The organism is Paenibacillus sp. J31R109, from assembly GCF_059692055.1.
This window is the reverse complement of sequence record NZ_JCAUAR010000002.1, coordinates 461371-519041: the sequence shown is the minus strand read 5'-3', so window position 1 is coordinate 519041 and position 57671 is coordinate 461371. Positions and strand designations below refer to the sequence as shown.

Sequence of the window (57671 nt, the reverse complement as noted above, 5' to 3'; positions counted from 1 at the left end):
GGTGTCATGTGTTACAAGTAGATAAGTCAAACAAGAACGACTATAATAGAGGTATGTATTTCAAAAAGAGAGGGGAGCTGGAACTTTGCATATCGTGCCTATTTTACTGGCAGCCATAGCCCCAGGTCTCTCGTTGCTCGCCTACTTTTATCTGAAGGATCGATATGAAACAGAACCTATACATTTAGTGATTCGCATGTTTCTCTTCGGTGTACTCCTTGTGTATCCGACGATGGTTCTACAGAACGCATTTATTCAAGAATTCGGCAATGGCACGATTATGACGTCCTTTTTTCTATCTGGAGGCATTGAAGAGTTTCTGAAGTGGTTATTATTGTATCATTTGATTTTTCGCCATGAAGCCTTCGATGAGCCCTATGATGGAATTGTGTACGCGGTAGCTGTAAGTCTCGGCTTCGCAACCCTAGAGAATATCATTTACGCCTTCTTACATGCTTCTTCGTTCTCTGCTCTAATGCTTCGTGCGCTGCTGCCTGTATCGGGCCATGCCTTATTTGGTGTGATGATGGGATATTACATGGGGAAAGCAAAATTCGTTCCTCACAAGCAAAACAGGTACCTCTGGATGTCGCTTCTGCTTCCGATTGCGTGGCATGGTGCTTTCGATTATATTTTGCTCATTTTCAAAACTGGCTGGATGTGGATTATGATTCCACTGATGACATTTTTGTGGATACGGTCGATTTGGCGTGTTGATCGTGCGAATGCACACTCTCCCTTACGCGTTGTGACCGTCGATGAGAAGATTAAAATGGGATGAATTGGGTATAATGACTGTATAATTGGTGAGCTCCATTACATGGAATGGGGATAGACCGGGAGGGTATACATGTCATTAACGACGCGCGTGAAAGTGAAGATCCGATGTCGATTATGTGGTGAGAAGTTCGTTTTGCGAGGTAAAAAGGAAAAAGACAAAATTGAAACTGGATTTCGGCAATGCATATGTAGTAATGAGAACGACTTTGAAATAGAGACCGAAAGTTAGCGAAAGGCCATTCTTCCGAATAGGCCTTTTTTTTATATAGAATTTGTGGTTAACGCCTCCCGTCCATGCAGGACTGTGAGGCTTTTATTTTGTGTCAATCTTGTATAAACCTGCCTCCTCGCGTAAAAACTAAGCGCAAGATTGGGTATGAAAGGAGCAGTTCTGTGTATAAAAGATTAAGTATTGTCATGTTTCCATTTCTATTGCTGGCATTGATCGGGGCTTCTGTATGGGGGTATTTAGAGCACCAAGAGAAGAATACGATATTAATTAAAGCGGAGAATCAGTATCAACGGGCGTTTCACGATCTGTCCTTTCACATGGATAAGCTACATACGGAGTTAGGGAATACATTGGCTGTGAATGAAACATCGGAGCCTTCCTATCGAAAAGGATTAGTGAATGTTTGGCGTCTAACTAGTCAAGCACAAAGCGATATCACCCAATTGCCACTTATGCTGCTGCCTTTTAATAAAACAGAAGATTTTTTAGCAAATATGGCGAATTTCTCCTATCGGATGTCGGTACGAGATATGACGAAGCAACCTTTAACAGAAGCGGAAATGAATACGTTAAACACGCTTTACGCACATTCTGCTGATATTACGAAAGAAATTCGTGGCGTTCAAGATAAAGTCATTGCGAATAATTTAAGATGGATGGATGTAGAGACGGCGCTAGTATCTGAGAACCAAATGCATGACAATGCGATTATCGATGGTTTTAAGATTGTGGATAAGCAAGTGGGCGGATATGACGAATTAAATTGGGGGACAGGCAACTTATCGGTGTTCTCCAAAAATGATGTTAAAATGTTGACAGGGAACGAGATGACGGCTGATCAAATTAAAAAGAAAGCCATTGTATTCCTTGGTGCTCAAGATTCAGCTAACATTAAAGTGATTGAAAACGGTGGAAATGCACCCGAATTTCAAAGTTTTAGTGTTGTGGTTCCGAGCGGAGATGCTTCCAAAGCGGATACGCAAATTGATTTCACCAAAAAAGGCGGACATCTCATTTACTTCATGAAGTCGCGTGATGTGACATCCTCGAAGTTTAATCTTCGTCAAGCAAGAGATGTAGCCAATGAATTTTTGGATCAACATGAATATAAGGATTTAAGTGCCATTAGTTATGATCAATATCAGAACACTGCGACCATTCTTTTTGCAAAGAAAGAAAACAATGTCACCATTTACCCCGAACAAGTAACGGTCAAAGTTGCCTTGGATACGCTTGAAGTAACAGGGTTGCAGGCTACTAATTATATTTATTCGCAAAAAGATCGCAAAATTGGTCAGCCCAAAATAACTGCTGAACAAGCGCGTAAGCAACTGAGTTCCAAAATGAAAGTGACCGGTGAATCTCTCGCAATCATCAAGAATGATCTGGACGAAGAGGTGCTGTGTCATGAATTTATCGGGACGATGAATAACAATATCTATCGGATTTATGTCAATGCGGATGTGGGCATGGAAGAGAAAATTGAGACGATTCGTCAGGATCAAGTAGAAGCAGCAAAAGGAAAATCTTAGTAGAGAGGAAGCAGGCTAATGGCCTGTTTCTTTTTTTTCTATCTAAATGTTGATGGCATGGTATAATTAGGACATAATACTTCGCGGAGGTGCGGAAATTGCTTCCTAAGGTCAACCAGATATTACATATGCAAATGAACAGTATTGATGAAGATGAGTCCAAAATCGAGTACAAGTCTCGAATTGCGGATGTGACAGAAAGCGCGATCATTATTGAAATCCCGCTGAATGAGAAAACAGGACGCTTGAAAAAGATGTATCATGGGGATGAAATAAGCGCACACTTCCTTGGACAAGGCGGTGTAAAACACTATTTTACCACGGAGGTCACAGGTTTCACGGAAGACGTCATCCGTTTAATTGAATTACGACTCCCTGAGTTAAGTGCAATAACGCAAATACAACGCAGGAATTTCTTGCGGGTTTTGGCTGAACTTGAGATCGCTGTGAAGCTCAACGACCAAATCCAATTCATTGGCTTAACGGACGACGTTGGCGGTGGTGGTATTTCATTTATTTGTGATGGACATATCCCGATCGGTTTAAATGCAATTATTACATGTTGGGTGCTTGCCCCTTTCAAAAATGGCGCAATCGAACATATTCCATTCACGGGTGAAGTGGTCAGAGTGAAAGCGACTGAGACAGGTAAACAACTTGTGATGATTCGATTCGCAGAAATTGCGGATAGAGAGCGACAGAAGTTGATACGCTTTTGCTTCGAAAGACAAATGGATTTTCGTAAGCGTTAAGGATTGAGAGGACTCGACTGCGGGCATACTGCTAAGCATATTGCAAGCTAGCAGGAGAGTGGTCTCATGTCGAAGGAGCAAGAGTCAGAATCGTATGAGCAGTTATTTATTCGCTTCTCGGTGAAAGTAGAGAAAATCATTATTAGAGCTGTCATTTTTGTTGTTATTCTGCTAGTTTGTGTACAAGCTTTGCTGCAAAATGCATATATTCGTAAGCATTTTACACGTGTTGAGCCGCTGGAAGGGCAACCGTATATCGTGCCAGAACATCCAATGAAAGAACGCTCCTAAGCGCTTGAAATCAACGAAGGAATGAACCCAAGTTTTGCATATGACCATGTTCTGTGGTATAATTTCTAGTAATTAGCAGGCAAGTGCCTGCTTTTTTGTACGTAAGGTACTGTGAAGTATTGTTAGGAGGAACAGCAGCTTGGATAAGTTCAATATTGCCATAGATGGTCCTGCTGGAGCCGGTAAAAGTACCATTGCACGGCTAGTCGCCGGTGCGCTAGGTTTCATTTACGTGGATACAGGAGCCATGTATCGAGCAGTAACATGGAAAGTACAGCAAGAAGGGCTGCTACCTGAGCAAGAAACAGAAGTGGCTGCGCTCTCCAATCGCATGAAGCTAGAGCTCATCCCTGGAGAGGAAGGACAACAAGTATTCGTAGATGGTGTTGATGTGACGAAAGCAATCCGTTCAGCGGAAGTAACGACACATGTTTCGCAAATTGCCAGCTATGGTGCTGTACGTCATTTGTTAGTTGCTTTGCAAAAGCAAATGACTGTTTCCAAAGGCGTAGTCATGGATGGCCGTGACATTGGTACGCATGTCATGCCAGATGCAGAAATTAAAGTTTTCTTAACTGCGAGTGTGGAGGAACGTGCTGAGCGCCGATTCAAGGAACTAGAACTCAGTGGTACGAATACACTAACTCTTTCCGAATTGGAGCAAGATATCGCACGTCGCGATCAATTCGACGAGGCTAGGGAAATATCACCGCTGCGTAAGGCGCATGATGCCGTGTTAATGGACAGTACGTCAATGACGATTGAAGAAGTTGTGGACGAAATCCTTGGACTTTGCAAGGACAAAGTCGGAGGTGGCAAATAAAGATGCTATATCGCATCGGAAGAGCCTTATTTCGATTTATTTTTACCGTATTTTTCCGAATGCGAGCGATCGGGATGGAGAATGTACCGGCACAAGGCGCAGTGGTTTTGTGTGGTAATCATACCAGTTACTTGGATCCGCCTTTCTTAGGTTCACCTCTGCGGCGGAAGGTTCATTTCATGGCCAAGGCAGAGCTGTTTGATATCCCAGTACTTGGGACGATCATTTCCAAAGTAGGGGCATTCCCTGTTAAGCGCGGCGGTGTTAGCAGAGAGTCGATTCGACTGGCTGTTCAGTTGTTGCGTGACGGCAATATCCTTGGCGTTTTCCCAGAAGGAACAAGAAGTAATGCTGGAGGCATGGGGAAAAAAGGCGCAGCAAGTCTTGCATTGAAGTCCGGTGCGGCTGTTGTTCCAGTAGCTATCGTAGGTAATTATTCACTATTCCGTCGTATGACAATCGTTTATGGGGCGCCGCTGGATTTGACTGCATATGCGGGAGCAAGCTCAGAAGATCTGGAGCTGGCTACAGAGGCGATCATGAAAGAAATACGCCGACTACATACGGTTACTAGTAAAGCCTAGTCAGAAATGTATGGAATCGAAAGCTTGGAATTATACTAACCTTAAAGTGATTTGAACTTATTATTGTGTTTGAAACAGAGTAGGAGCTTGTCTGCTGCTTTGTGACTTATAAATTATTTTTGTTGGTTGTAAATAGAGGAGGCTAATCTCATGTCAGATGAAGTAAAAGTTGAAGATCAATCACAGGAAGCTCAAGAAACGGCCGTTTCACAAGCAGAAGCAGAGCATGCACTTAACAATGTTGCTGTGCTGAAGAAAGGCGCTACAGTTAAAGGCAAAATCGTTAAAGTAGACGCTGATCAAGCTTTCGTCGATATCGGTTACAAATACGATGGTGTCATCCCAGTTCGTGAGCTTTCATCCGTAAGCTTGAACGACGCAGCGCAAGCAGTTGAGTTGGGTCAAGAAGTTGAATTGAAAATCGTTTCCATCAACGATGCGAAAGAAACATTGGTATTGTCCAAACGCGTTGTTGACAACGAGAAAGCTTGGGAAACTCTTCAAGGACAACTAGAAAGCAAAGAAATCATTGAAGCTGCAGTTGCTGAAGTAGTTAAAGGCGGACTAGTTGTGGATATCGGCGTACGTGGTTTCGTACCTGCTTCCATGGTTGAGCGTCAATTCGTTGAAGATTTCTCCTCTTACAAAGGGCGCACGTTGCGTCTTCGTGTGAAAGAAATCGATCGTGAGAAAAACAAAGTCATCCTATCTCAAAAAGATATTTTGGATGAAGAGTTCGAAACGAACAAAAAGAAAATCATCGAAGGTCTTCAAGTTGGTCAAGTACTTGATGGTACAGTTCAACGTTTGACACAATTCGGTGCATTTGTTGATATCGGTGGAATTGATGGCCTTGTTCATATTTCCGAACTTGCTTGGCAGCACGTAGAACAAGCATCTGATGTTGTTAAAGAAGGCGACAAAGTTAAGGTACAAATCCTTAAACTTGATGCGTCTAATGACAAAATCAGCTTGAGCATCAAAGCAACGCAAGATGGTCCTTGGTCCAATGTTGAGCGTGATTTCAAAGCTGGTGATATCGTAACGGGTACAGTTAAACGTCTTGCAGCATTCGGCGCATTCGTTGAAGTAGCTCCTGGTGTTGAAGGTCTTGTGCACATTTCCCAAATCGCACACCGTCACATTGGTACGCCTCATGAAGTGTTGAAAGAAGGACAAGAAGTTCAAGTGAAAATCTTGGAAATCAACCTTGCTGAGAAACGCGTTAGCTTGAGTATCAAAGATACAGAAGATGCTCCTGAAGCACCTGCTGGTGCAGCTGCTCCATCATCTGCTGGCAAACCAGAAAGAGAAAGACAACCACGTGGTGACCGTGACCGCGGTAACAGTGCAAGTCATCAAAAAGAAATTGCTGGTAACGAAAATGTATCTCTAAGCAATCAAGGTTTGTCCATGACACTTGGTGAGCGTTTTGGTGATAAACTAGCAAAATTCAAAAAATAAATAGATCCAACTTCTAGGAGGTAAAGAAATGCGCATCTCACGCAAAATGGAGCATGTCCATTACGCGCTGGAGCTTGGTCAAACACGTCAGCAAGGGCTGGCGGATATCAAGCTTGTGCATAACTGTCTTCCTGAGACTTCGACGGATCATATTGCTTTAACCACAACAATCGGCGATCTCATTATGAGTTCGCCGATTTTAATTAATGCAATGACCGGCGGCGCTCACGAAACAGAGAGCATTAATCGCGAACTGGCCATACTCGCCAGGGAGAAAGGTTTGCCAATGGCTGTTGGGTCTCAGATGTCAGCTATTAAAAATAGTGAGGTTGCATCCAGCTATCAAGTCGTACGGCGCGAGAACCCAAACGGCATGATATTCGCTAATTTGGGCAGTGAAGCAACAACAGAACAAGCATTACGTGCAATTGATATGATTGAAGCGAATGCGCTTCAAATTCATTTGAATGTGATGCAGGAGCTGATTATGCCGGAAGGTGATCGCAGCTTTGTAGGTATGCTTGGTCGGATTGAGAACATCGTTCGACATGCTGCTGTTCCTGTTATTGTCAAGGAAGTCGGCTTTGGCATTTCATGCGATAATGCGAAGCAGTTGCGAGATATTGGCGTAAAGGTTATTGATGTAGGCGGATCGGGTGGAACTAATTTTGCAGCTATTGAAAATGCAAGACGACCATCGGAACTCGCGTGGTTGAACGATTGGGGAACACCGACTAGTATGACTTTATTAGAGGTCCTATCTGTTTATCCTTGGGGATCTGTTATTGCTTCAGGCGGTATAACGAATGCGTTGGAAGCCGCTAAAGCACTTACATTAGGTGCTTCAGCAGTAGGTATGGCAGGGGCATTTCTGAAAGTATTACGTGAAGATGGCGTAGATGCTCTTCATGCTTATGCGGAGGAGCTTCACCAAGGACTTATTTTAATCATGACAGCATTAGGTGCTAATTCCATTCAAGACTTAACACGGTGTCCAGTAGTTATCGTTGGAGATACCGCAGAGTGGTGTCGCGCGAGAGGCATTGACTTAACTTCATACGCAGAGCGAAGAAATCAGAGTAAATAATCTCGATATTGCCATACTAAGGATCAGGCAGTTCTCCCTTATTTTCATCGAGGGGGAGCCTGAAGATCCGCGAGCCAATCGAGGGGGAATACTCTTCGAAGGTATAGCAGGGTAAGGTGGTTTGATTATGAATGACGGTTATCTATCGCTTATTCTCCTTTGCATCACGCTGATCTTACTTGCCAGCGGTTGGAAGGAGCTTTACATTCGAAGTATATCGCATAAGGGCATGCTTCTTTTTTTTGTCTCTTGGTTGATTGGGACGAGAGTAACCGTAACGATCCAACATGTACATATTCAGCTTGTCTATGTCGTCGTGCTAGTGATTTCATTCACCATTCTTTATGTCACGCGAGGTTTTTTACATAAGCTTCATCTGCTTTCCATTGGTCTGTTGATCGGCTCACTTCACTTTCTTTTTCAACAGCTTCTTGAGATGGACCCCATTCTCATCATAAGAAACTCAGAGTGGCAAACCGCTCTTTTAATTGCCATTGTTGCTGTGGTTGTTCAACGACAAGCTTGGGAACAAATTGCAGCGATTTCGATCGGTTATCTAATCGGGGATATGTACCAAGCAGGTATTCATGAGGTCAATGGCTTCCATCAATTAGGTATGGCAACTTTTCAAGATCAATGGTGGCTAACAATCTTCACTGCGAGGACGGTAACAATCCTGATTCAAGCTGCGTATGGTGGATGTCGAACGGTATGGAGAGATTGGTTGGGCCGCAGGGGGGACAGATGAGATGAATTTCACGAATATAGCATGGCTTCATACACATCGTTATACGATTGGGATCGTCATTGGTGTTATTTTCGGTATTATCTCACGGATCAATATGCTGCGTACGGATTATAGGCAATATCCCACTTATCCACATGGCAAAATCATTCATGTCTCCCTTGGCGTTATCGCTGCAGGACTTGGGGCTGTGGCCATTCCGGCACTTCTGGAGAAGAATTATACAGCGGTCACATTTCTATCGCTCGCTGCTCAGCAATTTCGAGATGTACGAAATATGGAAAGACAGAGCTTAACGAAAATAGATGAATTAGAATTAGTACCCAGAGGTTCTGCTTACATTGAAGGTATCGCCATGGTCTTCGAAGGTCGAAATTATTTAGTCATCATGACGGCATTCTTGGCCTCGTTATTTAGCATCTTATTTGCTTGGTATTGGGGAGCAGTTGCTGGCGTGCTTTCGATAGGGCTGGCTAACTTTTTTAAATCAGGCAGTAACTTAGGAGATATCACTGACATTGAACAGGTGGATATTCGAATGGAAGGGCCAGATGTTTACGTCGGATCCATCTATATGATGAATGTGGGGCTTGTTGACAATCGTGAGAAAATAATGAAATATGGGCAAGGTTTTTTCATTAAACCCAAAAATCGCAACGCACGCGTAACGATTTCACATTTGGGACAGCGCCAAGCGATCATGTACGATATGTCGACCTTATTTGGTGTGTATCGTGATGAGGGAGAGCCTTCCTTGCGACCCATGGCGAAGCTGGACCTGGATTCAGGAACGATCGGTTTGTTACTTCTTTTACAGGAGAATGATAAAGAGAAAACGGTAACTGCCCTACATCGCGTGCCTGTCCTTGAAAGTGCTGTACGCATGCCTTCTGAAGCTGGTGTGAATAAAAGGAGGGAGGGGTAATCCCTGATGTCACAGATCCTCGCAATTGTAACATTAACGAAAGAACGCATTGCTGGCGGTGCTCCGATCTTTGTTGTTGACGGGGAGGATGAGCTTCAGAGAATGGCATTTTCTTTGGAAAAAATGTTAGATGCGAATGCCCATGATTTGAAAAATGGCACGATGATTTTGGTGAAACATGGCTAAAAACCGCAAATGATGGGATCTCCTTGGAGCAAGTCTCAAAACAGATTAGCCAAGGCGCGTCTTTTTTGTTATGATGTAAGTTGCGTATTTTTCCATGGAATTCATGGAATTCGAAGGAGTGATATAAATTGGCTAGACCCGTACTTGCAATTGTAGGCCGACCTAATGTCGGGAAGTCCACCATTTTTAACCGAATCGTAGGCGATCGTATGGCGATCGTAGAAGATAAACCAGGTGTTACACGGGATCGTTTATATGGTGTTGGCGAGTGGCTGAATACGTCGTTCAGTGTGATTGATACAGGCGGTATTGAAATTGACGGTGAAGACGTCATCTTAAAATCTGTGCGTGTGCAAGCTGAGCTTGCGATTGAAGAAGCGGATGTTATCGTGTTCATGGTTGATGCGAAAGCAGGCGTAACTCCGTCAGATGAAGAAGTAGCGCAGCTATTGTTCCGTTCCAAGAAACCAGTCGTTCTGGCCGTGAACAAAGTCGATAATTTGGCGCGTCAAGATGATATTTATGAGTTTTATTCCCTTGGTTTCGGTGATCCTGTTGGGATTTCCGGTTCGCACGGTATTGGGATAGGCGATCTTCTTGAGGTCGTATGTAACTTATTCCCGGATAAAACAGATGATGAGTACGGTGAAGAAGTTGTTAAATTTGCCTTGATCGGTCGTCCGAATGTCGGGAAATCGTCCATGACGAATGCGATTCTTGGTGAGGAACGAGTTATCGTGAGCGACGTAGCTGGTACAACGCGTGACGCCATTGATACCCCGTTTGAACGTGAGGGACAGAAGTTCGTCATCATCGATACCGCGGGTATGCGTAAGCGTGGCAAGGTGTACGAGAACACAGAGAAGTACAGTGTTATGCGTGCAATGAAAGCCATCGAGCGTGCTGATGTGGTATTAGTTGTTATCGATGGTCAAGAAGGTATTATTGATCAAGATAAGCATATTGCTGGTTACGCGCATGAAGCAGGAAAAGCGATTGTCATTGTCGTAAATAAATGGGACATCGTAGAGAAAGATGATAAGACGATGCAACATTTCACGACAACAATCCGTGATCATTTCTTGTTCTTGAGCTACGCGCCGATTGTATTTGTATCAGCCAAAACGACACAGCGTCTTCATAAGTTGCTGCCAGTTATCGTTCAAGTGGCTGAAAATCATGCATTGCGTGTACAAACTCATCTACTTAATGATGTTGTTTCCGATGCAGTTGCCTATAATCCGCCTCCAACGGACAAAGGGAAGCGTCTGCGGATTAACTATGTGACCCAAGTGGCTGTGAAGCCGCCAGTCTTCGTTCTTTTCGTGAATGAGCCCGAGCTTATGCATTTCTCGTACGAGCGTTATTTGGATAACAAAATCCGTGCAGCTTTCGGCTTTGAAGGAACGCCCATTCGCATCTTGAGCCGAAGAAAAACTTCGGACAAAGAATAGGAGATGTTGTACATTGCTTTCGATAATAACAATTGTAGTGGGCTATTTACTGGGATCCATAAGCTTTAGTTATTTATTCGGAAAATGGTTTAAGGGCATTGATATTCGCAAACATGGCAGTGGCAACGCAGGTGCCACGAATACGCTTCGCGTACTGGGGAAAGGCCCTGCAATCCTCGTCCTGCTGCTGGATGCGTTGAAAGGCGTCGCTGCTGTCCTGTTGGGTGTATGGGCGGCCCCAGGACCTGATGACATCTGGATTCGCGTTCTGTGTGGTTTAGCAGCGATCGTAGGGCATAATTGGCCAGTATATTTTGGCTTCCGTGGCGGTAAAGGTATTGCAACCACCATTGGGGTCATGGCAACACTTTGTTTCGTTCCTACCTTGATCGCTGGCCTTACAGCAATCCTTATCATTGCTATCACACGCTTTGTATCGCTCGGTTCCCTCATTCTTACAGCACTCTTACCTTTTCTTATTTGGGGGATGGACCGGCCGTTGCCTGTTTTGTGGATTAGCATATTGCTGTGCGCCTTTGCATTTTTACGTCATCGGACGAACATTGTAAAGCTTATTCAGGGCAAAGAAAACAAGCTGGGCCAGAAAAGAGCCTAACGCAATACAACTACACGTAGGAGGGGTAACCGTGACACAAAAAGTATCGGTCCTTGTCGCTGGAAGTTGGGGGACGGCACTCGCCTCGGTATTGGCGGATAATGGGAAAGAAGTACGGCTATGGTCTCGTAATGAAGAACAAGTAGTGGAAATCAATGAAAAGCATACGAACAGTCGTTTTCTCAAGGAGATCACGCTTTCTCCATCGATTATAGCAACGAATTCGTTGCAAGATGCTGTGCAGGATGCGGATGCGATCATCATGGTTGTGCCTTCTTCAGGCATGCGTGAGGTGGCATCTAGAATGCGTCCTTTTCTGAAGAAAGAGACTCTCATCATTCACGCCACGAAGGGCTTTGAAACGGGAACGCTGAAGCGTATGACTGAAGTGCTTGCCGACGAGTTGCCAGAAATGGATCCAAAACGTTTTGTCGTTCTTTCGGGACCTAGTCATGCGGAAGAGGTCATTTGCAAAATGCCGACAACCGTTGTAGTCGCTGCGGAGGATTTACAAGCTGCTGAGGCTGCTCAGGACTTGCTTATTACGCAATACTTCCGAGTCTATACGAATCCGGATGTAACCGGTGTTGAAGTAGGCGGTGCTCTGAAGAATATTATCGGTCTTGGTGCCGGGCTGACGGATGGTTTGGATTTTGGCGATAATGCGAAAGCGGCGCTTGTGACGAGGGGGCTCGCAGAAATTACGCGGCTAGGCACAGCGATGGGGGCGAACCCGCTTACTTTTGCAGGATTAGCTGGCATTGGTGATTTGATCGCTACATGTACAAGTAGACACAGTCGTAATTGGCGGGCTGGCAATAAATTGGCTAAAGGTATTCCTCTAGATGAGGTACTCCAAGAGATGGGCATGGTTGTGGAAGGCGTCAAGACGACGAAAGCAGCCTATGATCTTGCAACCCGTTATGAGGTCACAATGCCAATTACAAATGAATTACATAATGTGTTATTCGAGGGGAAATCTCCACAGTTGGCAGCGCGCGATCTAATGGGCCGTGTGCGTACGCACGAGATGGAAGAATTGCCGATGACCCGCTAAAACAAAAGGTTATAGATAGCCTACACCAGATCTTCTCCGCGTTCATACTATACCCTATCAGTAGTTCTACACAGTTTAGGGTATAGGGAGGCGGCACAGTTGGCGAATAAAGATATGTCTAAGGACGTATTAGGAATAGTCAAGAAGAAGACTGGAAAATCCGTAACATCAAAAGATATCGAAAAAATTGCAAGTGGAGTGAAACCTTCTACTTTGCAGAGTGAAGTTCAATTAAGAGCGCTCATTAAACAGGTTTCTGGATTAGTGAATGTCAAGGTATCGGAAGAAACGATTAATGATATCATTCAAGCTGTGAAAAGCAGTAAACTAGACACCAACAATATGCAGCAATTAATGAGCATGATGATGGGTAAGAAATGAGAAAACCTCTATCGAGGCATTTCGAAGATGAGCGACCGCGTTTAGAGGAAGGTTTTATCGCCAATAATAAAGCAGGTTTTCGGGTACCGAAAAACTTATGCTTTATTATGTGGTAAGAAGCATAAAGGGGACCTCGTCCCCTTTATGCTTTTTTCTTGTTTTGTGCTATACTTACATGTGTTTCATTTTATGATTTTTACATAAGGAGTTTAGAATATGTCATCTTTAGACAAAATGTGGGCCTCATTTGTAGCCATGGGATTGATGGTTGTTGCATCCTTTCTAATTTCATATGCACGAACAAGAACAAACGGATGGTGGCGTGGTGTTTTATCGCTGATTGCCTTTTTGATGTTTATCCCAATATTGCTATTTATGCTGTCTTCTTTGTTTTAAACAACTAGAGGGGAGATCATCATGTTAGAGTTGAAAACACGCAAAACGCAAATTAAATTAACGCCGGAAACAGGCTTAACCATTCTGGATCATGCCTTGAAGGCAGATGTGGAATGGGGCTTCTCCTGCACGCGAGGAACTTGCGCAAGATGCCGCTGTTATGTAGCAGAGGGCCGTGAATTGCTTTCTGAAGCATCAGAGGCAGAGGAAGATCGTCTAGAGCCAGAAGAGCTTGAACAAGGCTACAGACTAGCCTGTCAATGCGTAGTGAAGCAAGAAGGTACGATTTCAGTGACACATAAACCTTATTTTTAAAAATTACTGCCTGAAAGGTGTGGGCATGATGAAACTGCTGGAGCCACTACTCCCGTCGATTTCGACTATTCATACTCGGTTACAGCAAGCTCACAATGTGCAATGGTTGATTGGTGGTAGCTGTGGTTTACTCCTGCACAACGTCGATATCGGGAGAACACCTAGAGATTTGGATATCTATATCGATCTGAAGGATGTTCATACGGTGCATATGTTGCTTGAACCTTACGCGACGGATCGTCCGGAATTGAGTGAAACCTCCATATATGCGTCTATCCTTAGTCACTATAACATCGAGGGGCATCTCGTTGAAGTTGTTGGTGATTTTAAAGTAAAAGCCTTAGATTCGATGTATCAGGTCGAAGTCAGCTACTTAAGGGAAAACTTCTATTCCCCTGCCTATGTCGACGGACAAGAGGTTCCACGTATGCCGCTCGCGCATGAGTTTCTCTTCAATGTACTGCGCAATAGGCCAGATCGCTATGAACCGATTCTTAGGAGCATGAAAGCATATCCTGAGCAACATATGAAGGCTTTGCGTGAATTATTAAACCGGAATCAATGGGGTCATGAATTTCAGGAAAAGATGAACGAAATGCTAGATTGGAACCGATAGTCAGATAGACGGTCCGCTAAGAAGGTGACGATGATGAGTATCTATGAGGTTCATTTTTGGCCAGATAATAAAAAAATCAAAGTGAGAACTGGGACATCTTTATTGGATGCTGGCAATCGGGCGAAGGTCCATATCCGTACGCGATGCGGAGCAAAGGCTGCCTGTTTAATGTGCAAAGTGAAGGTGAACGATCAAAGTGGTCTTGCTCCAATGAATACGAACGAACGCTTGAAGCTAGGTTCCTTGGTCCATGAGGGAGTGCGACTTGCCTGTCAGGCGCGTGTAACAGGTGCTGTTGAGGTTCACATTCCAGAGGATCCGTTAAAGGCAGCCATTCGTGCACAACTTGCGAGACAAGCCGAAGACAATGACTTATTTTAGATGGGATAGGATGGTTGAGTTGTGACAATAAATCGAAGATGGACCCAAGGTAGAAGCTTGCTTCTGGCGCTTATCTTGGTTATTTTGCTTACAGGCTGTGCCTACCCGCAAGAGCTCCGAAAAGAAAATCAGATTAATCCCGCTGAATTTATTACTGTTGTTCAGCAGGCTGTCGATACCTTTCACACGAAGTCAGGCGTGCTTCCCATTAAAAATAGCGAGATGTCTACGCCACTCTATGAGAAATATGTGATTGATTTTCCGAAGCTGAAAAAAATGAATCTACTGAGTACGGTGCCAGCAAATGCTTTTGAAAGCGGGGGGGTATTCATCTATGTACTCGTGGACGCCGAAACGAAGCCCGTTGTAAAGCTGATGGACCTATCCGCCTATCAAAGTGTGGAAGATGTTCAGAAGAAAGTGAATGACTACATTGTGAAGCATGGCGGCAACATGCCGCAAACGGTATCGCAGAATGACGCATATGCTTATGTTGATTTCAAGTTGCTAGGGATGAAGCAACCCGAGATTAAGTCGGTCTATAATCGGAAAAATGCGATAACGTATATATTAAATAAGCAAACGGGTGAAGTTTCCATTGATTATGCGATGGATATTAACACATTTATTCAGAATAATGCATTAACCAATTCGTTGAAGCCAGATCAGGATTTAAGGCAGATTCTCGTAGAAAAATCTTATTTTGTACCGATTCGAAGCGTTGCCTATGCCTGGCAGGATAATCAACCTATGCCGCAAAAGTAATTATACAACTAACCTCCTCCAAAACTGGTGGAGGTTTTTTTGTCTTTATAGAATAAGCGCAACCGACAGATCATATATTCTTTCGAAAGCCGTATGTGCTTCATAAAATATGAGCGAAAAAAAGTTGAAACGCATCTATCATATTTCTATCGAAAGTACATATATTTTTACTAGTCCAAATGAATGTACGAGTAGTCAATTGTTACCGTCATTAGCGTCAGTTGACGACCAAACTGTAGGAGGGATTCTCTTGGAGAAAGTGGATATCTTTAAGGACATTGCAGAACGAACGGGAGGGGACATTTACCTGGGGGTTGTCGGAGCAGTCCGGACAGGGAAATCAACCTTTATTAAGCGTTTTGTGGAATCTGTAGTGCTGCCGAACATTCAAAGCGAAGCGGATAGGATCCGGGCTACCGATGAACTCCCGCAGAGCGCTGCTGGCCGCACGATTATGACAACGGAGCCGAAATTCGTACCGAATACGGCGGTTCAAATTTCTGTGGCCGAGGGGCTGAACGTCAATGTTCGCCTTGTTGATTGTGTTGGGTATGCAGTCGATGGCGCCAAAGGCTATGAAGACGAGAACGGACCTCGGATGATCAATACGCCATGGTTCGATGAGCCGATTCCTTTCCAAGAAGCGGCAGAAATCGGAACTCGGAAAGTCATTCAAGAGCACTCCACATTAGGAGTTGTAGTTACAACGGATGGCACGATTTCGGATATTCCGCGGTCTTCCTATGTTCTAGCAGAAGAAAGAGTTATTAATGAACTCAAAGAGGTCGGGAAACCGTTCATTGTGATCATTAACTCTCAGAAGCCGAACAGTGAGCCAGCACTTGAGCTGCGCAGCGAGCTGCAAAGCCGCTATGATGTTCCTGTTGTGACAATGAGTGTAGCCAGCGCTGGAGAAGAAGAAATGGTCTCTGTGCTGCGTGAGGTGTTGTATGAGTTCCCAGTTCATGAAGTGAATGTGAACTTGCCTAGCTGGGTGATGGTGCTGGATGAGAATCATTGGCTGCGCACACAGTTCGAAGCATCCGTTCGCGATACGGTACAGGATATCAGACGCTTACGTGATGTTGACAGAGTTGTCAGTCAATTTGCTGAATATGAGTTTATCGACAAGGCGGCATTGGCTGGCCTGAATATGGGTCAGGGTGTAGCTGAGATTGATCTCTTTGCACCGGATGAACTCTATGACCGGATTCTCGTTGAGGTCGTGGGTGTCGAAATTCGCGGGAAGGATCATCTCCTTCAGCTCATGCAGGATTTCACACATGCGAAGAGGGAATATGATCAGTTCGCTGAAGCCCTAGAGATGGTCAAAACAACCGGCTACGGGATAGCGCCTCCTACGTTAGCGGAGATGGCGCTGGATGAGCCTGAGTTGATCCGCCAAGGCTCCAGATTCGGTGTTCGCTTGAGAGCTACCGCGCCTTCCATCCATATGATTCGTGTGGATGTTGAATCCGAATTCTCACCGATTATCGGAACGGAAAAACAAAGCGAAGAGCTTGTGCGCTATCTGATGCAGGACTTCGAGGATAATCCGCTGAAGATTTGGGAGTCTGATATCTTTGGAAGATCACTGCACTCGATTGTGCGAGAAGGTATTCAAGGTAAGCTTGCCCAAATGCCGGATAACGCGAGATACAAACTTCAAGAAACACTGGGCCGTATCATTAACGAAGGCTCTGGTGGCTTGATTGCCATTATTTTGTAGGTAAATATGGACGAAAAAACACTCGAAAGAGTGTTTTTTGTCGTTTCTTAGCGGAAAGCCCCACATAAAATGGAAATAGATACTTGAAATTGCTCCCTGAGTGTATTACTATGAATTTATTCGTCTGCTTTCAAAGTTCATTTTGCTTAGAAAATCAACGATTTTTCAGCGGTTTATGTATAATTTCTGAGAAAACGGTGAAAACAGGAAGTAACGGAAGTGAGAAATTTTGGGGGGAGGTGAATGGCATGAATAAATCTGAATTGATCAACAAAGTTGCGGAAACATCTGAGCTTTCCAAGAAAGACGCAACGAAAGCAGTAGATGCTGTTTTTGATGCAATTTCTGAAGCATTGCAAGGTGGAGATAAAGTGCAATTGGTTGGATTTGGTAACTTCGAAGTTCGTGAACGTTCTGCTCGTAAAGGACGCAATCCACAGACTGGTGGAGAAATTGATATCCCAGCAAGCAAAATCCCAGCTTTCAAACCTGGTAAAGCACTTAAAGATGGCATTCAATAATTTGTATTTATACATAGGATTGAACGTTACATAATTATAAAGCCGTGGCCCCGGAATGGGGGTACGGCTTTATTTGTTTTCCCTTAATATGGCTTTACAATTTGAAATTCTCCTACTATAATTTCAGTGGGAATAGATGTCTAGAATTTCTTTTCTTGGAAGACGTAGGGGGTACCGATTGTGAATAAGTTGAAGTTGAATGAGCTTGTGAAGTCACAGGATTGGACGATGTTTGGTATTATCGCTTCGATTTACTTGATCTGGCGTATTGGGACCGTTGGCAACTGGAGTACAGAATGCTGGATATTGTTATGTATCTGTCTGTTAGGTGTTCGGAAGGATCAGATTGACGTGGATTGGAAACGCTTTTTTATGATTGGAATCCCGCTATTGGGTATTTTTTATTATTTTTATGGGACAGGGAACGGATTCTGGTGGAAGATCGCCAACTGGATGTTTGAAAATAATCGCCACCCCTGGCGCTGGGATGGTTATATGAATGCCATTCCGCTGAACTCTGGTGGATGGGCCAGATGGATTTCTAATCCTTTTCTAGATCGAGCGATGGTATGGGTGTATAACTACGGCTTTGTGCTTTCGCTTTGGATTTGTATTGTGAGAAGCTTTTGGACACGCAGTGTGAAAAAAATGCTGTCCTATGCGCTGTCGGGACATATGCTGCAATTTCCGCTCATTTTGCCATTCTACAATCTCATCCTGCTTCATGAAGTGTGGTATGTAAATAAACAACCAGATTTGCTGCATCGTGTATTCGCGGATGAGAATTCGCTGCTAGTAGCCGTCATGAATTGTTTTCCTAGTATGCATACCTCTATTTCATTTGCCATGCTGCTTCTGGCACTTCGTGAGAAGGACCGTATTTTTAAATACATGATGGTTACCTATTGCTCAGCGATTATTTTCTCAACGTTATATTTACAAATTCATTGGGTCATTGATGTTTGCGCAGGCATGTTATTCGCATATGGAACAGTGAAATTAACGGATCTCATCATTAGACTAGGAACCACACATGTGGTGCCAGCTAAATTCAAACATTTTTACCGAAAACGCACAAATTCAACATCTGCTGAAATATCCCTCTAGGACATGTTGACTTCCGGTTACTATTTTTGGCATCATTAGATATAGGGATCAAGGATAGGGAGAACGGAGGATAACGATGGAACAATCGAATAAATCGAATCAGCCCAACCAGTCGAACACGAACTCGAATGGTAATGAATACTTCGTGATTAAAGCCAAAGACAATGGTGTTCATGTGATTGGACTCACACGTGGACAAGACACACGTTTTCATCATACAGAGAAGCTGGATAAGGGCGAAGTCATGATTGCTCAGTTTACGGAGCATACCTCCGCGGTAAAAGTGAGAGGTAAGGCATTGATTATGACGAAGTTTGGAACGATCGATACAGAAGAGTAAGAGTGAATCAACAAATAAGTGTTGTTATTTGGACAAAAGCAGGCATAGCCTGCTTTTTTTATTTGTACAATGGTGTATAGGACTTGTCATTGGGAATAACCTGTGGGTTATTCGGCTCCTGCATATGCTTAGGAGGTGTTGAATGTGAAATGGTCGATGCGCATTGTGATGACGCTTGGTATTTCTGTTGTTGTTGCGATAAGTTTATCCATGCTGCCGAAGATGGATCTTTCTTCAGGCTTGAGTTCTGCTTACACGTGGTCCAATAATCGAGGCGGTCAGTTGACTGAGAATAATCTAGCGGATCTGCTCGTTCAAATTCCGCTGCAGCTGCGGATTCGGAAGGTGGAGCTGAGTGCAACACGATTGTCACTGGACTTGAGCTTGCCCAAAAATGCGGATACGATTGCCGTTTACCGGGACTTATATACCATTGCCCAGACGATGCTTATCAATACGAAGAATGTAGATCAAGTATGGGTACGCATTATCGATTATTCAGGAGCTGCAGATACAACTTCAACACAGCTCGTCCTTGCTATGGTAGCTCAGCGAGAATATGGAAAGGATATGGAGAAGAAACCTTCTGAATTAAGTTTAATTCAATTGGAGCAGGAGTTGCAGAACCGCTTTCGAATCACATATACCTCTAAATGGCAGCAAAAATATCCGCTATAATTTATTGTGCTTCTATTAACTTGTTATGCTATAATAATTTGGATTGAGACATCGAGGTTTATAAAATGAGATTTGGCATACGGTTACGGAGGCTTTTGCATGAATTCTTATCGGATCCCTGAGATCGCTAAGCAGTACACGGAGTATGATATGATCCAAATTCACACAGACTTGCCCGATTTTCCTGAGTTGCGCACACGTCTGTTGTTTGCATTCTTGAATGAAGATAACAAACTAAGTTCATTAAGTGAATTATTTACCTTAGCTACTGCACTTGTCCAGCTTGGCCTCGATACCCATGATCTTGTGACTGCATCCAATGAAGTCAAGGAGAAGAAGGCATCCAGATCAAGGCAGTTGAAGGTGCTGGCTGGGGACTACTTTAGTGCCAGATTTTATCATCTCCTAGCTAAAACGGGACAGATCGATATGATTAAGCAACTCTCGAATGCGATCTGTGAAGTCAATCGGCTGAAGATGAGCAGCTATATGAAAATGAAACAGCTGAAACTGACGGCAGAAGATTACATTCACCATATGGTGGAAATCAAATCTCAGCTGTTTTTGTCTTTTTCAGAAGTCATGTCCGAAACACACAAGCCAGCATGGCCTGATATTTTGAGAAGCTTTGTGAGATGTGAATTATTATTTAATGAAATTTTCTGTATGGAGTCAACTTCGAAGTTCAGAGGTAGCTGGGGATACTGGCATATTAACCAGAATGGCACCAAAGAAGAGCGAAAGCAGCTGCAAGTTGAAGAAGTTGATACAACAAAGGTTCGCACTCTTTTGCATAAATACAGTATCTCTTCGCAATTGTATCAATTGCTTAACATTCAGACCAAGCAATTGCAGGACTATATTAAGAAGCTTGATTCGGACAGGCTACAAAGTGAACTCTTTCACATGGGAGAGCCCTTTTTACGATGGACTGGGGAGAAGCCCAAAGTATTAGAAGAAATTTGAGGGGATTAAGGGGACCTGGGTAATGAGTGTAAGTAAAACAAATACCGACAACAAAAAAGCTAAGAGCAAAGAAGAGTTTGTTCATGGTGTCTTTGAAAGTATCGCACCTAAGTATGATTTGATGAATAATATTATTAGTTTTAACCGGCATAAAGCATGGCGCAAATTTGCGATGAAGAAGATGAATGTACAGCCAGGGGATACAGCAATCGATCTATGCTGTGGTACATGTGACTGGACAATTAGTCTTGCGCAAGCCAGTGGTACTGGGAAAATGGTTGGCTTAGATTTCAGCCAGAACATGCTGGATTTTGGAGCGGAGAAAGTAAAACAATTGCGCTTAGATCAACAGATCGAGCTTATACAAGGAAATGCGATGAGTCTTCCGTTTGACGACAATACTTTTGACTTTGCCACAATCGGGTTTGCCCTGCGTAATGTTCCCGATCTAGAACAAGTCATTAGAGAAATGCAACGTGTCGTTAAGCCCGGAGGGCTAGTTGTGTCTTTAGAGCTATCTAAACCAACCTGGCAGCCGTTCAAGTCCTTATACTATATCTATTTCCGGCATATCATGCCTTTCCTTGGTAAATTGATTGTCAAAAAATATGAGCAATACAAATGGTTACCGGAGTCCCTAATTACATTTCCAGATCATAAACAACTTGCAGCGATCTTCGCAAAGAATGGTTTAGATCAGGTACAAGCCCACCCGCTCTTTGGCGGTGTTGCAGCCTTACATGTAGGGACTAAAGGTAAAACGAAATCAGGAGTGTAACAGCATATGTTTACTAAATTGAAGATTTTTCTTGAAATGATTAAATTCGAACACAGCGTGTTTGCCTTACCCTTTGCCTTCATGGGAGCTATTCTTGGTTCCGTAGTACTAAATGGGCATCTGCCGAGTTGGGCGCAAATAGGTTGGATTACGTTAGCTATGGTAGGGGCAAGAACTGCCGCGATGGCGTTGAATCGTGTTATTGACCAAGCGATTGACAAACGAAATCCTCGGACGGTGAATCGTGCTATTCCTGCCGGGCTTATTTCAGTCCCACAAGTCATTATCTATATCATTATCTCGTTTGCAGTACTTTTCTGGGCAACCTATCATCTAAGCACATTGTCAATGAAGCTGCTTCCTATAGCTGTATTCTTTCTTGTCATTTATTCGTATACCAAAAGATTCACATGGACCTGCCATTTCGTTCTTGGCTTGACGCTAGGTCTTGCTCCATTAGGCGGCTGGATTGCGGTTACTGGTCAATTTACGTGGTCTTCGATCATCTTTTTCCTAACGGTTGCTTGTTGGAGCGCTGGATTTGACCTGATTTACGCTTGTCAGGATGCAGATTTTGATCGTAAAGAAGGATTACATTCCCTGCCTAGTCGATTTGGCATTAAAGCAGCTTTGCAAACAGCTCGTGTGCTTCATGTTCTAACCGCAATCGGATTAGTCTCCTTATTCTTTATCACGCACTTGAGTTGGTTGTATTTAGTCGGGCTAGTTATTGCTTATATCTTGCTGTTTAAAGAACATAGACTCGTTACACCACAGGATTTATCCAAATTAAACACGGCTTTCTTCACGATGAATGGTGTTTTAAGTTTAGTTATGTTCACATTCACATTACTTGATGTCTTAGTAAGCCAACACTCATGAGCAGCGGAAACTGGGTTATTGGAATTACGGGTGCGAGTGGAGCTATTTATGGCGTACGGTTGTGTGAAGTGTTGTTGGATCTTGGTTTAGATGTACATCTTATTATTACGGATGCTGGGTGGCGTGTCCTGCAGGACGAGTTGGACTGGAGCGTCACGAAACGTCAGGATGTCCTCGAAAAGCAATTCGGGGGACGAGCAGGTTCGTATGAATATCATCCCGTAGCGAATATAGGTGCGACAGTTGCCAGCGGTTCATTTCGAACCAAGGGGATGGTTGTCATTCCATGTTCAATGGGGACGTTATCCGGTATCGCGCATGGATCATCCGATAACTTACTTGAACGTACCGCGGATGTCATGTTAAAAGAAGGAAGAAAATTAATTCTGGTGCCAAGGGAAACACCTTTGCATGCTATACATTTAGAAAATATGCTTACCCTAACAAGAATGGGTGTGCGAATGATTCCGGCTATGCCAGCCTTCTATAATCATCCGCGCTCAATCGATGAGATGGTTGATTTTTTGGTAGGCAAAGTAATGGATAGTATGGAGATTGAACATTCCTTGTACCGGAGATGGGGAGATACGAATGAGCAACCTAGACCCTAAAATCCGAATTGGTCGAATCAACTATACAAATGTATGGCCGATCTATTATTATTTTCCAGAATTGATGAACAGTTCGGAAGTCGATATTATTGAGCAAGTCCCTACATCACTCAATCAAGCAATGGCGGAAGGCCGTATTGATATGGGGCCAATTTCTTCTTTTTCATATGGACAATATTTTGAAGATTATATGCTTTTCCCTGACCTATCCGTTAGCTCATATGGTGAAGTGAATTCAATCCTGTTATTCCATGACAAACCACTGCGTGAAATCGTAAACGGGAAGATCATCCTTCCGACGACATCAGCAACGTCTGTGAATTTACTGAAAATCATTATTGAGAAGTTTTATAATGGCAAACCGACGTATGAGTATGCGAAGCCAAGCTTGGATCAAATGATGGAGGGAGCAGATGCTGCACTCCTCATTGGGGACGACGCGATCAAGGAAAGTTGGCGTAATCAAAAGTATATGATTACTGATCTCGGTCAAGAATGGGCCAAATGGACAGGGAAATGGATGTCATTTGCCGTCTGGGCAATTCGTAAGGAAACGATTCGTAAATATCCTGAGCTTGTAGCTTCCGTATATGAGGCATTCAAAGCAAGTAAAGAAAAAGCGCATCGCGATCCGACATTCATGATAAAAGAGGCGCAAGCTACCGTTGGCGGCAACGCGGATTATTGGCATCATTATTTTCATACATTGTGTTATGATTTCGCGGCTGAACAGTGGGAAGGACTTACTTCGTATTATCAGTACTGTTACGAGCTAGGTTTCTTACCCAAACCAGTTCAAATAGGCATTTGGGAAGATAATAAAGTGGCACGGGTGACAGAATGAAAAACTTGTTGGATATTTATTCTAGAAAAAGAAGAGATATTTCAGCGATCGAGAAAGAACTCGAAGAGAGTGTTAATAACGATCATTCTTTACTAAGAGAAACCTCGATCCATCTACTTAAAGCGGGAGGGAAACGGATTAGACCCGTTTTCGTCCTGTTATCAGGTGAATTTGGCAATTATCAACTGCAAACGATGAAAAACGTAGCCGTGCCATTAGAGCTGATCCATATGGCCTCCCTTGTCCATGATGATGTTATCGATGACGCGAACACGCGGCGCGGCCAATTGACGGTACGCTCCAAATGGGATAATCGCATTGCTATGTTTACGGGTGATTATATTTTTGCAAGAGCGCTGGGTGTGATTACACAGATCCCGAACCCCAAAGTTCATCAGATTATGTCCAAAGCGATTGTGGAAATGTCCATTGGCGAGATGGAACAGATTCGATTTTTCTTTCATTCGGAACAAACCATTCGTGACTATTTATTGCGAATTCGTCGTAAAACTGCTTTATTAATTGCGATTTCATGTCAATTAGGAGCGATGGCATCAGGGGCTTCTGATCAGGTGAGCACTAAATTGTATAATTTTGGCTATAATGTAGGTATGGCCTTCCAAATTAGAGATGATATTCTGGATTTAATCGGAACGGAGAAGCAAATCGGGAAACCACCTGGGAGCGATGTCAAGCAGGGGAATATCACATTACCCGTTTTGCTGACCCTCCAAGATCCTGTTTTGAAGCCAATGATATTGACAGAACTGGATCGAATCCATAAACTGGATGGACAAACAGATGTGAGTCGATTCCTAGAAATGATCCGCGGCAGCGCTGGCATTAAGGAAGCCGATCGACTTTCTCAGCTTTATATTGATAAAGCGATTTCGTCGTTAGACAGCCTGCCAAATATCCAAGCGAAGAAGGATCTCATCGAAGTCGCGTATTTCATTGGGAATCGATCGTATTAACGTTAACGTGAAGTGGAAGCTAACGAAGTCAGTTTTCTGGCGAAAACTTAAGTGGATGCTTACGAAGTCAGTTTTCTGGCGAAAACTTTAAGGAGGTAGTCTTTCAATGGAAAAAACATTTCTCATGGTTAAACCAGATGGCGTGCAGCGGGGGCTTGTCGGCGAAATTGTTAAGCGCTTTGAACAAAAGGGTTTTCAATTGATTGGCAGCAAGCTGACGGTCATTACCCGTGAGCAAGCGGAGATACATTACGCAGAGCATAAAGGAAAAGATTTTTTCGAAAGACTTGTGAATTTTATTACATCAGGCCCTGTCTTTGCTATGGTATGGCATGGTGATCAAGTTATCACTTTGTCCCGAACGATGATTGGCAAAACCAATTCGCTGGAAGCCGCACCTGGAACCATTCGCGGAGATTACGCTGTACATACGAATCTCAATCTGATTCATGGGTCTGATTCACCTGAAAGCGCTGAACGTGAAATTAATAATTTCTTTCAGCCTAGTGAAATTCACATGTATACGAAAAACATACAAGAATGGATCTAACAACTACTTAATCAAAGAATCTGGTATCTGATGGGGATACAGGTTCTTTTTTGTTGTATTATGAAGGATTTTGGTAAATCCACACAGAATGTATCAGGGTAGATACTGATCAAGGTGGGTGGACAGCATGGAAGATCAAGATTTTTTACTATTTATTAAAAAGATAAAGGAACACACGTCCATTGATCTTGCGCTCTATAAAGAAGCGCAAATGAAGCGACGATTAACTACCTTGCGGATGAAGCGGGGTTACAATACGTTTATTTCTTTTTTCGAAGCTATGATGAAAGACAAAGAACTCTTCTATGAATTTCTGGATCGGATGACGATCAATGTTTCTGAGTTTTGGCGGAATCCGAATCGTTGGGAGCTCGTGGAGCAAAAATTTATTCCAGAAATGCTTAAACGAAATCGCCGGTTAAAAATTTGGAGTGCCGCCTGTTCGACAGGGGAAGAGCCATATACGTTAGCTATGATCTTAGCTGAGCAAGCAGCGCTGGGTGAGACGACCTTACACGCGACGGATATTGACGATGGCGCCTTAGAGAAAGCCCGTAAAGGCATGTATCTGGACCGCTCCGTGCGCGATGTTCCGCCTGCTTATGTGAAGAAATATTTTAAACAAGATGGTCTCATGTTTCATGTTTCAGATGAACTTAAAAAAGCGGTGAAATTCCAAAAGCAAAACTTGCTCGTAGACACGTTTGATAGCGGTTACGATCTTATCGTTTGCCGGAATGTTATTATCTATTTCACCGAAGAAGCGAAGCATGTCCTTTATCAGAAGTTTGCCAAAGCCCTTAAACCTGGCGGTCTACTTTTCGTCGGTTCCACTGAGCAAATCTTCTCACCTGGTCAATATGATTTAGAGGCAGCCGAAACGTTCTTTTATCGCAAAAAGGGTGTATAAGATCTTCCTATTCTTCCAATACTAAGATGTAGCAATGCAAAGTGAGAGAAATGTCGCGCTTTGAACAATGCATACACGCTTAGGGGGCTATCATGGACAAACGCAAGGTGATTACCGCTTATCGCAGAGGAATGATTTCCATTCAAGAATGTGCTCAAATTTTAGGAGTCGATTCCTCACAAATTACGGGTCTAATGAATGATCCTCAGCTTTGTGAGCCTCAGAGGGTTGTCCAGAAGCAGCCGATGCACGGGTAATACTAGCTCCTGTCTAGTTGATGACACGCTTACGCGGAAGGGAATGTCCCCGACCTGTGAAGCGTGTTTTTGCATTTGTGTTGTTGCCAAACCTGAATACCTATACTATAATGACAACAGATAATCGCGCGTCAAAGCGCTAAAGTGCTTGGTGCTGCAACATTCTCAACGTTAGCACACGAAGTAAGTATGCTCGGTTTTTCCATACTATTATGTTTATATACGGAGTTCGATGTTCTTCGTAAAATTCTTAGGGGGTAACGGATTGTGAGATATTTAACAGCAGGTGAAACGCATGGACCGCAGCTCACTGCGATTATTGAAGGGTTCCCGAGTAATGTAACCCTTAACTTTGAAGACTTGAACCATCAATTACATAGACGTCAAAAAGGCTATGGTCGTGGTCGTCGGATGCAAATCGAGAAAGATACAGCTACCATTGCAGGTGGTGTGCGCCACGGTAAAACGACAGGAGCACCAATCGCTTTAGTCGTTGTAAACAATGACTGGAAACATTGGACTTCGGTTATGGGTATCGAACCCGTTGAAGAAGATAATGAAGGTAAGCGTCGCGTCAATCGTCCTCGTCCTGGACATGCGGATTTAAACGGCGGACTTAAATATAATCAAAAAGATTTACGTAATATTTTGGAAAGATCCAGTGCGCGTGAAACAACAATGCGCGTTGCAACGGGGGCAGTAGCGCGTCAATTGCTAGCTGAGTTCGGGATCAAAGTAGCTGGCCAAGTTATTCGAATCGGGGATGTAGAAGTAGAGCGTCAAGAGCTTCCCGTTGATGAACTTATTCGTATTACGGAAGAATCTCCAGTTCGTGTAGTGGATAAAGAAGCAGAAGCCAAAATGATCGCTGCGATTGATGCTGCCAAAGAAGATGGCGATACATTGGGTGGTATTGTTGAAGTTATTATTGAAGGTGTGCCAGTTGGACTAGGCAGCCATGTTCAGTGGGATCGCAAATTGGATGGCAAAATTGCACAAGCAGTGCTTTCCATTCAAGCATTCAAAGGTGTTGAATTCGGTATTGGTTTTGAAGCAGCAGAGCGTAGAGGCTCCAATGTACATGACGAAATCTTGTACACGCAAGAAGAAGGCTTCAGACGCAGAACGAATCGTGCAGGCGGTTTTGAAGGTGGTATGACGACTGGCGAGCAAATCATCGTGCGCGGTGTTATGAAGCCAATCTCGACCTTGTACAAGCCATTGCAAAGCGTGGATATTGATACGAAAGAAGTATTCACAGCGCAAGTAGAGCGTTCCGACACTTGTGCCGTGCCAGCAGCAGGCGTGATTATGGAGAACGTAATTGCCTGGGAAGTGGCGAATGCTTTCTTGGATAAATTCGGCGGAGATTCCATCGAAGAAATTCGCACGAACTTAACGAATTTCCTCAAGCAAGTGGAGAACTACTAAGATGAGAGAACTTACCGTAGAGCTTGGAGAACGGTCTTATCCCATTTATATTGGCCAAGGCATTCTTACCAATATCACGGCGCTGTTCGACCGCGCGAAGCTTAGCCGCAAGTCGCCGCTGCTCATCGTCACCGACGAATCGGTGGCGGCACTACACTTGGAGCGCGTCCTGACGCTGCTCCGTGAAGGCGGCTTCGCCGCGACGGCCTGCGTCGTGCCCGCAGGCGAAACATCCAAATCCCTCGCGCAGCTCGAGGGAATCGTCACTGCCGCCCTCCAGGCCGGCCTTGATCGCAATTCTGCGATCATTGCCCTCGGAGGAGGCGTGGTCGGCGATCTCGCCGGCTTCGCCGCGGCGAGCTTCATGCGCGGGATCCGCTTCGTGCAGATCCCGACGACGATCCTTGCCCACGACAGCTCTGTCGGCGGCAAGGTAGCGGTCAATCACCCGATGGCGAAGAACATCATCGGGGCGTTTCACCAGCCGGAGCTAGTCCTCTTCGACATCGACTTGCTGTTGACTTTGCCTGAGCGCGAAGTGAAGGCAGGCCTGTCGGAAGTGATCAAGCATGGCTTGATCTGGGATGCCGCTTTTACGCAGTGGTGCGATGAAAACGCAGAGAAGTTGTTAGCGTTAGATCCAGAAGCGTTAAGTTATGCGCTTTATATAGGTTGTCAGGTGAAAGCGATCGTGGTATCACAGGATGAACGTGAGAATGATCTCCGTGCGATATTAAACCTCGGACATACGATCGGACATGCGTTGGAAGCCGTAGCTGGATATGGTGAGTTGCTGCACGGGGAGGCCATCGCTATTGGGATGGTTGGTGCTGCGAAGCTTGCTCAGCAGTTTGGCTACAGTGAAGAGATTCATACGGTGACCAAAGGTTTATTTGAGAAATATGGGCTGCCAGTAGCCATACCTTCGCATTTGGATACAGATCGCATTATGAGTGCCATGATGCATGATAAGAAGTTCAAAGAAGGTACGATGGTGTACATCATTCCTACCGAAATTGGTAAAGTCGAGATCCGCAAAGACGTAACGGCACAGCAAGTCAGAGAAATTGTTGACCTACTCAAAGGGGAGATTTAAGCGATGTACTTAAGGGGAATTCGTGGTGCAACGACGGTTGAACGTAACGAGGCAGAAGAAATTCTTGCGGCAACAAGCGAGCTTCTGCAAGCTATTATAGAGGCGAATGATTTCCGTCCTGAAGATATTGGATCTGTATTCATCACAGTAACAGCAGATATTACAGCGATATTTCCGGCAGTAGCGATTCGCTCGCTAGTAGGCTGGGAGCTGGTTCCATTAATGTGTTCATTGGAAGTTCCAGTGGAGAATGCACTTCCGAAATGTATTCGTCTAATGGTGCAAGTGAACACGACCAAAACCCAAGCGGAGATCAATCATGTGTATTTGAAAGAAGCGAAAGCGCTTCGACCTGATATTGTTAAATTGACAAATGAAGCTACGCGGTAGTATAGTGAATTTAGATGAGTTTAGGTTAGTAGAGCAGAGTTTAGTCGAGTAGAGCAGAGCCGAGTTGAGATGAGAAAAAGTAAAGTAGCCGCTGTATGACCATAGGTTCGTTCCCATAGGGGATCGTCTATTTACTCATACCTAGCCCTCATTATTTTTTTTCACATTCATCCTGATCGTCTACTGAAACTAAAGTCAACCTCTACCCCTGGTAGAGGTTTTTTTGTATTCGAATAGAGTTTTGAGCGCCGCAAAGACGAGTAGCTCACAAGCTGAGAGGGGATGTTTCCATGTATACACCTGAGTTGCAAGAAGTCATTCGTTTGTCCAAAGATTATAATCTAATCCCAGTGGTGCGTCATTTACTAGCTGATACCGAGACGCCAATACGTGTATTCCAACATTTGTACCAAGAGCCCCGTGCTTTCCTTTTAGAAAGCGTAGAAGGAGGAGTGAAATGGGCCCGTTATTCCTTCTTAGGCAGCGATCCCTTCTTAATGATCACGGCGAAGCATGGAAAAACAACGGTTGAGACGGGGTCCGAGAAAAAAGTTACGGATGAGAAACCGATCGAAGTGTTGAAGGCTTATCTTCGTTCCTACTCCAGCCCTCAGCTTGCAGACCTTCCTCGCTTTACTGGCGGTGCGGTTGGATTTTTCGGATATGATCTATTGCAATACTATGAGAAACTGCCAGCTCATCAGATTGATGACTTACAAATGAATGATATTCAATTCATGTTCTGTGATCAGGTTATCGTGTTTGATCATTTCAAACAGCAGATCAAAGTGATTGCAAACATACATGTACCCCAATTCGCAACGGATGCGGATATCGCGAAAGCCTATCAAGCAACCTGTGAGAAAATCGATGCGACGATTGAGAAAATTAAACGTCCACTTAAATCAGATACGATGACGCATAATCCAATTGTGTCGGAACCAGAGCTTGGTGAGATTCGCTCCAATATTACGAAAGACAAGTATATCGCCAATGTAAACAAAGCGAAAGAATACATTCGTGCCGGGGATATATTCCAAGTCGTGCTCTCGCAGCGTTTTGAAATGGAAACAACCGTTTCTCCTTTGCAAGTGTATCGCGTACTTCGGACAATGAATCCGTCACCTTATATGTATGTGTTAAAAATGGATGATGAAGTTATTGTCGGTACATCCCCTGAGCTGTTAGTACGTGTTGAGGAAGAAAAAGTAGAAACGCGGCCAATTGCTGGAACAAGACCTAGAGGTAAAACACCAGAAGAAGACCATGCATTAGAGCTTGAATTGCTTGCCGATGAGAAAGAACGTGCGGAACATTTGATGCTGGTTGATCTAGGACGCAATGATATTGGGCGTGTATCGGAATTTGGTACGGTCAAATGTGATACGTTTATGGATGTTGAACGCTACTCGCACGTCATGCATATCGTTTCGAATGTGTCTGGTAAGATAGCGAAAGACAAAGACTTCTTTGATGCTTTCCTCTCCTGTATGCCTGCAGGCACGGTGTCTGGAGCGCCGAAGCTTAGAGCAATGGGGATTATTGCTGAATTGGAGCCTGAATCTCGCGGTTCTTACGCTGGGGCGATTGGATATCTAGGGTTCTCCGGTAATTTGGATACGTGTATTACAATTCGGACGATTGTTTTCAAGAATGGCAAAGCCTATGTGCAAGCTGGGGCGGGAATCGTTTGGGATTCCGTACCTGAGAGTGAATATCAAGAAACCGTGAACAAAGCGACGGCTTTGCTGAAATCAATTCGTATGGCAGAAGCCATGTTCAGTCCTGAGCCAAGACCTGTTAGCGATATTAACAAAGATTATTTTGTTAACTCATAGAAGGAAGGGGCATGGATGAATATGAGCGGAATCATTTCGATACAGCAAGCACTTGGTAAAGTCATTAGTGGCAGTCATTTGTCACGGGAGGAATCGCGTAGTGTCATGGCTGAGATTATGGATGGAGGGGCTTCACCCGCACAAATTGGCAGCTTGTTGACAGCGCTTCGTATCAAAGGGGAAACCTTTGAAGAGATCACAGGATTTGCGGAGACGATGCGAAGCAAAGCCGTGCAGGTGAAGGTTCATCAAAGCGACCTCCTCGATACCTGTGGAACAGGTGGGGATGGTGCGGATACTTTCAATATATCAACAACAGCAGCGATCGTTGCAGCAGCAGGTGGAATTCGAGTAGCGAAGCACGGAAATAGAGCGATGTCGAGTAAAAGCGGGAGCGCTGATGTTCTAGAAGCGCTGGGAGTCAAGATTACGCTCAGTGGTGAACAAGCGGCAAAGTGCCTAGACCGTACGGGGATTTGCTTTATGTTTGCGCAAGCGTACCATCAATCCATGAAGCATGTGGCAGCACCTCGTAGAGAACTTGGTTTTCGAACAGTGTTCAATTTACTTGGACCGCTAACGAACCCAGCAGGCGCAGATCGTCAAGTACTTGGCGTCTTCGACAGAACCAAGACGGAAATGCTGGCACAATCGTTGCAAGCTCTCGGACTGAAGCGCGCGCTCGTAGTTGCCAGTGAGGATGGGTTGGATGAGTTCAGCATCTCCGCACCTACGAAGGTAACTGAGCTCAAGTCAGATACCATCACAACGTATACGATAACCCCAGACGATTTGGGCCTTCGTTCGCATAGTATCAAAGATGTCGCTGGCGGGGATGCTTCATTGAACGCAGAAATTATTCGTCATATATTTGCAGGTGAAAGAGGGCCTTACCGAGACATCGTTCTTGCTAATACTGCAGCATGCTTCTATGTAACTGGACTTGTTGGCACCTTGCAGCAAGGCGTTAAATTGGCAGCCGATGTGATTGATTCGGGGCGCGCAGAACAGAAATTGAATGATTTAATCCAATATACAGGAGAACTATGCCATGTTTCTTGATAAAATTGTAGCTACCAAGCGTGTAGAAGTGGAAGCGATGAGTGGATTTTCAATCGCAGAGGCAGAGAAGCGGATTGCTCAGCTTCCTCCTTGCCTAGGCTTTGAGAAGGCGTTAACGACTAGAAAGAATCGTTCCATGGGGTTAATCGCCGAAGTGAAGAAGGCTTCCCCGTCCAAAGGATTAATTCGCGAGGATTTCGAACCTGTTGCGTTGGCCCAGTCTTATGAACGTGCTGGTGCAGATTGCATCTCGGTTTTGACGGATGTGTCATACTTCCAAGGGAGTAATGACTACCTGCAAGCTGTGCGCAAAGCCGTGAATGTACCGTTGCTGCGCAAAGATTTCACCATTGATCCGAAACAAATCTATGAGGCTAGATTACTTGGCGCTGATGCCATCCTTCTCATAGCTGCGATTCTGACAACAGAACAAATGAAGCAATATTTGACCTTAGCCAAAGACCTTGGACTGGATGCGCTAGTTGAGGTGCACGATCGTGAAGAACTGGAGCGCGCATTAGAACTGGATACCCAACTCATAGGTGTAAATAACCGAAATTTAAAAACCTTCGTAACTGACTTAGGAACAACTGAAGAGTTGATCAGCTATATGCCAAAAGGTAAAACTGTCGTAAGCGAAAGCGGCATCTCCACGGTAGGAGATATGGCTTATGTGGAACGTGTAGGCGCTCAAGCTGTATTGATCGGCGAGCATTTCATGCGTCAACCGGTTGTGGAGCAAGCGGTCCATCAGTTAATGGGCGAACTGCTCAAAAAGGCTTAGAAACAGGGAAGAAAGAGGCGAATTTGATGGCGGTTGGCACGATTCCGACGGTAAAAATTTGTGGACTTCAAAGCGTTGAAGTGTTAAAATCAATCGTACATTTGCCGATAGCACATATCGGCATTGTTTTTGCACCGAGCAAGCGACAGGTTACGCCAGAGAAAGCTGCCGAGTTGATTGCTTACTTGAAAACGGAAGAAGCAAATGGGCAGATTGTGCCTCGTACTGCAGGCGTTTTTGTAAATCCGACGAAAGAGCAATTGATCGAGATTTTGGCCGTAGCACCACTTGACATTGTTCAACTTCATAGTCAAGAAACACCCTCTTTCTGCGGGTGGGTTCGTGAACATTTCGGGGTTAGTGTATTCAAATCCGTTTCTATTTCGAAAGCAGAAGATCGAATTCCCTCCTCTGCAGAGGTTGCTGCTCAACTAGATCCGTATATCGGGAATGTCGATGCTATTTTGTTAGATACCTTTGACCCCATATATGGCGGTGGTTCCGGTAAAACTTTTGCCTGGGATTGTATTCCCGTTTATCAAGCATGGGCAAGGGCTGCGGGTGTACAACTGTTGGTGGCAGGCGGACTTCGACATGATAATGTAGATCAACTAGTGCTTGCCTATGCTCCTGATGGCGTTGATGTATCGAGCAGCGTGGAGACAGATGGCGTAAAAGATATTGCGAAAATAACCGCGTTTGTGGAAAGGGTGACCCGTAAGTGACACAAGTACCTGATCAGCATGGTAGATTTGGCAAGTTCGGTGGCCGTTATGTGCCCGAGACATTAATGAATGCGTTACATGAGCTTGAAGAAGCTTATGCGCGATATAAAGATGATCCTGAATTTATTGCGGAAGTTCGTTATTTGCAAAAGCAATATTCTGGGCGACCTACGCCGCTATATTATGCAGAACGTCTGACTGAGCTTCTCGGCGGAGCGAAAATATATTTAAAACGTGAAGATTTAAATCATACAGGTGCGCACAAAATTAATAACACCATTGGACAAGCGGTTCTCGCAAAACGAATGGGTAAGAAGAAAATCATCGCAGAAACGGGAGCAGGTCAACACGGTGTTGCTTCTGCAACCGTTGCGGCTCTCATGGGTTTTGAATGTAAAGTGTTCATGGGAGAAGAAGATACGAAGCGTCAGCAATTGAATGTATTCCGTATGAAACTGTTAGGCTCGGAAGTTATTCCTGTGACTTCGGGAACGCGAACGTTAAAAGATGCTTGTAACGAAACGCTTCGTTACTGGGTTAGTAACGTGCAAGATACGTATTATATTCTTGGCTCGGTTACTGGACCTCATCCTTATCCAATGATGGTTCGTGATTTCCAACGCGTAATCGGAGACGAGTCCCGTGAGCAAATTCTTGAAACAGAAGGCCGATTACCAGATGCGGTAGTTGCCTGTGTAGGCGGAGGCAGTAATGCGATGGGGATTTTTTACCCATTCGTACAAGATGCTTCCGTGAAGTTAATTGGTGTTGAAGCAGCTGGACGTGGGGTTAACACGGAGGAGCATGCAGCGACCATGACCAAGGGAACGCCGGGCGTGTTTCAAGGTTCGCTCAGCTACTTGTTGCAAGATGAGTACGGTCAAGTATTGCCGGCGCATTCGATTTCAGCAGGTTTGGACTATCCAGGGATTGGTCCCGAACATGCTTATTTGAAAGACTCCGAGCGTGCTTCGTATTATCCAATTACGGATCAGGAAGCACTGGATGCGCTGCAACTGCTGAGCCGTACAGAAGGTATTATTCCTGCTCTAGAGAGTGCACATGCAATTGCTCATACATTGAAATTAGCACCTACGATGTCCAAGGATCAAATTATTATCGTAAGCTTGTCTGGACGCGGCGATAAAGACGTGGAATCCATTCTAAGTTATCTTGGCGAGGGGGTATAGGCGATGAACCGTATTGACAGTCGTTTTGCAGAACTCAAAGCGCGCGGTGAAACCGCATTGATGCCCTTTCTCACGATTGGCGACCCATCGATTGAGGCTTCTCTAGAACTTATTCTGGAAATGGAACGCGCAGGCGCGGATTTAATCGAGCTCGGCGTGCCATACTCCGATCCGCTCGCGGATGGGCCAGTGATTCAGCGCTCCTCGGAGCGCGCACTCAAACGTAAGATTTCCATATTTGATGTGATCGATGTGGCCAAACAAGCAAGAGCTCGCGGTTCAGAGTTGCCATTCATCCTCTTTACGTACTATAATCCAGTTCTTCAGATCGGTTTGGATCGTATTTTCAAAGTGATGCAAGAGAATGAAATCAGTGGTATTATCATACCTGATCTACCCTTAGAAGAAGATAGTGAGACTAGAGCTATTGCTGAGAAATACGGCGTACATTTGATCCCATTAGTGGCACCAACATCCAATGAACGCGTGCAACGTATCGCAGCCAGTGCGCGTGGTTTCGTCTATTGTGTATCTTCACTAGGTGTAACCGGCGAGCGTGCTGAGTTCTTTGGAGGAATCGAAGACTTCCTAACAACGGTTAGGGAAGCTGCTTCGGTGCCCATTGTTGTGGGCTTCGGTATATCATCACGTGAGCAAGTCGAACGTTTCGAGAAGCTTTGTGATGGCGTTGTCGTGGGGAGCGCAATTGTACGTACAATTGAGAATGCTTTGCCGCACTTCGAAGTTGACGCTGCTCATCCGGAAGGTCTCAAGCAAATCGGCAGCTTTGTAGGTCAGTTAAAACGTTCGAACAACTAATTGATGAGGTGACTACACGACATGAAACCTAAACAAACCATTATACATTTGCCAGTCTATCAACCAGGCAAGCCGATAGAAGAAGTCAAGCGTGAGCTTGGATTAACGGAAGTCATCAAGCTTGCTTCTAATGAGAACCCATTCGGGTCTTCTCCACATGTCAAGGCTGCGATTGAAGCGGAAATCGCCAATATTAGCCTTTATCCAGATGGAGGTGCTGTACAGCTAACGGAGGCCGTTGCAGCATCACTAGGCGTTGAGACAAATCAACTTATTTTTGGCGCAGGCTCCGATGAAGTCATCCTTATGTTAGCACGTGCATTTCTCGTGCCTGGCGATGAGTCGGTAATGGCTTCTCACACTTTCCCTCAATACAAACACAATTGTGAAATCGAAGGTGCGATTTCTATTGAAGTTCCGTTGAAAGATGGCACGCACGATTTGGATGCGATGGCTGCTGCTATTACAGATCGTACGAAAATCGTTTGGATTTGTAATCCAAATAACCCAACAGGAACAATGAACACGGATGCTGAAATTAAAGCTTTCTTAGCCAAAGTTCCTTCACATACGATTGTTGTCCTTGATGAGGCGTATTGCGAGTACAATACAACAGGTGAGTTCCCAGATAGTATTGAGCTAATTGGTCAATACAAAAATGTGATTTCACTTAGAACCTTCTCGAAAATTTATGGTCTTGCTTCACTTCGTATTGGTTACGGAATTGGACATCCTGATGTCATTCGTTCAATTAACCAAGTTCGTGAGCCTTTCAACACGACACGTTTCGCACAAGCTGCTGCACTCGCTGCGATCCAAGATCAAGATTTCATTGCGAGTTGTCGTGATGCGAATACAGCTGGTTTGCAGTACTTAAAAGAGCAATTCGAAGTGCTTGGTCTGCAATCGTTCCCTGCACACGGTAACTTTATTATGGTGGATGTTTCTCGACCAGCAGGAGACGTGTTCAATGGCTTAATGCGCCGCGGAATTATTGTTCGTGGTGGACATATGTTAGGTTTCCCAACTTCGCTGCGAGTCACAATTGGCTCTAGCGAGCAAAATGCAAAATTTATTGCGGCTCTAACGGAAGTACTCTCAGAGGTTCCCGTTCAAGTCTAATTCAGAGGATAAAGGTAGATTCCTGTCATGACGAAAATTGCAATATTCGGAGTAGGGCTGATCGGTGGATCACTAGCCTTGTGTTTCAAAGGAAAACCAGAATTTACCGTTGTAGGACATTCACCCAATCCGAATTCGGTAGAAAAGCTGCTGAAACGAAATGTAGTGGATTATGCCACAACAGATATGGCTGATGCGGTTGATAGGGCTGACTACATATTTCTTTGTGTACCTGTAGGTAATCTGGAGGAATATGTACAGAAGCTGATGAAGCTGCCCTTGAAACAAGGCTGCATCATTACGGATGTAGGGAGCACGAAGGCTTCCATCACAGAAAGCGCGGCAGCTCATTTGAAGGAAGGCTATTTCTTTATTGGTGGTCATCCGATGGCAGGCTCTGAGCGGCATGGGGTGGAAGCTGCGTCATCGCACTTGTATGAGAATGCGTTCTACGTGTTGACTCCAGCACTAGGGACGCCACAAAGTGAAGTGGATCGTCTATCTAGTCTGCTAAGTTTAACAAAAGCTCAAATCGTGCAGGTTGACGCACGAGAACATGATGATATCGTGGGTGCAATTAGTCATTTGCCGCATATCATCGCGGTAGCACTCGTCAATCAAGTGAGAGGATATAATGAGAGCAATCCCTTATATCAAAACTTGGCGGCTGGTGGTTTTCGCGATATTACACGGATTGCATCTAGTGAGCCGACGATTTGGCGTGATATTCTAGTCAATAATCGTGCTGTTCTGCTTCGTTTGCTCAAGGATTGGAAAGAGGAGATTGCTCGTTTTGTTCAGCTTATTGAGCAGAGCGATGGTGAGGGGATTGCTGAGCAGTTTCGCATTGCAGGCGAATTCCGCAATACATTACCGGAACGTCGTAAGGGTGTACTTACTTCTTTATTTGATATTTACGTTGACGTTCCTGACCACCCAGGAATTATTGGAGCCATTACTTCCTTGCTTGGAAACGCTCGAATCAATTTGAGCAACATTCAAATCATCGAAAGCCGGGAAGATGTACCTGGCATTCTTCGATTATCTTTCCGTAACCAAGAGGATGCGGATCGGGCTTCAGAATTGTTGGGCAAAGAGTATGCCGTACATGTGTAATACGTATCACAATACTTCCTATTTGGACTTCCTTTGCATTGGTTTCTGCCAATGTGAAGGGGGTCTTTTATTTTTTGGAAAAACGGATTCTCAGGCCTAAAGGCTCATGCTATAATGGGACTTATTATTCATATATATACTTTTTATTGTAATGGGGCGGTTGAAATGAAATATCGAATGCTGGTAGTCAGTTTGTTGGCGGTAATGATCGTAATCCTTAACTTTTCACCCATTTTAGTAAGTGCCAAAGATGTGTATTATTCCAATGAGGTAGCCGTACTCGTATACCATCACATCGACGAGAATGAACAGAGCTCTGTCACCATTACGCCAAAGCTCTTCCAGCGGCAACTCGTATCGTTACAGCGGAAAGGTTTTCATTTCATTACCCTAGACGAATTTAGGGACTTCAAGAGCAAAGGAAAGGCTGTCCCAGATAATGCCTTGCTCGTCACTTTTGATGATGGCTATGAAAGCTTCTATACGTATGCTTATCCCATTTTACAAAAGCTGCATATTCCTGCCGTGAATTTCGTTATCACCAAAGATCTGGAAGATCCCAAAAGGCCTAAATTAGCATCCCTATCCAAAGATGAGATTAGACTGATGCGCAGTGAGAATTCTTATATTGATTTTCAAGGGCATTCGGATGAGCTTCATGCAATGAAAGATGGGAAGCCGATGCTTTCTAATAAGATTATGAACAATGGGACCCTTGAAACGGATGGGGAGTTTAAGATAAGAGTTGTACAAGATACGCGCAATTGTATGGCCAAACTGAAGGCATTACAAGCCTCAAAGGATGTCGATGCTTACGCTTATCCATATGGCAGCTACGATGATACGACAATTTCCTACTTGCAAGAAGCGGGAGTACGCTATGCGTTTACTACGAAAGCAGGGATTGCTTCAGATTGGACAGATCCAATGCAAATTCCACGAATTAATGGAGGCAGTCCTTTTGTTCGTCCGCACTCCATCAGTAACTTAATTAAGCAGGCGAAAAGAGAGCAATCCCAATTTGCAAGCTTGAAATAATCCGTAGTAAACGTTTTCAAAAAAGTGTTGACAGAATGAAACCGTATACATATAATAAAAGTACAGTATGGTTTCTCTCCACTCCTATCCGATAATCGCACCATAAGTGCAACCGCCGATTCGGCGGTTTTTTTTTTGTCTATTTTTCTAAGATTGTACATATGAAAGGATAGAGGAGTAATTAAAGAGTCTCACAACTAATGAAATATGAACTTTATCCAACAATTTGTCGAATCTAGCAGGAATATCGTGCTGAATCGAGAATAGGTAATAGGCTAATTATTTGCCAATTTAGGTATTCACATATTTTTTACAATCCAACGCAACTTTTCACTCCAACTGAAGTACAACATGTATGAACAGTTGGAGTGGTACCCGGAATCGTGAGGAGGGTCGCCACGTAATGACCGATTCCCAATTGATCAGAGAAATCAAGGATGGAAATGTACAGCTGTATAACGAGCTTATGCGTCGTTACGAGCGTAAAATCCTTGCCTTTATTTATCACATGCTCAAGAGCACACAAATGGAAGCAATTGCCGAAGATTTGTGTAATGAAACTTTTTATAAAGCATACCGCAGTTTGCATTCTTTCCGTGAGATTGAGGCATCTTTTTCTACGTGGTTATATACGATTGCCCGTAATACCGTATTGAGTGAGCTGCGCAAAAATAAAAGTGTCCAAGTGTCGTTGGAGCAAAGCGGGCTAACCCCCCATGCTTCTTTTGACGCGATGCCAGAGCAGGCGATGTTGCGAAATGAGAAGGTGTCCATGGTTCGCGACGCGATCAATAGCTTGCCTGAAAAGCAAAGGTCAGCATTGATTTTACGTGAATACGATCAGATGGATTATCAAGAAATTGCCAACATTTTGGGTCAAACTGTCAGCTCGGTGAAATCTCTCCTGTTTAGAGCGAGAGCATCCGTCAAATTGCATTTGGATCCTTATTTCAGTGAACCGATATTCGAAGAATCGAAGGGATGACAAGCGATGAAGTGTAGTGAGATCCAGGACTTATTTGGCGTCTATTGGGATTTACCGAATGATGACCTGCGTCGTAAGGCAGTGGATGTACATTTAGAAACATGTGACTCTTGTAAAGAGGAATTTCAGATATGGGAAGAAAGTATGATCCTTATCCGAACAGCAGCAATGGAAGAAGAGTTTACGGACTTTGAGCCTATCGTTTCCACGAAAGTGATGAGCCGTATTTATGAAGATGAATCTTGGCGGATTCCGGTTTCGGAACGGATATATTCGATTTCCTACAAATTAAGAAGAAATTTAACTGCCGTCATCGCTTTCTGTCTTGCGCTTTTCGTGTTTAGCTTTTTATTTGCGATTGTTTATGATGGCACACCTCAGTCAACCATGGCTTCCGCGGACAATTCGCTTTATGATTTAGAAGCGCCGCAAGCACTTAAATCAAGTGGGGCAGAATCGTTAAATGGACATAAGCTGGGGGATGCAGTAGCCAGTCTAAATCCAAGCTTCATGGAGCCATTACGCTTTCATGTGGGACCCATTCACTCGTATCCGCATTATTTACTAGTCGTTTCACTGCTTGGGTTAGTCTCCACCATTATTATTATGAATTGGTTATCACGAACGAAAACCTAGTACTCCTTGTGGAGCATTTTGCATTTCAAGAGCTGGAGGTAAAGAATGACGACAATCGGCTTCATACGACATGGCAGCACGGAATGGAATCGCTTAGGCAAGCTGCAGGGACAGTTGGATACAGATTTAACAGAAGAAGGCAGAGAGCAAGCTAGATTGCTTGGATTACGTTTGGCCAATGAAAGCTGGGATGGGATCATAAGCAGCGATCTTAAACGAGCAAATGAAACTGCACAAATTATTTCTTCCTTATCAGGTATTCCATTTATACGAACGGATATGCGGTTGAGAGAGCGCAAATATGGGCTAGTAGAAGGCACTACCGTTTCTGAACGTGAAGAGCGCTGGGGAGCCGAATGGAAGCTTCAGGATCTAGGTCAAGAAACGGATAGTGAACTTTGGGCACGATGGATGGGGCTGGAGACGGAGATTTTGCGCGATTTTCCGAATAAGAAGATGCTGCTCGTATCGCATGGTGGCTTCATTGTTCAAGTGCTTCGCGTTCTAAAGCTGAATCAAGAGGAGTTTCTACAAAATACGTCATTAACCCTTTTGTTGCGTCAGTCGGATCAATGGGAACTCCAGTTGTATAATTGTTTAATCCATTTGCAAACAACCTCGGATTCGAGGGTATAAACGTAAACATGACTCGATGCGAGTCGTGTTTTTTTGTTTTGCACGGAATATTTTCGGAAAATAATCCCATAATGGTTACTAGAAACATCGGAGTAGAATTGCTCCGTTAGATGGGAGATGTAGGATGGAAATGAACCTAGCGGATATGCTTAGCTATGCCGATATCCATGATTTAGGCCGAATTGCACATACCTACGAGTGTGAGTGTAATGGCCATTCTAAGAATGAGTTGATTCAATCCATACTAAGTACGGCCATGCGCAAAGATATATTCGAAAAACACATTCAGAGTCTTAGTTCGGAAAATATTCGATTCCTCAACTCCTTACTCTCCGATCCTCGCAATGCGTTTAGTATGGAGGAGCTTATCGCTAGAGCCCAGCAGTCTCGATTTCAGAAGGAAGAATCGTCAGAGAGTTGGAATCCACGAGATATGATCCTGAACTTCAAGAAGCTTGGATGGCTGTTTAACGGGTACTCACAGCAAACGAAATATCTATTTCACGTCCCATCCGATTTAAAGCGAAGATTTAGTGATGTGTTGGCCAATCAATTCAAGCAAGCTTTGGTCAAAACAGAAGAACCAGAGATTTATCGTGATGAGCAAGTACTTCTAGCCCACGACGTATTTCACTTCTTAACAGCCGTTGCGCAGCAAGAGATGCCTTTAACAGCAGAAGGTTTTCTTTACAAAAGGCAGCTAGGACAGATCATTACGTTATTATCTGTTCAAGAGAACATGGTTCCAAAAGGGACTTGGCGGTTTGGTTATGGAAGGATGTTTAAAGAATACCCAAATCGATTTTCACTTATTTACGATTATTGCTACTACCACGAATTCATAAGTGAACACGACTTGGTCCTTCGCCTTACAGAAGTAGGCAAAGCTCGTTTAATGGAAGGAAAAAAAGAGTCAATAGCCGATATTTATTCGTTTTGGTTGAGACTTTACAAAACACCAATTCCAAATATCCAAAGCATCGCAGGTTGGATGGATCGACTTTGTGACCAGTGGGTGACGATGGCTTCCATCGTAGAGTTGCTAAGTCAACTGGTAAAACCATTTTACTATGATAGTTCAGCATCCATAGTTGAGCAAAGGATCATTCAAATGATGATGCATATGGGGCTGATCCGAATTGGGGAAGATCACAGCCACGGTGCGGTCATTCAAGTAACCAAGCTAGGATCTAAAGTAATTCGAGGAATTAATATTGCCGAAGATGACAAAGTGGTGCTTATTTAAACTAGGTATTAACACATTCATGTTCAAACGGGCTTTTGAATGAAGCGTAGTATTAGCGAGTGAATATGATGTGATAGGAGCATAACAACGGGTTGGCGTACACCAAAATGCAGACACATATTTTTGCGAAAAAGAAGCTCCTGACAAACCGCGGACAACATTTGGAGGTAGGTCTCATGGGAAAAATGAATGTATCTAACGATGCGCTGCTGGCACTTTTCGCGGAAATGATTTGGGATAATGCCTTACGCAAATATAGAGAAGAAAATCTTTATAAGGAGATTGATAGCGCCTTGGCTAAAGGAGATCAGACATCTTTTTTGGCGCTAACATCTGAATTAAGGATTTTACAATCACTAGGGTAATCATTAGCGCGAATGAGTAAGAAAACACGAAGACATGAGGATTCCAATCCCATGTCTTTTTGTCTGTCGTATGATTGACAGTCAGGAGATGACGGATTAAAGTACAAGTTGAGCTTATTCTACATAGCGAATGTTGTTTTGGTAAATGATAGGGAGGCGCATCACTTTGAAGTTTAATGAGATTGCTTCACAAGATTGGACGGAATTGAAACCTTACTTGGACACATGTCTTCTGCCTGTAACCGGATTGACAGGAATGGAAGATCCGATGCATGTAACCAAAGCGTTGGAGCAGCTCCGAGATGTTATGGAAACCATAGAGATTCCTTACAAAGGCAGAGTAGTCACTTATCCAGCTCTTCATTACATAGCAGATATGGGAACTAATAACCAAGTGAATGACATCGTGCGACATTTGAAGAAATCCGGCTTTCGTTACATCATCATCGTAACCTTGTATGAGGAAGCAATGAATTGGAAATCGGATGATATCGATTTGTTGATTGTTGTCGATCAAGAGCAATGGGTCCAGCAAGCAGAGGTAATTAAATCAGGTATTTCCAAACATGTGCAGCAACTATGGTACCCTGCCTAAGTAACTTTAACGATGTCGTGTATTAATGGAAAAAAAATGTGCAAGATAAGGGTAGTAATGGATGAATGTGGCTTGCAAAAAGTTGTGACAATTTCGTTAAAATTTGTCCAAAAGCGAAGATTTCAATCCAATAAAAGGAGTTATGAATTCTTGACGACCTAGTAGACGTAGGCTATTATTAGAAATGTCCTAGTTATGTAGTGTAATGTCGAACGACACGTGATAGAGGTAGCTGATGTCCGAGAGGGTTCGGGCTTCGGCCAATGTAGGAGGGTAGACCTGAGAATGAGTGATCATAACAATCACAATGAAGAACAGCATGGGAAGAAACCCGGGACCAAACGCGAAATGTCTCGTCGACAATTTCTTTCTTATACCCTTGGTGGCGCTGGTGGATTCATGGGAGCCGGGATTATCATACCGATGATTCGGTTTGCCGTTGATCCTGTCCTTCAGCCTAAAGCAGCATCGGACTGGGTTAAAGTTGTCGAAGAAAGTAAAATTACGAATGTTCCACAAGCGTTTACGTTCCAAATCCATCAGGTAGATGGTTGGTATGAAAGTGAAGCTGAACTCGTAGCATGGATTTCCAAAGATAGTAAGGGTGCTCTCTTTGCGTTAAATCCAACTTGTAAGCACTTAGGTTGTACGGTCAACTGGAACGATAACCCAGCTTACAAAGATCAGTATTTCTGTCCTTGTCATGGTGCGCATTATACGCAAGACGGCAAGAACCTTGCTGTTGCGCCAAGCCCATTAGATGAGTACACAACAAAAGTAGAGAATGGTTTCGTGTATGTTGGACAACTGCATGCTAACACTAGAGTATAAGGGGGCGTCACGATCAGATGTTTAAAAACGTATACAACTGGATTGACGAACGTCTTGATATTACGCCTATGTGGAGAGATGTAGCGGATCACGAGGTGCCAGAACACGTTAACCCTGCTCATCACTTTTCCGCATTCGTTTATTGCTTTGGCGGATTGACGTTTTTCATCACAGTCATTCAAATTTTGTCAGGTATGTTCTTAACTATGTATTACACACCTGATATTATCAATGCTTATGCAAGCGTTGATTACCTACAACATAAAGTAGCTTTCGGTGTTATCGTCAGAGGTATGCACCACTGGGGAGCTAGTTTGGTTATCGTAATGATGTTCTTACATACCCTGCGCGTGTTCTTCACAGGATCTTACAAAGCTCCACGTGAAATGAACTGGGTAGTAGGCATGCTCATTTTCTTCGTTATGTTAGGTCTTGGTTTTACGGGATACCTGCTTCCATGGGATAACAAAGCTTACTTTGCAACACAAGTAGGTATGAAAATTGCAGCAGCGGTACCATTTGCTGGACCGTACATCGAAACATTGCTGCAAGGCGGAAGCATTGTTGGTGCACAAACACTAACACGGTTCTTTGCTATTCATGTGTTCTTCCTGCCTGGCGTTCTGCTCGCTTTGCTTGCCGGACACTTCTTCATGATTCGCAAACAAGGTATTTCCGGACCGCTATAATTTAGGGAGGGGCGAATAGCGTGGCGCATGGTCATAAGTCTGATGAAAAAATCGTTTACGTAGGGGATTCCCGCGTAATTAAGAAAACGCAAGAACAACGACTCATTCCGAGAGATTACTCTGCTTACCCAGGTAAATCAGAAGCCTTCATTCCCAACTTCTTGTTGAAAGAGTGGATGGTTGGTGTCGTTGTCTTGGTCGGTATGCTAGTTCTAGTTATGTCCGACCCAGCTCCGTTAGGTTATCCAGCGGATCCTAAGAACACAGCATTTATTCCGATGCCTGACTGGTATTTCTTGTTCATGTATCAATTGCTGAAGTATCCGTACACATCGGGTGATTATGTTGTTCTTGGAGCGGTTGTAGTACCAGGTTTACTATTTGGTGGTTTGTTGCTAGCTCCATTCTTGGATACTGGCAAAGAACGCCGCTTCTATAGAAGACCAATTGCTTCAAGCCTTATGATTTTATCTTTGATCGCTTGTACATACCTTACGTACACGTCTTGGTCACATTATCAATTAGAGCTTAAAGAGAAAAACATCATTCCAGAGCACATCAAGCGTGAAGAAGAAATGCACGCGAACAAAGGTGGAGCAGCTGGCGATGGTGCGAAGAAAGAAACGAAAAAAGCAGCGGCAATCGTTGCTGCTGATGATCCAGGTGCTGCGATCTATGCCAAAGCAACTTGCTTAGCATGTCACGGAGCGCAATTAAAAGGAATGCCAGCTTCAGGAGTACCTGCATTATTAGGTACTGGCGATACGCATACGAAAGAAGATATCATGGGCATTATCAAAAATGGTAAAGGCAACATGCCTGCCATGTATAAGCCAAACATTGATAAAGGTTTGACGGATGCGGATATCGATAAACTTGCTGATTGGTTATCCAAACAAAAAACGCAATAACAATGAAACCTGATCGCGAAAGTGATCAGGTTTTTTTTGAAAAAATAAACCAGTCTACGTTTCAATATTGATATTTTTAAGGAGGAGCCTACATGTCTGTTTCCTATTTTTGGAGCAGGGACTTCTTACTTAGTAAGAAAATGCTATGGGTACTTTTCATCAGTAATTTGTTAGGGACGATTTATGGCTATGAATGGTACTGGATACAAATGGTAGATACGATTGCTGAAAGTCCAGTCTGGTATGTGATATTTGTACCGGATAGCCCTACAGCAAGCTTGTTTTTCACACTATCCGTTGGTTACTTGATCTGGGATCACGCTCGTCCTAGAGCAACAACGAAGCTTTCTAAGGCCATACGCGGAGTTATTGAAGCTTTCGGTCTCATCACTTCGTTTAAGTATGGGATTTGGGCAGTTACGATGATCTGGGCAGGAGCCGCTCAAGGAGCAACCGTGGGCTGGGATGGATGGATGTTAACGGCTTCGCATTTGGCAATGGCTGTGGAAGCGCTGTTATTTGTGCGCTGGTTTTCGTTTCGCATGCCGGCTATTGTCCTCGTGGGAATCTGGACCTTTTGGAATGATTTCATGGATTATGAGCGAGGGGTCTTCCCGAGGTTACAGCGTGAGCTCCATCCATATTTAGGAACAATTCAATTCTTCACGATATGCTTAAGTATCATAGGAATCTGGATTGCAATCACTTGTCTAATGGTAAGAGAGAAAAAAATGTTGAAAGCGAACACCTGATGGTCTAAAGTGGGACAAACCTCCATATGATGATGGTGAAGGAGGGGATGTCCCATGTTTTTGGGTAGAGCGGTGAGAGGGATAGCGGTGACTTTCTTACTCGGACTTGTGCTGTGTGTACTTGCAGCTTGCGGAGCAAGCAGCCAATCAGTCGGACAAGTTAGTAAACCCATAGACCCCGCACAAGTAGAGCGGATTACATTTCTGAATCAAATTGCTGAGGAAATGTATACGTTGACGATGTCTGGACAAATTCCAGAGGCAAGAAATAAGTTAATTCAATTATCTGATCAAATTCCGAAAATCTCATTTGAAGGCATTACGTCCATTGAGGGCTTGAACGCTTTGACGGAAACAGTCACGGAGGCAAAGCGCGTATATAATGCGGTTAACTATTCGCCAACAGATGGACAAGTGGCTGTAGCCAAAATTCGACTTGCGACAGACGCACTCTCTCACAAGAATCAACCAATGTGGCTGCAATATGATAAAGTGCTGCGCAATGATAGTCAACTGCTAAGTCAGCAAGTAAAAGCCAATAAGCAGCAGGAAGCGATCGCAGAATTTAGTAAACTCTCACAGCATATCGCTATTATTCATCCCTCACTGACGATTAGTCGGGACGCTGGATCGGTAGAGAAGTTAGATTCGATACTTGTTTTCCTCCGAACTCAAGTAAACACGAAACCAATGCCAATAAAACAAATAGAAGGCGGCATTGATCATCTGAATCAAGTCTTGGATGAACTATTTATGAAACATAAAGATGCTCTGGCCTATGTGCCCCTCACGGATCCTAAACAGCCTATTATCTGGTCACTCAGTATGGGTGTCATCATAATAGGAGTCCTATCCTATGTTGGTTGGCAAATGTACCAGTCCGGCCGTCACATTGTACCTATTAAGCAAACAAAGGAAAGTGAAAATAGATAATAAAAGTGGGTTAAGATGGCTCGGAGAGAGCTGCTTAACCCACTTTTTTGTCATTCATATGTAGTTGTTATTGTATGGTTTTGAATCCTTCACCAATGACTTCATGTACATCCCCAACAATGATAAAGGCCCGTGGATCTACGGCATGAATGATCTCTCGCAGTTGCCTGGTTTCATGTCGGTATACCACACAGTAAACCACTTCCTTGGTGTTGCCGGAATAGGCACCTCGCGCTGGGAAGAGCGTTACCCCACGATCTAAAACTTTAGTAATGGACTCTGCTAAGACACTCGGCTGTTCCGTGATGATCGTAAATGCTTTCGCAGCATAAGCCCCTTCGGAGATGTAATCAATGAGTCGAGAAGTAACGAAGACGGCAACTAGGGAGTAGAGCACTTTTTCTTTTGGCAGATATAAGAAGGAAGAGCCAATCACCACAACATCGATAATGAGGATGACTTGCCCGACACTCCAACCTCTTTTTTTATGTCCAATACGAGCCAAAATATCAGAACCACCCGTTGTTCCTCCGAACCGGAAGACGAGCCCGAGGCCTGTTCCTAGCGTTATGCCTGCGTAGAGGGTTGCTAGGAAATAATCTTGTGTGGTGTGAAAAGGGACTAACCAGCCCATATGGATCAGCCACTCCATCACCCAAAGAAAGAACGAAAGACAAATAACGCCGAAGATCGTATACAGCATGGGACCTTTGCCGAAATTACGCCATCCTAAGTAAAATAAAGGGATATTAAAGAGGAGTGTAGAGATGGAAGGCGGAACATTTAACACATATTTGAGTAACAGCGATATCCCTGTTAATCCGCCTTCCATGAGTTCATTGGATATGACGAAATAATGCAAACCAAACGCATAAATAGCGGTTCCAATCAGAATGCCTACCACATTTAGAAATTGATCAGCGAACCTTTCTTTGAAAATCATGTGAATTCCTCCATGCTTAAATTACATTTGGGTGTAACAAAAAATTTGTCAACTTTTCTCGTTTAGTTTAACATAAGGAGGATAACCTTTGTGAAGATGATGGAAAGAAGGATGCCAATGTCAGAACGTTCACTAAAAGACCTGCAACAAGAGGTTGATACTTATATTTCCCAGTTCAAAGAAGGATATTTCAGTCCACTCGCCATGTTGGCAAGAATGTCAGAAGAAGTGGGTGAATTAGCACGTGAGGTGAATCATTCTTACGGTGAAAAACCAAAAAAGAGTACAGAAGCGGACAATTCAATCGAATTGGAGCTTGGTGATATTTTGTTCATCACGATCTGCTTTGCGAACTCACTAGGCATTGATCTGACTGAAGCGCATGACAAAATCATGCACAAGTTCAATACCCGCGATGCAGGGCGTTGGACTAAAATAAACACCGAAACGAATTGATCTTCATAAACTAAACCATCCCCACTAGTCGGGAAAACCGCTTATGGCAAAGGAGGATGGGCAGATGAATGGAGAAAATCAAATACAGAAAGCATACGAATCCATACTTGGGCATGATTTTGAAAAGGCCATTGAATGGTTTGAAAAAGCAATAGCTGAAGAACCAAACAATGCTGCCTATCACCACAAATTATCCATTACTTTCGCGAGAAGCAATAAACTGAGCAAAGCGGTGGAACATGCTTCAAGAGCGATTGAACTAGAACCGACGAATGAGGCGTTTCGCTTCCATTTGCAAGTGTTAAATGCACGTGAGCTGGTTGAACAAGCCAGAAGACAGCTTACGAATCAGTCGGCGCATGCAGAACGTGCTATTTTTTTACTGAAAGAAGCGATTGTACTTGATCCGCTAGCCATTGAGGCGTATCTTATTCTAGGAGAAGCCTTCGCTATGCGAAAAGATTATGCAAGAGCTTATCAAACCGTTATGGAGGCTGTACGATTGGAGCCGCATCACGAGCTTGCTAAACAACATGCCGCGATCTATCAGATTAAAATGAATTCTGAGCAGGGCCCGAAGCAAAGATAAAGGAGATCATCATATTATGGAGCGTCCAATACGCGTAGCAGTCATCGGAGCAAGTGGAAGAATGGGGCGGGAGGTCGTCAAGACCATACTGCGTGAGTCCGATATGGAGTTAGTAGCAGGGGTAAGTCGTACCTCTGGCCCGATTGATCTTGGGAAAATGGTTGGCATGGAAGAATGCAGGATTCTGATGGCTAACGATATTGAAAAAGTACTTACCCAATCCAAACCTGATGTGTTAGTTGATTTTACAGGACCGCAAACAGCGGTTTCACATACAAATCTTGCGATTCGCCTAGGGATTCGCCCCGTGATGGGAACGACAGGCTTCACCCCTCAGGCTATTGCTGACTTGGACATGCTGTGCAGAGATAACAATATTGGGGGATTAATTGCACCGAACTTCTCCATTGGGGCAATCCTAATGATGAGATTTGCTGCACAAGCTTCTAAATATTTCCCGCATCTTGAAATCATTGAATATCACGGTGATCAAAAACTAGATGCTCCATCCGGAACAGCTGTTAAGACCGCTGAAATGATTTCAGAAGTGCGAGAAGAAATTAAGCAAGGGAATCCGAAGGAAGAAGAAACAATTGAAGGTTCACGCGGTGGGTATTACAATGGATTCAGAATACATAGTGTACGTTTACCAGGTGTATTTGCCCAACAAGAAGTTATTATGGCTGAGCAAGGCCAAGCGCTCAAAATTCGACATGACTCTTACGATCGTGCTGCCTACATGCCAGGTGTGGCTATCGCGGTCCGTAAAGTGATGACATATACCGGAATGATTTATGGATTTGAGCATTTTATAGATTAGAGACCCCTAGGAGAGTGGAAGTCAGATGTTAAACATCGCGCTTATTGCCCATGATCGGAAAAAAGATGAGATGGTGAATTTCGTTACTGCTTATGAGCATGTTTTCGAGGGGCACAAACTATATGCAACGGGCACGACGGGTACACGCATTATGGCGAATACGAAATTAAGTATTCATCGTTTTATGTCAGGACCATTAGGCGGTGATCAGCAGATTGGTGCGATGGTTGCAGAAAATGAGATGGATTTCATCATCTTCTTACGCGATCCACTAATGGCACAACCGCACGAGCCTGATATTATCGCTTTGCTGCGCTTATGTGACGTGCAGGGGATTCCTTGCGCAACCAATATTGCGACAGCAGAACTGCTAGTGAGAGCGTTAGACCGCGGAGATTTCGCGTGGAGAGAACTCGTACATAAATATAAGCCAGGTATTGAGTAATATGAGTGAACATGTAGATATTCTCATATTTGGTGCCCACGCAGATGATGCTGAGATTGGGATGGGTGCAACCATTGCGAAACATACGGAGCGTGGACTTCGAGTTGGACTTTGTGAACTGACCTATGCCGAAATGTCTTCGAATGGTACGGTTGAAACGAGATTAGAAGAAGCCGCAGAAGCTGCCAAAATACTAGGCGTTGCAGTACGTACGAATCTTGGATTACCGGATCGCGGTTTGTTCATCACTGCACAGAACATTGAACGGATTACACAAGAAATCAGAAAGTTTCGTCCACGCATCGTGTTCGCGCCGTATTGGCAAGATCGTCATCCCGATCATATCGCGTGTTCCATGCTTGTTCAAGAAGCTGTCTTTAATGCGAAGCTGCGCAAATATTTACCTGAAACTGAAGCAGTGAATGTGGAACAATTATTTTTCTATTTTATTAATGATGTTTACGAAGCGAATGCCATTGTAGATGTCACAGATACGTATGATAAAAAAATGGCCGCACTCCGTGCGTACCAGTCACAGTTTGTAACGGGTGCTAATTCGGTTGTGACGCCACTCACTCAAGGATATGTCGAACGCGTTGAAGCACGTGATCGAATAATGGGTCAGAGACGTCAATTGACGTACGCGGAAGGGTTTGTTTCCAAACTGCCCTTGGTGATAGCACATTTTGATTGATCGGAAAGAGGTGTGACAGATGAAAGACAAATTGAAAATTGGTATTACCTGTTATCCGACTTTAGGCGGTTCAGGAGTTGTTGCGACTGAATTAGGAAAGTTATTGGCTGAAAAAGGACACGAAGTTCACTTTATAACACATAGCATGCCTTTTCGTTTAGGCAAATTTCATAAAAATATTTTTTATCATGAAGTGGAAGTGAGTCAATATTACGTCTTCCGCTATCCGCCTTACGATCTTTCACTTGCCAGTAAATTAGCTCAGGTTGCCAAAATGGAGGAGCTTGATCTACTGCATGTGCATTATGCAATTCCGCACGCTGTATGTGCTTTGCTAGCAAAGCAAATGGTAGGTTCGAATCTCAAGGTTGTTACAACACTGCACGGTACAGATATAACGGTATTGGGGCAAGATCATTCGATCTCGGATCTCATTCGTTATGCCATTAATGAAAGTGACGCTGTAACGGCTGTTTCCAAAGATTTGATTAAAGAAACACGCGAATTGCTTGCTATTGACCGTGATATTGATCTAACTTATAACTTTGTAGATAAACGGGTGTATTACCCGCGTGATATATCGAAGCTGAGAGGCGAATTCGCGCGACCGGATGAGAAAATTCTTATCCATATCTCCAATTTCAGACCTGTGAAACGCGTACAGGACGTTGTAGATATTTTCGCGAAGGTAAGTAAGGAAGTTCCGTCTCGACTTTTATTTGTTGGGGAAGGGCCGGATCTTTCGAAAATGATTTCGAAGGTAAAGGAACTTGGGCTCTCAGATAAAGTGACCTTCTGTGGGAAACAGGATGATGTGGCTCAAGTCATTTCACTTGCAGATGTGATGCTGCTTCCTTCTGAGAAAGAAAGCTTCGGTCTAGTGGCGCTAGAAGCAATGGCTTGTGGTGTACCTACTATTGGATCCAATGCGGGCGGTATTCCCGAGTTGATTACACATGGTGAAACGGGATTCTTGGCGGATGTTGGAGATACGGCTCAAATGGCTGCATATGCGATTAATTTGCTGAAAAACCAAGTGATGTACGAGCAAATGGCTCAAAATTGTTTGAATCGTGCGCGTTATACGTTTTGCAATGATATTACGACGGTTCAATATGAAGAGATCTATTATCGCGTGTTAGGGAGAGAACTCCCTGAATCACACCGCATTTCAGCATCTTCCTGCCAGTAAGGATGCGAATCGGATAGGAGAATGAAGTTGGAAGTAAGTAAGGGAATATATGATCCAGGTGCTGCCGAGGTCTTGTCGACACTAGTGGAAGCAGGCTTCGAGGCTTATTTGGTCGGTGGTTGTGTGCGAGATGCTGTTCTTGGACGACCGATTAAAGATATTGACATCGCGACTTCAGCGCTGCCAGAACAGGTTATTCAGCTTTTTCAGCGTACAGTACCGACGGGTCTTCAACATGGGACTGTCACCGTACTCATTGCGCAGGAAACTTATGAGGTAACCACCTTTCGCAAAGAAGCTGCGTATGAGGGCTTTCGTCGCCCAGCCTCTGTGGCATTTATTTCAGATTTAACCGAGGATTTACAACGAAGGGATTTCACAATGAACGCGATGGCCATGGATCGGGCTGGCGTTCTACAAGATCCTTTTGGCGGTCAGGCGGATCTGGCCGCGGGTATCCTCCGATGCGTAGGCGCACCGGAGGAACGGTTTGGTGAAGATGCGTTACGCATGCTTCGCTGTATTCGGTTCGCCTCGAGCTACGATCTAGAGATCGAGGAGGGCACTTGGCAAGCGCTGCTGGCGAAAGCACCATTACTGCGCCATATTGCGATGGAACGCGTCCGCAGCGAGCTGCAGCGTATGGTTGAAGGCCCAGCCCCTGCGAGGGCTGTGCGGCTAATGCTGGCGAGCGGCCTGCTGGCCTACCTCAAAAAGCAGCTCCCGCTGCCTTTTGAGGCTTGGCTCGCCTGGGACGACGCGCTGGACGTTGTCAGCGCGTTGGAGTCGCAGCATGACCGCTGGGCCATGCTGCTGATGCTCCTGGAGGTGCCAGCGGACATTGTCCGCGAGGCGCTCCAGGAGCTGACCTTCTCCCGCGCCGACGCTGCTGCGGTCGCGGGCGTGCTTGCTCTGCGCGACGCTGTCGCCGCGCAGAGCGGGGGCGAGGACCCGGCTCCGCTGGAGCGGGTCTGGAAGCTTGGCGCGGTGCGCCGCGGCGAAGCCGCAGCCCGCGCGTTCTTGCGGCTGCTGCGCGAGCTGCCGCAGGTGGATGGGAAGCGCGGCGGCTTGGCGCGCTTCTTGGCTGAGACGGCGCCGGAGCTGCTGCGGCGCGGGGAGGCTTGGCTGAAGGAGGTTCCCTGCTTCAGCCTGAAGGAACTCGCCATATCCGGCCAGGATGTGGCGGCAGCACTTGAGAAGCAGCCAGGCCCATGGATGGGCGTGCTGCTGCAGGATCTGCTCGAGCGAGCGGCTCTCGGGGAAATCCCGAATGAGCGCGAAGCTCTGATTTACGCCGCGCAGGCTGCGAAGTAGCAGCGCTGTGCGGTTTTTCTTTTTGAATGGCGACGATGATGGGATGGGAGCCAATATACGCTTTGTTGAAATCGAATAACTGTAAAAACTACATTTAGTTTTCATGTATTTAACTGTAAAACCTCCAGTTAATGAATACCTATGATGTGAAAAAGGCAGAATTCATCGAAAATAGCTACAGAAAATCCAGTTATTTACGATTTTAGCGCTATTTCATTCAAAATAACTACATAAAATCCAGTTATTTGCAAAATGATTCGTTCGGTAGTCAGTTAAGCCTAAGCCAGAGGTATCTTGTACGCTGAATTAGCTAATAAATTGAATTAGAAAACAAGCGCAACCCAGCGCTACTATAGATCAAACTATAAGATTGCGAGTGAAATCGTATGAATGAACGCATTTTAGAGCTTTTTGAGGAAGCTCCTGAGACGTATGTGTCCGGAGCGGAGATCAGTCGACGGCTCGGTGTGAGCCGGACGGCCATTTGGAAGCATATTGAGGAACTGCGTGAGGAGGGTTATGCATTCGAAGCGGCTCCACGCAAAGGGTATCGTCTGCTGAGCAAACCTGCAAAATGGCGGGTTAGCGAGTTATTGAACGGGATGAGAACGAAGGTACTTGGTCAGAAAGTACATATCTATGATGAAGTCGACTCGACTCAAACGATTGCGCATCAGCTCGTCGCCTCAGGGGCGCCTGAAGGCACGATTGTGCTCGCGGAAAGGCAGACGGCAGGAAGAGGCCGAATGGGGCGCAGCTGGCATTCTCCTTCGGGTAAAGGGATCTGGATGAGTCTTGTTTTGACCCCGCGTATTCCTGTATACTTCATGCCTCAGCTAACTTTGCTAAGTGCGGTTGCCCTTTGTCGAGCGATTCAAAAAGTATGCCAGGTGGAGATTGGTATCAAATGGCCGAATGATCTTCTGATTCATGGGAAGAAGGTCAGTGGTATTTTGCTGGAAAGCAGCGGTGAGGATGAACGTTTGAAATATGTCATCGCAGGTATTGGCATCAGTGTGAATTTGTCTGTAGAGGATTATCCGGAAGAACTTCGTTCGATTGCAACTTCTTTAGCAATTGAATCCGGCAGCGAGGTTTCACGCGAGGGCTTAGTACAAGCTTTCCTTTTGGAATTTGAGGAGATGTATGCTCTATATTTGGAGAAGGGCTTTGCCCCTATTCGTCTGCTTTGGGAAGCATTAAGTGTCACTTTGAAGAGACCAATCCGGACATCAACGCCATCCGGCTTTATTGAAGGTATCGCAGATTCTCTGGATGATACGGGAGCTTTGACAGTTATTTCTGCCTCAGGTGAGCGGATTAAAATTTATTCTGGTGATATTGAACTTAAGTAGTGGGAGATAAAGGGTATCCTCCAGGAGCAAGCTTTGGTATAATAGAAACAGAAGGCGGTATCCTTATAGGAACTGCACTTGTAAGTTGGGTGTCAATCTCGACAACGAAATAACGTTTGAAACAAGATGTTGGATTCTGCTCTGAGCCTTATTGGACCGAGACAGAGGGATCATTGATTCTTTCTGCATGCGTTCCTTTTAGCTCTTAGCTAAAAGGTTTTTTATTTTATATGAGGAAGCTGGGATGACTGTGGAACAACGTAAGGCGCTAACGACAGCAAAGATGAGAAAAATGAAGCAGGACGGCGTACCGATTACGATGGTGACGGCTTATGATTATCCCTCCGCACGTTTATCAGAGGAAGCTGGTATTGATGTCATTCTAGTAGGTGATTCGCTTGGGAATGTCGTGCTAGGCTATGATTCTACGTTGCCTGTTACTTTGGATGACATGGTCTATCATACGCGAGCAGCTGTACGCGGCGCCGCGAATACGTTTGTCGTCGCGGATATGCCATTCTTAACGTACCATGGCAGCTTGGACGCTACATTGCAAGGTGTCGGGCGATTAATGCGCGAGGGCGGCGCTAAGGCGGTTAAATTGGAAGGCGGGGCTGAAATAGCGGCTACGGTGAAGGCCATTACAGAATCAGGTGTGCCTGTGGTTGGCCATTTGGGATTAACGCCGCAGTCCGTTCACCAATTGGGTGGCTTCCGCGTTCAAGGTCGCAGCTCAGACCAAGCAAAAAAGCTATTGAGCGATGCTAAGGCGATCGAGGAGGCTGGCGCATTTGCAGTTGTTCTGGAACTCGTAACTGATGAATTGGCAGCATGGATCACGAAGCAGCTATCGATCCCTACAATTGGAATTGGATCTGGTGTCCATTGCGACGGGCAAGTCCTGGTATACCACGATTTACTTCAGTATGGTTCTGACAGTGCTCCCAGAAAGTTTGTAAAAGCTTATGCAAATGTGGGGGAAACTATCCGTACGGGTATTGGCGAATATGTGAAAGAAGTGAAGGCGCGGACGTTCCCTGCGCAAGAAAATACATTTCATATGGACAATGATGTTGTTCAATATCTATACGGCGATAAGGAGTGATTGGCGATGGAAGCGATCCATACCATGGAAGTTGTTCAAACAATTGCCGATTTGCGAGCTCGAATAAAGGCATATCGAAGGAAGAACGATCAATCGGTCGGGTTCGTGCCGACGATGGGCTTTCTACATGAAGGTCACGCTAGCTTGCTGAACAAGGCACGTTCACAAAGTGGTTTAGTGGTATTAAGCATTTTTGTGAATCCGCTGCAGTTTGGTCCTGGTGAAGATTTTGAACGTTATCCGCGCAATGCAGAGAAAGACTTGGCAGTAGCTGAGGCAGCGGGCGTGGACATTGTATTCATGCCATCCGTAGAGGAGATGTACCCTGCACCAATACGAACGAATGTCAGTGTAGCGGAAGTGACCACTAGGTTATGTGGGGCTTCACGGCCAGGCCATTTTGATGGTGTGGCTACGGTTGTAAGTAAGCTGTTTCATATGGTTCAGCCGGATCAAGCTTTCTTTGGTCTAAAAGATGCCCAACAAGTTGCTGTCATTGAGCAGATGGTACGGGATCTGAATATTCCGGTAGAAATCGTACCATGCCCAACCCTTCGTGAAAAGGATGGCTTGGCGATGAGTTCACGTAATGTGTATCTATCTCAGGAGGAGCGTCAACAAGCACTGGTATTGTCGCAGTCCCTGCAGAAAGCGAAGGCGTTTATCGAAAGCCAGCCACTTGATTCTTTTACCTCACAAGAAGTGGAAGCTCTTGTCCGAGCACATATACAAACGGCGCCATTAGCCGTTATTGACTACGCTGAAGTGCTGTCCTACCCAACTTTAGAGCCTTTTGAACATAGCCATTCTATTTCTACTCTTATTATTGCCTTGGCTGTGAAGTTCGGGAAAACACGTTTAATTGATAATCTTATAGTGGTTGTTTAAAAAGTCGTCTTTTGATCACGAAGTAAGCCAAGAAGTTTATTCGACATCGAATCTTGCGTTCACCATTGAAGGTAGGTAGCCATGTAGGTTTTGCCTACATTCCGCTCCTCCTTCTTCAGGTTCTCGCAACCTTCTCGGTGCTGAAAATCCG

At 44.5% G+C, this 57671-nt stretch carries 68 protein-coding genes; 67 read left to right on the top strand and 1 reads right to left on the bottom strand.

Annotation, left to right across the window (positions count from 1 at the left end; all coding sequences use genetic code 11):
• Window positions 1-85 precede the first annotated feature (85 nt).
• The 57 genes from prsW (at window position 86) to AC58QT_RS07730 (ending at window position 47719) form a co-directional block, all read left to right on the top strand.
• A complete protein-coding gene (gene prsW, locus AC58QT_RS08010) occupies window positions 86-781 on the top strand; it encodes a glutamic-type intramembrane protease PrsW (RefSeq protein WP_310223421.1) in 696 nt (231 codons plus the stop codon).
• A gap of 392 nt (window positions 782-1173) precedes the next feature.
• Window positions 1174-2544, top strand: a complete 1371-nt coding sequence (ypeB, locus tag AC58QT_RS08005; protein WP_497408477.1) for a germination protein YpeB — start codon at window positions 1174-1176, stop codon at window positions 2542-2544.
• An 89-nt stretch (window positions 2545-2633) separates the two neighbouring features.
• Window positions 2634-3296 (top strand): flagellar brake protein, encoded by a 663-nt coding sequence (locus AC58QT_RS08000; RefSeq protein ID WP_497408476.1) that lies wholly within the window; start codon window positions 2634-2636, stop codon window positions 3294-3296.
• A gap of 66 nt (window positions 3297-3362) precedes the next feature.
• Window positions 3363-3587: a hypothetical protein gene (locus AC58QT_RS07995; RefSeq protein WP_310223429.1), complete on the top strand. Its 225-nt coding sequence runs from the start codon at window positions 3363-3365 to the stop codon at window positions 3585-3587.
• A gap of 139 nt (window positions 3588-3726) precedes the next feature.
• Entirely contained in the window at window positions 3727-4410 is a 684-nt protein-coding gene (cmk, locus tag AC58QT_RS07990) for a (d)CMP kinase (RefSeq protein ID WP_310223431.1), read from the top strand.
• A 2-nt stretch (window positions 4411-4412) separates the two neighbouring features.
• Window positions 4413-4994, top strand: a complete 582-nt coding sequence (locus tag AC58QT_RS07985) for a lysophospholipid acyltransferase family protein (protein ID WP_497408475.1) — start codon at window positions 4413-4415, stop codon at window positions 4992-4994.
• A gap of 150 nt (window positions 4995-5144) precedes the next feature.
• Complete coding sequence (rpsA, locus tag AC58QT_RS07980) at window positions 5145-6458, top strand: 30S ribosomal protein S1 (protein ID WP_310223435.1); 1314 nt, start codon at window positions 5145-5147, stop codon at window positions 6456-6458.
• A gap of 28 nt (window positions 6459-6486) precedes the next feature.
• Window positions 6487-7545 carry a type 2 isopentenyl-diphosphate Delta-isomerase gene (fni, locus tag AC58QT_RS07975; protein WP_497408474.1) on the top strand — a complete coding sequence of 353 codons (1059 nt, stop codon included), beginning with the start codon at window positions 6487-6489 and terminating at the stop codon, window positions 7543-7545.
• Window positions 7546-7672: 127 nt separating this feature from the next.
• Complete coding sequence (locus AC58QT_RS07970) at window positions 7673-8293, top strand: YphA family membrane protein (protein ID WP_497408473.1); 621 nt, start codon at window positions 7673-7675, stop codon at window positions 8291-8293.
• A gap of 1 nt (window position 8294) precedes the next feature.
• Window positions 8295-9215, top strand: coding sequence for a YIEGIA family protein (locus tag AC58QT_RS07965; protein WP_497408472.1), 921 nt, complete (start codon window positions 8295-8297; stop codon window positions 9213-9215).
• Window positions 9216-9221: 6 nt separating this feature from the next.
• Entirely contained in the window at window positions 9222-9401 is a 180-nt protein-coding gene (locus AC58QT_RS07960; RefSeq protein WP_310223443.1) for a capping complex subunit for YIEGIA, read from the top strand.
• Between the two features lie 128 nt (window positions 9402-9529).
• Complete coding sequence (gene der, locus AC58QT_RS07955; RefSeq protein WP_497408471.1) at window positions 9530-10855, top strand: ribosome biogenesis GTPase Der; 1326 nt, start codon at window positions 9530-9532, stop codon at window positions 10853-10855.
• A gap of 13 nt (window positions 10856-10868) precedes the next feature.
• Entirely contained in the window at window positions 10869-11471 is a 603-nt protein-coding gene (gene plsY, locus AC58QT_RS07950) for a glycerol-3-phosphate 1-O-acyltransferase PlsY (protein ID WP_497408470.1), read from the top strand.
• 31 nt (window positions 11472-11502) lie between these two features.
• A complete protein-coding gene (locus tag AC58QT_RS07945) occupies window positions 11503-12528 on the top strand; it encodes an NAD(P)H-dependent glycerol-3-phosphate dehydrogenase (RefSeq protein WP_497408469.1) in 1026 nt (341 codons plus the stop codon).
• A gap of 99 nt (window positions 12529-12627) precedes the next feature.
• Entirely contained in the window at window positions 12628-12909 is a 282-nt protein-coding gene (locus AC58QT_RS07940; protein ID WP_397340154.1) for a stage VI sporulation protein F, read from the top strand.
• A gap of 216 nt (window positions 12910-13125) precedes the next feature.
• Window positions 13126-13305 carry a DUF2768 family protein gene (locus tag AC58QT_RS07935; protein ID WP_497282142.1) on the top strand — a complete coding sequence of 60 codons (180 nt, stop codon included), beginning with the start codon at window positions 13126-13128 and terminating at the stop codon, window positions 13303-13305.
• Between the two features lie 21 nt (window positions 13306-13326).
• Window positions 13327-13620, top strand: coding sequence for a 2Fe-2S iron-sulfur cluster-binding protein (locus AC58QT_RS07930; RefSeq protein WP_497408468.1), 294 nt, complete (start codon window positions 13327-13329; stop codon window positions 13618-13620).
• 25 nt (window positions 13621-13645) lie between these two features.
• Window positions 13646-14236, top strand: coding sequence for a nucleotidyltransferase domain-containing protein (locus tag AC58QT_RS07925; RefSeq protein WP_497408467.1), 591 nt, complete (start codon window positions 13646-13648; stop codon window positions 14234-14236).
• Window positions 14237-14266: 30 nt separating this feature from the next.
• Window positions 14267-14617, top strand: coding sequence for a 2Fe-2S iron-sulfur cluster-binding protein (locus tag AC58QT_RS07920; RefSeq protein WP_497408466.1), 351 nt, complete (start codon window positions 14267-14269; stop codon window positions 14615-14617).
• Window positions 14618-14638: 21 nt separating this feature from the next.
• The gene (locus tag AC58QT_RS07915) at window positions 14639-15382 is read left to right on the top strand and encodes a YphF family lipoprotein (RefSeq protein WP_497408465.1); all 744 of its coding nucleotides are present in this window, start codon (window positions 14639-14641) and stop codon (window positions 15380-15382) included.
• A 250-nt stretch (window positions 15383-15632) separates the two neighbouring features.
• The gene (gene spoIVA / locus AC58QT_RS07910) at window positions 15633-17111 is read left to right on the top strand and encodes a stage IV sporulation protein A (protein ID WP_056614411.1); all 1479 of its coding nucleotides are present in this window, start codon (window positions 15633-15635) and stop codon (window positions 17109-17111) included.
• A gap of 248 nt (window positions 17112-17359) precedes the next feature.
• Window positions 17360-17632: an HU family DNA-binding protein gene (locus AC58QT_RS07905; protein ID WP_056614405.1), complete on the top strand. Its 273-nt coding sequence runs from the start codon at window positions 17360-17362 to the stop codon at window positions 17630-17632.
• A gap of 180 nt (window positions 17633-17812) precedes the next feature.
• The gene (locus tag AC58QT_RS07900; protein WP_497408464.1) at window positions 17813-18739 is read left to right on the top strand and encodes a phosphatase PAP2 family protein; all 927 of its coding nucleotides are present in this window, start codon (window positions 17813-17815) and stop codon (window positions 18737-18739) included.
• A 76-nt stretch (window positions 18740-18815) separates the two neighbouring features.
• On the top strand, window positions 18816-19079 hold the full coding sequence (mtrB, locus tag AC58QT_RS07895; protein WP_310223465.1) for a trp RNA-binding attenuation protein MtrB: 264 nt from the start codon (window positions 18816-18818) through the stop codon (window positions 19077-19079).
• A gap of 144 nt (window positions 19080-19223) precedes the next feature.
• Window positions 19224-19757 carry a hypothetical protein gene (locus tag AC58QT_RS07890; protein WP_310223467.1) on the top strand — a complete coding sequence of 178 codons (534 nt, stop codon included), beginning with the start codon at window positions 19224-19226 and terminating at the stop codon, window positions 19755-19757.
• Window positions 19758-19856: 99 nt separating this feature from the next.
• Window positions 19857-20723 (top strand): heptaprenyl diphosphate synthase component 1, encoded by an 867-nt coding sequence (locus AC58QT_RS07885; protein WP_497408463.1) that lies wholly within the window; start codon window positions 19857-19859, stop codon window positions 20721-20723.
• Window positions 20724-20745: 22 nt separating this feature from the next.
• Window positions 20746-21501, top strand: coding sequence for a demethylmenaquinone methyltransferase (locus AC58QT_RS07880; protein WP_497282130.1), 756 nt, complete (start codon window positions 20746-20748; stop codon window positions 21499-21501).
• 6 nt (window positions 21502-21507) lie between these two features.
• Window positions 21508-22383 (top strand): UbiA-like polyprenyltransferase, encoded by an 876-nt coding sequence (locus AC58QT_RS07875; RefSeq protein WP_497408462.1) that lies wholly within the window; start codon window positions 21508-21510, stop codon window positions 22381-22383.
• On the top strand, window positions 22380-22994 hold the full coding sequence (locus AC58QT_RS07870; RefSeq protein ID WP_497408461.1) for a UbiX family flavin prenyltransferase: 615 nt from the start codon (window positions 22380-22382) through the stop codon (window positions 22992-22994). Before AC58QT_RS07875 ends, AC58QT_RS07870 begins: the two co-directional genes overlap by 4 nt.
• Entirely contained in the window at window positions 22975-23838 is an 864-nt protein-coding gene (locus AC58QT_RS07865; protein WP_497408460.1) for a menaquinone biosynthetic enzyme MqnA/MqnD family protein, read from the top strand. Before AC58QT_RS07870 ends, AC58QT_RS07865 begins: the two co-directional genes overlap by 20 nt.
• A complete protein-coding gene (locus tag AC58QT_RS07860; protein ID WP_310223479.1) occupies window positions 23835-24812 on the top strand; it encodes a polyprenyl synthetase family protein in 978 nt (325 codons plus the stop codon). Before AC58QT_RS07865 ends, AC58QT_RS07860 begins: the two co-directional genes overlap by 4 nt.
• A gap of 106 nt (window positions 24813-24918) precedes the next feature.
• Window positions 24919-25362: a nucleoside-diphosphate kinase gene (gene ndk / locus AC58QT_RS07855; protein WP_310223481.1), complete on the top strand. Its 444-nt coding sequence runs from the start codon at window positions 24919-24921 to the stop codon at window positions 25360-25362.
• 127 nt (window positions 25363-25489) lie between these two features.
• The gene (locus AC58QT_RS07850) at window positions 25490-26272 is read left to right on the top strand and encodes a CheR family methyltransferase (RefSeq protein WP_497408459.1); all 783 of its coding nucleotides are present in this window, start codon (window positions 25490-25492) and stop codon (window positions 26270-26272) included.
• Between the two features lie 92 nt (window positions 26273-26364).
• The gene (locus AC58QT_RS07845) at window positions 26365-26529 is read left to right on the top strand and encodes a hypothetical protein (protein WP_310223485.1); all 165 of its coding nucleotides are present in this window, start codon (window positions 26365-26367) and stop codon (window positions 26527-26529) included.
• 267 nt (window positions 26530-26796) lie between these two features.
• Window positions 26797-27960, top strand: coding sequence for a chorismate synthase (gene aroC, locus AC58QT_RS07840; protein ID WP_310223487.1), 1164 nt, complete (start codon window positions 26797-26799; stop codon window positions 27958-27960).
• A 1-nt stretch (window position 27961) separates the two neighbouring features.
• Window positions 27962-29056: a 3-dehydroquinate synthase gene (aroB, locus tag AC58QT_RS07835; protein WP_497408458.1), complete on the top strand. Its 1095-nt coding sequence runs from the start codon at window positions 27962-27964 to the stop codon at window positions 29054-29056.
• Window positions 29057-29059: 3 nt separating this feature from the next.
• Complete coding sequence (gene aroH, locus AC58QT_RS07830; RefSeq protein WP_497408457.1) at window positions 29060-29446, top strand: chorismate mutase; 387 nt, start codon at window positions 29060-29062, stop codon at window positions 29444-29446.
• 290 nt (window positions 29447-29736) lie between these two features.
• Window positions 29737-31284 carry an anthranilate synthase component I gene (gene trpE / locus AC58QT_RS07825; RefSeq protein ID WP_497408456.1) on the top strand — a complete coding sequence of 516 codons (1548 nt, stop codon included), beginning with the start codon at window positions 29737-29739 and terminating at the stop codon, window positions 31282-31284.
• A 21-nt stretch (window positions 31285-31305) separates the two neighbouring features.
• A complete protein-coding gene (gene trpD / locus AC58QT_RS07820) occupies window positions 31306-32346 on the top strand; it encodes an anthranilate phosphoribosyltransferase (RefSeq protein ID WP_310225180.1) in 1041 nt (346 codons plus the stop codon).
• The gene (trpC, locus tag AC58QT_RS07815; protein ID WP_497408455.1) at window positions 32336-33130 is read left to right on the top strand and encodes an indole-3-glycerol phosphate synthase TrpC; all 795 of its coding nucleotides are present in this window, start codon (window positions 32336-32338) and stop codon (window positions 33128-33130) included. Before trpD ends, trpC begins: the two co-directional genes overlap by 11 nt.
• A 26-nt stretch (window positions 33131-33156) precedes the next feature.
• Window positions 33157-33855, top strand: a complete 699-nt coding sequence (locus AC58QT_RS07810; RefSeq protein ID WP_497408454.1) for a phosphoribosylanthranilate isomerase — start codon at window positions 33157-33159, stop codon at window positions 33853-33855.
• On the top strand, window positions 33852-35045 hold the full coding sequence (gene trpB / locus AC58QT_RS07805) for a tryptophan synthase subunit beta (protein ID WP_310223498.1): 1194 nt from the start codon (window positions 33852-33854) through the stop codon (window positions 35043-35045). Before AC58QT_RS07810 ends, trpB begins: the two co-directional genes overlap by 4 nt.
• Window positions 35046-35048: 3 nt before the next feature.
• A complete protein-coding gene (gene trpA / locus AC58QT_RS07800) occupies window positions 35049-35864 on the top strand; it encodes a tryptophan synthase subunit alpha (RefSeq protein WP_497408453.1) in 816 nt (271 codons plus the stop codon).
• A 21-nt stretch (window positions 35865-35885) separates the two neighbouring features.
• Window positions 35886-36986, top strand: coding sequence for a histidinol-phosphate transaminase (gene hisC, locus AC58QT_RS07795; protein ID WP_497408452.1), 1101 nt, complete (start codon window positions 35886-35888; stop codon window positions 36984-36986).
• A 27-nt stretch (window positions 36987-37013) separates the two neighbouring features.
• On the top strand, window positions 37014-38102 hold the full coding sequence (locus AC58QT_RS07790; protein ID WP_497408451.1) for a prephenate dehydrogenase: 1089 nt from the start codon (window positions 37014-37016) through the stop codon (window positions 38100-38102).
• A gap of 165 nt (window positions 38103-38267) precedes the next feature.
• Entirely contained in the window at window positions 38268-39140 is an 873-nt protein-coding gene (locus AC58QT_RS07785; RefSeq protein WP_497408450.1) for a polysaccharide deacetylase family protein, read from the top strand.
• A gap of 403 nt (window positions 39141-39543) precedes the next feature.
• A complete protein-coding gene (locus AC58QT_RS07780; RefSeq protein WP_310223509.1) occupies window positions 39544-40125 on the top strand; it encodes an RNA polymerase sigma factor in 582 nt (193 codons plus the stop codon).
• A gap of 6 nt (window positions 40126-40131) precedes the next feature.
• Window positions 40132-40761, top strand: a complete 630-nt coding sequence (locus AC58QT_RS07775; protein ID WP_497408449.1) for an anti-sigma factor family protein — start codon at window positions 40132-40134, stop codon at window positions 40759-40761.
• A 45-nt stretch (window positions 40762-40806) separates the two neighbouring features.
• Complete coding sequence (locus tag AC58QT_RS07770) at window positions 40807-41397, top strand: histidine phosphatase family protein (RefSeq protein ID WP_497408448.1); 591 nt, start codon at window positions 40807-40809, stop codon at window positions 41395-41397.
• A gap of 124 nt (window positions 41398-41521) precedes the next feature.
• Complete coding sequence (locus AC58QT_RS07765) at window positions 41522-42643, top strand: hypothetical protein (RefSeq protein ID WP_310223515.1); 1122 nt, start codon at window positions 41522-41524, stop codon at window positions 42641-42643.
• Window positions 42644-42819: 176 nt separating this feature from the next.
• Window positions 42820-43008, top strand: a complete 189-nt coding sequence (locus AC58QT_RS07760) for an IDEAL domain-containing protein (RefSeq protein ID WP_056616951.1) — start codon at window positions 42820-42822, stop codon at window positions 43006-43008.
• A gap of 166 nt (window positions 43009-43174) precedes the next feature.
• Window positions 43175-43603 carry a DUF2487 family protein gene (locus AC58QT_RS07755; protein ID WP_497408447.1) on the top strand — a complete coding sequence of 143 codons (429 nt, stop codon included), beginning with the start codon at window positions 43175-43177 and terminating at the stop codon, window positions 43601-43603.
• Between the two features lie 285 nt (window positions 43604-43888).
• Entirely contained in the window at window positions 43889-44434 is a 546-nt protein-coding gene (locus AC58QT_RS07750; RefSeq protein WP_310223521.1) for a Rieske (2Fe-2S) protein, read from the top strand.
• A gap of 17 nt (window positions 44435-44451) precedes the next feature.
• Window positions 44452-45123: a menaquinol-cytochrome c reductase cytochrome b subunit gene (gene qcrB, locus AC58QT_RS07745; protein ID WP_029193037.1), complete on the top strand. Its 672-nt coding sequence runs from the start codon at window positions 44452-44454 to the stop codon at window positions 45121-45123.
• A 20-nt stretch (window positions 45124-45143) separates the two neighbouring features.
• Window positions 45144-46034, top strand: a complete 891-nt coding sequence (locus AC58QT_RS07740; protein WP_497408446.1) for a c-type cytochrome — start codon at window positions 45144-45146, stop codon at window positions 46032-46034.
• A gap of 92 nt (window positions 46035-46126) precedes the next feature.
• Complete coding sequence (locus AC58QT_RS07735) at window positions 46127-46786, top strand: DUF1405 domain-containing protein (protein ID WP_497408445.1); 660 nt, start codon at window positions 46127-46129, stop codon at window positions 46784-46786.
• Between the two features lie 54 nt (window positions 46787-46840).
• Window positions 46841-47719 carry a sporulation protein YpjB gene (locus AC58QT_RS07730; RefSeq protein WP_497408444.1) on the top strand — a complete coding sequence of 293 codons (879 nt, stop codon included), beginning with the start codon at window positions 46841-46843 and terminating at the stop codon, window positions 47717-47719.
• A 67-nt stretch (window positions 47720-47786) separates the two neighbouring features.
• Here AC58QT_RS07730 and AC58QT_RS07725 read toward each other — a convergent pair whose 3' ends face one another.
• Window positions 47787-48662, bottom strand: a complete 876-nt coding sequence (locus AC58QT_RS07725; protein WP_310223529.1) for a YitT family protein — start codon at window positions 48660-48662, stop codon at window positions 47787-47789.
• A gap of 117 nt (window positions 48663-48779) precedes the next feature.
• Here AC58QT_RS07725 and AC58QT_RS07720 point away from each other — a divergent pair, with 117 nt between their 5' ends.
• From AC58QT_RS07720 to panC, 10 genes are all read left to right on the top strand, one after another.
• Window positions 48780-49118: a nucleotide pyrophosphohydrolase gene (locus tag AC58QT_RS07720; RefSeq protein ID WP_497282771.1), complete on the top strand. Its 339-nt coding sequence runs from the start codon at window positions 48780-48782 to the stop codon at window positions 49116-49118.
• A 64-nt stretch (window positions 49119-49182) separates the two neighbouring features.
• Complete coding sequence (locus tag AC58QT_RS07715; RefSeq protein WP_497408443.1) at window positions 49183-49707, top strand: tetratricopeptide repeat protein; 525 nt, start codon at window positions 49183-49185, stop codon at window positions 49705-49707.
• Between the two features lie 16 nt (window positions 49708-49723).
• A complete protein-coding gene (dapB, locus tag AC58QT_RS07710) occupies window positions 49724-50527 on the top strand; it encodes a 4-hydroxy-tetrahydrodipicolinate reductase (protein ID WP_497408442.1) in 804 nt (267 codons plus the stop codon).
• Between the two features lie 25 nt (window positions 50528-50552).
• Window positions 50553-50972, top strand: coding sequence for a methylglyoxal synthase (locus AC58QT_RS07705; RefSeq protein ID WP_310223535.1), 420 nt, complete (start codon window positions 50553-50555; stop codon window positions 50970-50972).
• A gap of 1 nt (window position 50973) precedes the next feature.
• The gene (bshB1, locus tag AC58QT_RS07700; protein ID WP_497408441.1) at window positions 50974-51666 is read left to right on the top strand and encodes a bacillithiol biosynthesis deacetylase BshB1; all 693 of its coding nucleotides are present in this window, start codon (window positions 50974-50976) and stop codon (window positions 51664-51666) included.
• A 19-nt stretch (window positions 51667-51685) separates the two neighbouring features.
• A complete protein-coding gene (gene bshA, locus AC58QT_RS07695; RefSeq protein WP_497408440.1) occupies window positions 51686-52858 on the top strand; it encodes an N-acetyl-alpha-D-glucosaminyl L-malate synthase BshA in 1173 nt (390 codons plus the stop codon).
• A gap of 27 nt (window positions 52859-52885) precedes the next feature.
• Window positions 52886-54172, top strand: a complete 1287-nt coding sequence (locus AC58QT_RS07690; protein WP_497408439.1) for a CCA tRNA nucleotidyltransferase — start codon at window positions 52886-52888, stop codon at window positions 54170-54172.
• Window positions 54173-54558: 386 nt separating this feature from the next.
• Complete coding sequence (locus AC58QT_RS07685; protein WP_497408438.1) at window positions 54559-55527, top strand: biotin--[acetyl-CoA-carboxylase] ligase; 969 nt, start codon at window positions 54559-54561, stop codon at window positions 55525-55527.
• A 244-nt stretch (window positions 55528-55771) separates the two neighbouring features.
• The gene (gene panB / locus AC58QT_RS07680) at window positions 55772-56632 is read left to right on the top strand and encodes a 3-methyl-2-oxobutanoate hydroxymethyltransferase (RefSeq protein WP_497408437.1); all 861 of its coding nucleotides are present in this window, start codon (window positions 55772-55774) and stop codon (window positions 56630-56632) included.
• A 24-nt stretch (window positions 56633-56656) separates the two neighbouring features.
• Window positions 56657-57520 (top strand): pantoate--beta-alanine ligase, encoded by an 864-nt coding sequence (gene panC / locus AC58QT_RS07675; RefSeq protein ID WP_497408857.1) that lies wholly within the window; start codon window positions 56657-56659, stop codon window positions 57518-57520.
• The last annotated feature ends 151 nt before the right edge of the window (window positions 57521-57671 follow it).

Bases quoted from the DNA above. Each gene is read 5' to 3' on its own strand.
- aroB (WP_497408458.1), top strand. From the start codon at position 27,962: ATGAGAGAACTTACCGTAGAGCTTGGAGAACGGTCTTATCCCATTTAT.
- AC58QT_RS07875 (WP_497408462.1), top strand. From the start codon at position 21,508: ATGTTTACTAAATTGAAGATTTTTCTTGAAATGATTAAATTCGAACAC.
- hisC (WP_497408452.1), top strand. From the start codon at position 35,886: ATGAAACCTAAACAAACCATTATACATTTGCCAGTCTATCAACCAGGC.
- mtrB (WP_310223465.1), top strand. From the start codon at position 18,816: ATGGAACAATCGAATAAATCGAATCAGCCCAACCAGTCGAACACGAAC.
- ndk (WP_310223481.1), top strand. From the start codon at position 24,919: ATGGAAAAAACATTTCTCATGGTTAAACCAGATGGCGTGCAGCGGGGG.
- aroH (WP_497408457.1), top strand. From the start codon at position 29,060: ATGTACTTAAGGGGAATTCGTGGTGCAACGACGGTTGAACGTAACGAG.
- AC58QT_RS07860 (WP_310223479.1), top strand. From the start codon at position 23,835: ATGAAAAACTTGTTGGATATTTATTCTAGAAAAAGAAGAGATATTTCA.
- AC58QT_RS07995 (WP_310223429.1), top strand. From the start codon at position 3,363: ATGTCGAAGGAGCAAGAGTCAGAATCGTATGAGCAGTTATTTATTCGC.
- AC58QT_RS07970 (WP_497408473.1), top strand. From the start codon at position 7,673: ATGAATGACGGTTATCTATCGCTTATTCTCCTTTGCATCACGCTGATC.
- AC58QT_RS07770 (WP_497408448.1), top strand. From the start codon at position 40,807: ATGACGACAATCGGCTTCATACGACATGGCAGCACGGAATGGAATCGC.
- AC58QT_RS07880 (WP_497282130.1), top strand. From the start codon at position 20,746: ATGAGTGTAAGTAAAACAAATACCGACAACAAAAAAGCTAAGAGCAAA.
- trpA (WP_497408453.1), top strand. From the start codon at position 35,049: ATGAACCGTATTGACAGTCGTTTTGCAGAACTCAAAGCGCGCGGTGAA.
- AC58QT_RS07925 (WP_497408467.1), top strand. From the start codon at position 13,646: ATGATGAAACTGCTGGAGCCACTACTCCCGTCGATTTCGACTATTCAT.
- AC58QT_RS07725 (WP_310223529.1), bottom strand. From the start codon at position 48,662: ATGATTTTCAAAGAAAGGTTCGCTGATCAATTTCTAAATGTGGTAGGC.
- AC58QT_RS07865 (WP_497408460.1), top strand. From the start codon at position 22,975: ATGAGCAACCTAGACCCTAAAATCCGAATTGGTCGAATCAACTATACA.
- AC58QT_RS07790 (WP_497408451.1), top strand. From the start codon at position 37,014: ATGACGAAAATTGCAATATTCGGAGTAGGGCTGATCGGTGGATCACTA.
- AC58QT_RS07965 (WP_497408472.1), top strand. From the start codon at position 8,295: ATGAATTTCACGAATATAGCATGGCTTCATACACATCGTTATACGATT.
- bshA (WP_497408440.1), top strand. From the start codon at position 51,686: ATGAAAGACAAATTGAAAATTGGTATTACCTGTTATCCGACTTTAGGC.
- rpsA (WP_310223435.1), top strand. From the start codon at position 5,145: ATGTCAGATGAAGTAAAAGTTGAAGATCAATCACAGGAAGCTCAAGAA.
- AC58QT_RS07760 (WP_056616951.1), top strand. From the start codon at position 42,820: ATGGGAAAAATGAATGTATCTAACGATGCGCTGCTGGCACTTTTCGCG.
- AC58QT_RS07705 (WP_310223535.1), top strand. From the start codon at position 50,553: ATGTTAAACATCGCGCTTATTGCCCATGATCGGAAAAAAGATGAGATG.
- AC58QT_RS07720 (WP_497282771.1), top strand. From the start codon at position 48,780: ATGTCAGAACGTTCACTAAAAGACCTGCAACAAGAGGTTGATACTTAT.
- dapB (WP_497408442.1), top strand. From the start codon at position 49,724: ATGGAGCGTCCAATACGCGTAGCAGTCATCGGAGCAAGTGGAAGAATG.
- AC58QT_RS07765 (WP_310223515.1), top strand. From the start codon at position 41,522: ATGGAAATGAACCTAGCGGATATGCTTAGCTATGCCGATATCCATGAT.
- AC58QT_RS07685 (WP_497408438.1), top strand. From the start codon at position 54,559: ATGAATGAACGCATTTTAGAGCTTTTTGAGGAAGCTCCTGAGACGTAT.
- trpC (WP_497408455.1), top strand. From the start codon at position 32,336: ATGTTTCTTGATAAAATTGTAGCTACCAAGCGTGTAGAAGTGGAAGCG.
- AC58QT_RS07850 (WP_497408459.1), top strand. From the start codon at position 25,490: ATGGAAGATCAAGATTTTTTACTATTTATTAAAAAGATAAAGGAACAC.
- AC58QT_RS07750 (WP_310223521.1), top strand. From the start codon at position 43,889: ATGAGTGATCATAACAATCACAATGAAGAACAGCATGGGAAGAAACCC.
- panB (WP_497408437.1), top strand. From the start codon at position 55,772: ATGACTGTGGAACAACGTAAGGCGCTAACGACAGCAAAGATGAGAAAA.
- AC58QT_RS07930 (WP_497408468.1), top strand. From the start codon at position 13,327: ATGTTAGAGTTGAAAACACGCAAAACGCAAATTAAATTAACGCCGGAA.
- AC58QT_RS07870 (WP_497408461.1), top strand. From the start codon at position 22,380: ATGAGCAGCGGAAACTGGGTTATTGGAATTACGGGTGCGAGTGGAGCT.
- AC58QT_RS07780 (WP_310223509.1), top strand. From the start codon at position 39,544: ATGACCGATTCCCAATTGATCAGAGAAATCAAGGATGGAAATGTACAG.
- AC58QT_RS07735 (WP_497408445.1), top strand. From the start codon at position 46,127: ATGTCTGTTTCCTATTTTTGGAGCAGGGACTTCTTACTTAGTAAGAAA.
- AC58QT_RS07810 (WP_497408454.1), top strand. From the start codon at position 33,157: ATGGCGGTTGGCACGATTCCGACGGTAAAAATTTGTGGACTTCAAAGC.
- AC58QT_RS07960 (WP_310223443.1), top strand. From the start codon at position 9,222: ATGTCACAGATCCTCGCAATTGTAACATTAACGAAAGAACGCATTGCT.
- AC58QT_RS07785 (WP_497408450.1), top strand. From the start codon at position 38,268: ATGAAATATCGAATGCTGGTAGTCAGTTTGTTGGCGGTAATGATCGTA.
- AC58QT_RS07935 (WP_497282142.1), top strand. From the start codon at position 13,126: ATGTCATCTTTAGACAAAATGTGGGCCTCATTTGTAGCCATGGGATTG.
- AC58QT_RS07920 (WP_497408466.1), top strand. From the start codon at position 14,267: ATGATGAGTATCTATGAGGTTCATTTTTGGCCAGATAATAAAAAAATC.
- AC58QT_RS07905 (WP_056614405.1), top strand. From the start codon at position 17,360: ATGAATAAATCTGAATTGATCAACAAAGTTGCGGAAACATCTGAGCTT.
- AC58QT_RS07885 (WP_497408463.1), top strand. From the start codon at position 19,857: ATGAATTCTTATCGGATCCCTGAGATCGCTAAGCAGTACACGGAGTAT.
- AC58QT_RS07845 (WP_310223485.1), top strand. From the start codon at position 26,365: ATGGACAAACGCAAGGTGATTACCGCTTATCGCAGAGGAATGATTTCC.
- AC58QT_RS07730 (WP_497408444.1), top strand. From the start codon at position 46,841: ATGTTTTTGGGTAGAGCGGTGAGAGGGATAGCGGTGACTTTCTTACTC.
- AC58QT_RS07715 (WP_497408443.1), top strand. From the start codon at position 49,183: ATGAATGGAGAAAATCAAATACAGAAAGCATACGAATCCATACTTGGG.
- qcrB (WP_029193037.1), top strand. From the start codon at position 44,452: ATGTTTAAAAACGTATACAACTGGATTGACGAACGTCTTGATATTACG.
- bshB1 (WP_497408441.1), top strand. From the start codon at position 50,974: ATGAGTGAACATGTAGATATTCTCATATTTGGTGCCCACGCAGATGAT.
- panC (WP_497408857.1), top strand. From the start codon at position 56,657: ATGGAAGTTGTTCAAACAATTGCCGATTTGCGAGCTCGAATAAAGGCA.
- trpE (WP_497408456.1), top strand. From the start codon at position 29,737: ATGTATACACCTGAGTTGCAAGAAGTCATTCGTTTGTCCAAAGATTAT.
- AC58QT_RS07775 (WP_497408449.1), top strand. From the start codon at position 40,132: ATGAAGTGTAGTGAGATCCAGGACTTATTTGGCGTCTATTGGGATTTA.
- AC58QT_RS07985 (WP_497408475.1), top strand. From the start codon at position 4,413: ATGCTATATCGCATCGGAAGAGCCTTATTTCGATTTATTTTTACCGTA.
- trpD (WP_310225180.1), top strand. From the start codon at position 31,306: ATGAGCGGAATCATTTCGATACAGCAAGCACTTGGTAAAGTCATTAGT.
- fni (WP_497408474.1), top strand. From the start codon at position 6,487: ATGCGCATCTCACGCAAAATGGAGCATGTCCATTACGCGCTGGAGCTT.